Genomic DNA, 55,044 nt, shown 5'->3' on the forward strand with positions numbered 1-55,044 from the left:
ACAGTGGCCAAGGACCGAACAGGCCCAGGCTGGACTCGATTTCCAACAGCAAAGCCCGGGGATAGTCCAGGCTGACCTGGGAACTGAAGCGGTAACCCCAAGCAGCGAGAAACTGCTGGCTGGCGTCGATATCGGCGGGGTCGTGATCAGCAGTACTGAAATCGCGGCTCAGCATCTGCGCGGCAGGCAGGCTCATCCCCGGCTTGAGGCCCAATGCTCGGGCCGGCGGGTTGACGGCCTGGAGCACCCGTCGCTGGGCGGGACCGCTGAGCAATACCAGCGGCTGTTCAGCCATGCCGCGGCGACGTTGAACGCTGTCCATGGCCAATTGTGGCAAGACGATACAGGCCCAGAGCATGGCGACCTCAGAACGAAACCGGCGCAGCCGGTGCCTGGCCACCACGGCATTTGAGAATGCGCAGTTGCGGCGGGTCCAGATCGATGGCCAGGCGCAAGGCGGCCGGGGAAGGGTTGCGGGCCGCCGACAAGGAACGGCACGCGAAGGCCAGGGTCTGACCGGTTTCGGCGGCCACCTGCAAACGACGCAGACTGCGGTCGTCAGTCTGCTGGGGCCAGCACAATACCGCGCCGCAACTGCCCGAACGCAGGCATTGCTCCACTGCCCAGAGCGCATCACGCTCACCGGTGTCGATCACCGAGAGGCAGTCCAGGACTACCCCGGCTGCCTGCCAGGCCTGTGGGTAGGGAATGTGCGGCGGCGCCACCAACACCACGCGCTCCCCGGCCTGGCTCAGGCGCGACAGGGTCGGCCAGAGTAGGCGCAATTCGCCGCAGCCGGGCGCCGAAAGGAGAATTTCACTCAAGGCCGCATCCGGCCAGCCACCCGTGGGCAAGACTGCGTCGAGATCAGCGTGGCCCGTGGGTTGCAGCCCGGCGCTGCGTGATGGCTGGCGGCCTTTCCAGACCCTGCGCTGGTCGAGCAGGCCCTCGAGGCTGACCACCTGCCCCATCACCGCCGCACCAGCCCGCAGTACACGCCTTCAATGACGAAGTCCCGCTCGGGACCGACCTCGATGGGAAGATAGGCCGGGTTGCGCGGGAGCAGACGAAAACCCTGACCATGGCGCTCGAAACGCTTGATGGTGACCTCGCCGTCCAGCCGCGCCACCACGATTTGCCCGTTACGCGCTTCAAGCTGGCGGCTTACGCCCACCAGATCACCGTCAAGGATGCCGTCGTCGATCATGGAGTCGCCTTGTACCTGGAGGAAAAACTCCGGCGGGTGAGCGAAAAGCCGAGGGTCGAACAGCAGGTGATCATGCACACCGACGTCCGGGTCGATGGGCAAACCGGCGGCTACTCGGCCCAGCAGTGGCAACTGCAGCAGGCTGGGCCGCGTCGGCGTGTCGACCAGGCGAATGCCGCGCGCCTGATGGGCGCGCACCTCGATATGACCGGCTTCGGCCAGGGCGACAATATGCTTGCGGGCCACGCTGCGCGAGGCAAAACCAAACGCCTCGCAGATGTCGGCGAGGCTCGGGGGCTGGCCCTGCGCCGTGATCCGTTCACGGATAAAGGCGAGGATGGCGTTGCGGCGGGGGGTTAGTGTGCTCATGGAGTACATTTGTACTCTTTTTGCCTGAGGTTGTGAAGATCCTCCCGTCGCCCCTATCAGGCGCTCTTTCGTCAACCCGGCACAATTACTGCTGTCCATCTGGCCAAGGTTCGGCTTTGAGCATGTGGGCGCCGCTTTTTCGCACGCCTGCCCGGGCTCAGCCTTGATAATCATCTCAGCCAACAATCTAAGGAGTGCAACAGGATGACGGCAGCCATTTCAGGGGTCGACGCGGCCACGTTGAGGAAGGTGATTGCGGCGGCGGCCATCGGCAATTTTGTCGAGTGGTTCGATTTCGCCGTCTACGGTTTTCTCGCCACCACCATCGCGCAACAATTCTTTTCCGCCGGCGACCCCAGCGTCGCGCTCCTCAAGACCTTTGCCGTGTTTGCCGTAGCCTTCGCCTTTCGCCCGCTGGGCGGGGTAGTCTTCGGCATGCTGGGGGACCGGCTGGGGCGCAAGCGCATTCTGGCCCTGACGATTCTGATGATGGCCGGAGCCACCACCTTGATCGGTATCCTCCCGCCCTATGGGGCCATCGGCCTGTGGGCGCCGGTCCTGCTGACCTTGATTCGCTGCGTTCAAGGCTTCTCGGCCGGCGGCGAGTATGCCGGGGCCTGCGCGTATTTGATGGAGCACGCGCCGCGCCATAAGAGGGCATGGTATGGCAGCTTTGTGCCGGTCTCGACCTTCAGCGCCTTCGCCGCAGCCGCCGTGCTGGCCTACGCCCTGGAAACCAGCCTCAGCAGCGCCGACATGGCCAGCTGGGGCTGGCGCGTGCCCTTTTTGATCGCCGCGCCCCTGGGCATCATCGGACTCTACATGCGCCGTCGGCTGGATGAGACGCCGGCGTTCCAGGCCGTGACCCAGGAGCACGCCGAGTCCCATTCGCCGCTCAAGGAAACCCTGCGCAACCATGGCCGGGCCATTGTCTGCCTGGGCGCCTTCGTCTCGCTCACCGCCCTTTCGTTCTATACCTTCACCACCTACTTTGCGACCTATCTGCAAGTGGCCGGCGGCCTGAGTCGCGCCGGCGCCCTGCTGGTCTCGGTGATCGCCCTGGTCTTCGCCGCGTTGATCTGCCCGCTGGCCGGGGCATTTTCCGACCGGGTCGGGCGGCGCATGACCATGCTCTGCACCGGCCTGCTGTTGATCGTGGCGGTCTACCCGGCCTTTCTCATGGCCCGTTCCGGCTCGTTCGCGGCGGCCATTGGCGGTGTCATGCTGCTGGCCATCGGCGCGGTGCTCAGCGGCGTGGTCACGGCGGCGCTGCTCTCGGAAACCTTCCCCACCCGCACCCGCTATACCGCCTCGGCGATCACTTACAACCTGGCCTACACGATCTTCGGCGGCACGGCGCCCTTGATGGCCACCTGGCTGATCGGCCTGACGGGCAGCACGCTGGCCCCGGCCTTCTACTTGATCGTCATTGCGGTGATGGCTTTGGTGGGTGGGCTGTCGCTGCCGGAAACGGCCGGCATTTCCCTGCATGGCGAAAATGACAGTGCTGAGGCCGATATCAGCCGACTGGCCCGTGCCTGATCGCTGAGCCGCCAGGGTTCAAAGCATTTTGAACCGTGGCGCACCCGGCTTGGTCATCTGCTTGAGCAGGCGAAACAGTGGCACCGCAGAGTGCCCGGCGCCCCGGCTCATTCCCGTGATGAACCACCGAGCGGAGTACCCCGATGAGCGACTTACCCGTTAACCCTGCAAACTTGCACCCCCTGCCTTTCCAGCCGAGCTTCGAACAGATTCCGGATGATGAGGCGCAGACCAGCCAGGAACTGGCCGAAACCCTGCACAGCATTCTGGAAACCACCTTCAAGGACAACGGCCACGCCCACCGCAGCGTGCATGCCAAAAGCCATGGCTTGCTGTATGGCCACCTGACGGTGCTCGACAACCTCCCGACGCACCTTGCCCAAGGCGCATTCGCCAAGCCGGGCACGGTGGCGCTGGCCCTGCGCCTTTCTACCAATCCGGGCGATATTCTCGATGACAAGGTGTCCACCCCCAGGGGCCTGGCCATCAAACTCATCGGCGTCGAGGGCCCGCGCCTGCCCGGCAGCGAAGCGGACGTGACCCAGGACTTTGTCATGCAGAATGCCAAGGCCTTCACGGCGCCGACGCCCAAGGCCTTCCTCAAGACCTTGAAGCTGCTGGCCAAGACCACGGACAAGGGCCCAGGCCTGAAAAAGGCGTTCTCGGCCGTGCTGCGCGGTGTCGAGTCGGCCGTGGAAGCCGTCGGCGGTGAAAGCCCGACCTTGAAAAGCCTGGGCGGCCATCCGCAAACCCATATTCTCGGGGAAACCTTCTACAGCGTGGTGCCCTTCCTCTACGGCCCCTACTACGCCAAGTTGAGCGTGGTCCCGGTGGCGCCCGAGCTGAAGGCCCTGACCGACCAGCACGTGGATTTCGGCGATAACCCGGATGGCTTGCGCGCCGCGGTCAACGCCTATTTCAGCGCGCACGGCGGGACATGGGAGGTGCGCATCCAGTTGGCCACGGACATTGAAAAAATGCCCATCGAGGACGCTTCGGTCATCTGGCCGGAAGACCTCAGCCCTTATCTGACCGTGGCCCGCATCGACGTCCCGGCCCAGCCGGCCTGGAATGCAGAGAAGGCGCGGGAGATCGACGACGGGCTGTCATTCAGCCCGTGGCATGGCCTGGCCGCACATCGGCCATTGGGTGGGGTCATGCGCGTGCGCAAGCCGGCTTATGAAATGTCTGCCCGCTACCGCGGCACTCATAATGGTTGCCCAATGCATGAGCCACGCCCGAAAGGTCAGGACGTGTAAGCGTCGTCGGTCTCTTCTTCGAGGTCGGGATCGTCGAGGGGGACGGTGGCGTCGTCCATCAGGGATCCAGGATCTTCGTTGCCCGGATCGTTGAGAAACGGCAGGCCGGACGGGCCTTTTTCTTCAGTGCCTTCGGTTTCGGGGGTCATGGGCGTCGCTCCTTGAAGGGTGGGCATTGCCTTGCATTCGAGGGGCCCGGGCGGCGATGGTTCACCGCCCCTCTTGAAAGTCCAGCGGTGTGAGCGTTATCCGACGATGAGTTGTTTGATCCGGTTGGCCAGCTCATCCATGGCGAACGGCTTGGTCAGCAGGTGCATGCCCGGGTCCAGGTCGCCATCGCCCACCACGGCGTTCTCGGCATAGCCAGTGATGAAGAGAATCTTCAAGTCCGGGCGCAAGGCTCGCCCGGCGTCGGCCACTTGCCGTCCATTGATGCCGCCCGGCAGGCCGACATCCGTGATCAGCAGGTCGATCGACGTAGCCGATTGCAGGATCTCCAGCCCCGAAGCACCGTCCACCGCTTCCAGCGCCTGATACCCCAGGTCCTGCAGGACTTCGACGATGAGCATGCGCACGGTGGGTTCGTCGTCGATCAACAACACCGTCTCCCCCGCAGCGGAACGAGGCAGGGCCAGCGGCCGGTTGCTCTCCACGGTCGCCGCGCCCAGCCCGTGGTGCCGGGGCAAGTACAGACTCAGGGTGGTGCCCTCGCCGACTTCGGAATAGATATGCACCTGGCCGCCGGACTGGCGCACGAAGCCGTAGATCATCGACAACCCCAGGCCAGTGCCCGCTCCCAAGGGTTTGGTGGTGAAAAACGGGTCAAACGCATGGGCGATCACGTCAGCGCTCATGCCCATGCCGTTGTCGGCCACGCTGAGCACCAGGTATTGCCCTGGCGGCAACTCCAGGCGAGCGGCGGCACGCGCGTCGACGTCCTGATTGGTCGTAGCGATGACCATGGTTCCGCCGTTGGCCATGGCGTCACGAGCATTGATGCACAAGTTCAGCAATGCGTTTTCCAACTGGTTGGCGTCCACCTGGGTGATCCACAGGTCAGCCTGTGCGTTCACCTGCACGGCAATGCCCGGCCCTACCGTGCGGCGGATCAGCTCTTCCATGCCGCCGATCAACCGGTTGACCTCGGTGGGGCTGGGATCCAGTGGCTGGCGCCGGGAAAACGCGAGCAGACGATGAGTCAACGCCGCTGCACGCCTGGCCGCACCATAGGCCGCGTCGAGGTAACGCTCAAGCTCCGCGGTGCGGCCTTGGGCGACCCGCAGCTTGAGCATTTCCAGGCTGCCGCTGATTCCCGCGAGCAAGTTGTTGAAGTCATGGGCCAGGCCGCCGGTCAACTGCCCCACGGCTTCCATTTTCTGACTCTGACGCAACTGTTGCTCCAACTGGCGCTGGCGGGTCATGTCCACGCCGACGCCGGTGCGGCGCAGCGGCTGGCCATCGGCATTGAAATAGGTGTGGCCACGCGACAGCACCCAACGCGTGGAGCCGTCCGGGTGCTGGATGCGGTATTCGAGTTCCAGATCGCCACTGTTGACCAGGCCCCCGGACATGGTGCTGCGCAAGGGTGCCAGGTCGTCCGGGTGCACATTGGCCAGGAAATCCGTGCGTTTGATGCCTGCCGCGCCTCGGACCGGGTCGATACCGTACACATCGGCAATGCCGACGTCGCAGTAAAAGCAGTCCTCTTCCACTTCGAAGGTCCAGACCCCTACCCCGCGCACCGCCGAGAGCGCCAGCCGGGCAAAGTCCATGGAGTCGTGCAGGGCCAGTTCCCGGGCCCGCTCTTCGGTAATGTCGCGGGCTACGCAAAAGCGCCGGTCGCCATCCGGAACAATGGTCCAGCTGAGCAGGCGATAGCCGCCCTGAGCCGTAAGAAAGCGGGTTTCCACCCCTTGCAGGGTCTCGCCGCTGCTCAAACGCTCCAGGTATTCGTTGTCGCTGTCGCGGTCGACCGGATGCACCAGCCACCGCGAGCCTCGCCCTTGGATCTGCTCGATGGGCCAGCCCAGCACCCGCTCCCAGGAAGGGTTGACGCTCAGCCAGGTGCCAAGGCCATCGGCAACCCCCAGCAGGTCGTGGCTGACTTCCCAGACCCGATCGCGCTCGCGAGTGCGCTCCTCGATCTGCTGTTCGAGGGACGCTGCCAGCACGCGCAAGCCCTCGTCCACCGCCGGCGCGCGAGCACCGAGCAACTGCAGACAGGCCTGCACGACGTGAGTGGTAGTGGCGTAACGGCCCGAAGCAACCTGTGCGTCCAACAGCGTGGACAAGGCACGGTCAAGTTCGGGATCGGGAGGAGCGCGATCAGGCATGCGCGGAGGCTCGTTGCAGAAATCAGGAGGAATACAGGTCATGCACAGCCAAGGCGCAACGGGAGATCAAGCCTTCTCGATCCCCCGTGGAATGCAGCCATCAGACCTTGACGATCCATCCCTGTGGCGCTTCGACATCACCGGATTGTACACCGGTCAGCTCGCTGTAGAGCTTGCGCGTGATCGGGCCAACTTCAGTTTCACTGTGGAACACGTGTAGCTGGCCCTGGTATTCGATGCCGCCGATGGGGGTGATCACCGCTGCGGTCCCGCAGGCACCGGCCTCGGTGAAGCGGTCCAGTTGGTCGATGAACACATCGCCCTCGACCACTTTCAGGCCCAGGCGGCTTTGCGCCAGCTCGATCAACGACAGGCGGGTAATGCCCGGCAGCACCGACGGTGATTTCGGCGTAACGAACTCGCCGTTGTCGGTGATGGCGAAGAAGTTGGCCGAACCGACTTCCTCGATCTTGCTGTGGGTCTGCGGGTCGAGGTAGATGCAATCGGCGAAATGACGCTGCTTGGCTTCGCTGCCCGGCATCAGGCTGGCAGCGTAGTTGCCGCCGACCTTGGCCGCTCCGGTGCCGTTGGGCGCCGCGCGATCATAATCGGAAATCACGAAATTATTGGGCTTCATGCCGCCCTTGAAGTAGGCACCTACCGGGATGCAGAACACCGAGAAGATGAATTCCGGGGCGGTGCGCACGCCGATGTTGTCGCCCACGCCGATCACGAATGGACGCAGGTACAAGGCGCCACCGGTGCCGTACGGCGGGATGAAGTGTTCGTTGGCCTTGACCACCTGCTTGCAGGCTTCGATGAACTGCTCGGTAGGCACCGGCGGCATCAGCAGGCGGCCGCAGCTGCGGGCCATGCGCTGGGCGTTCTGATCAGGGCGGAACAGGTTGATCGAGCCATCCTTGCAGCGATAGGCCTTGAGGCCTTCGAAGCATTGCTGACCGTAGTGCAGAGCAGTCGAGCCTTCGCTGATGTGCAACTGGTTGTCGGCGGTCAGCGTGCCTTCCTGCCAGGCGCCGTCACGCCAGTGCGACAGGTAACGCAAGTCGGTCTTGATGTAATCGAAACCCAACGTCTCCCAGTTGATGCTGTGCTGACTCATGACACTCTCCAATACTGAAATTGCCTGCAGATTCTGGCAGGCCTACGGCTTTGAAAACGGCGCGGCATGCAGCCTGAGAACGGCGCTTTCAATCATAAGGCCGCTATCATTCCCGATCATGAAGCAACTTGCAAAAGGTAAACGACAGGCACAAAAAAGCCCGCTGACCGGGCGAACGGTCAGCGGGCCTGGTCAACGCTGTTGAATCAGAGCCCGTCGTTGACTCGACGTGCCTGTTGCGAGTGGTTGGCCTTGAGATCATGACGCAGGCCGGCAATCAGATTCGAGATCGCGCGGCTACTGGTCAGCTGCTCGCTTTTGATCCCGGTGACAGTCAAATCCAGGCGTTCGGTGGCGCGATCATAGACCCGCACGGTCAAGGACCGATCCATCGCCTGGGTGCATTGGCAGCGTGCAGGCAAAAAGCTGCTCTCGATGATATTGCGCAGTTCCAACGTTGACAGCATGTGCCTCTCCTTTTTGTCTAAAGCGCCGGGTGCTCTTGATCCGGTCTTCCTTATAAGCAGCAGCATTTGTGCCCGAAGCGACAAACGGTCGCACCCAGAAGAATCAATGAGTTAGCTAGTTGATGGCCAATAGCTCTCATGCAGAACGCAATACGGCCGGGCATTGCTCATGCAATCTGCACTGGGCCTGTTCAGGCGCAGGCAGCCTATCAGGGCATGGAAACTTTGCGACACCGGCCAAGGTCATCCGCTACACAGGTTATGACAGGGGAATGCAATGGCTCGTTCGATCTGGAAAGGCGCGATCAGTTTCGGGCTGGTGCACATCCCCGTGGCGCTGGTATCGGCCACAGCCTCCAAGGGTGTGGACTTCGATTGGCTGGACAAACGCAGCATGGACCCGGTGGGTTACAAGCGCATCAACAAGGCCACGGGCAAGGAGATCGACAAGGACAATATCGTCAAAGGCGTGCAATTCGAAAAAGGCCGCTACGTGGTGCTCAGCGAGGAAGAGATTCGCGAAGCCCACCCGGTTTCGACCCAGACCATCGAAATTTTCTCATTCGTCGACAGCCAGCAGATTCCTCTGCAAAACATCGAAACACCTTACTACCTGGCCCCCGACAGGCGCGGTGAGAAGGTCTATGCTCTGTTACGGGAAACCTTGGTCAGCACCGGCAAAGTCGCCTTGGCGCGCGTGGTGCTGCACACCCGGCAATACCTCGCAGCATTGATGCCGCTGGAGGCTGCCTTGGTGTTGGTCAAACTCAGGTGGCCCGGCGAGGTGCGCGGGCTGGACATCCTGGAGCTGGGCAAGGATGTCGCCCAGCCGGCGCTGGACAAGCGCGAGTTGGACATGGCCAGGCGCCTGGTCGAAGACATGAGCGGGGAATGGTCGCCTGCCGAATACGTCGACCAATTCGAGGAGAAAATCATGCAACTGGTCGACAAGAAAGCCCATGAAGGCAAGGTCGAGGATGTCGAGACCCAGCCGGGTGAAGAACACCGCAAGACGGCCGATGTCATTGACCTCACCGAGCTGCTCAAGCGCAGCCTGGGCGGCAAGGCCGGCAGCAAGGTTTCAGGCGCCGACACCCCGGCCAAGCCCGCCGCCAAACGCAAGCCTGCAGCCGCCAAGGCCAAACCGGCGGCGCGAAAACCCCGCAAGGCCTCCTGAGTGCGTGACCAAGGGAAACGATCATGCCGGATACCGAAGCAAAACAAGTGGGTGCGGTGCCAGACCGTCTGACGCCATCGCTGGCGACGCCCGGCCAGCATGCACCGGCGGGCGACTGGATGTACGAGATCAAATACCACGGCCATCGCCTGCTGACTCGGGTGGTGAACGGTGAAGTACGGATGTTTCACCGCAGCGGCGACGACTGGACTGAGCGCCTCCCGACCCAGGCGGCGGCGGTGGCCTCGCTGAACCTTGAAAACACTTGGCTGGACGGCGAATTGGTGGCCATGGGCGAGGACGGCGTACCGGACTTCATCGCCCTGCAGTCCGCGCTCGAAAGCGGCAATACCGGCGGGCTTCTGTACTACCTGTTCGACCTGCCCTTCTACCGCTGCACCGACCTGCGCGAGCTGGGCCTGGAACAGCGCCGTGAGCAGCTGCGCCAGATCGTCAACGCCGGCCACCATCCCATTCTCAAATTCTCCGCCGCCTTCGCCTCGCGCCAGGCCGAAGACATTCTGGAATGCGCGGGAATGCTGCACATCGACAACCTGATTGCCAAGCGGGCAGGCAGTCCCTACCGCTCCGAGCGCAGCCCGGACTGGATCAAGCTCGATTGCGAAGCCGCTCCGGACAAACCCGACAAATGACGCCAGCGGGACAGCAGCAGTTGCACAGACGGCCGATTTGTCATCGAATGGTGTGAAACATTCTGTCGGCCTTTATGGAGCTCACCATGCTGCCTCGTTTTCTTCACCACAAGACAGCTGCCCGCCTGTTACTGGGGGTGTTGACCTGCGGCCTGCTCTCGACCACCCAGGCCGCCGAAACCTCTGCGGTCGGCACCTATTACCCCAAGAGCGGCACCAAAATACCCACGCGCTACAACGTGACCGGTCTGACGCAACGCCAGATTGATGCTGCTGGGCTGACCACCCCGGCTTCCGGCTACAAATGGGTGATGATCGGTGACAAATACGTGCAGATCAACGCCACAGACAACACCGTCCAGGCGGTGGAGCCCACCGTCAAATGAGCGAGATGTCCAGCCCGGTAACAGAACTGACCGATGGCCTGACCGGCTCGCGCCTGTTGCTGGCAGCCATCTCGATCTACATCGGCATGGTGTGCGCCAACCTCGACATGGTCATCCTGCAAAATGCCCTGCCCACCCTGACCCATGACCTGGGGGTAGGGTCGGCAACCGCCGTCTGGGTGGTGACGCTGTACATGCTCAGCATGCTGGTGTTCCTTCTGCCGCTGTCCAGCCTGTCTGACCGCATCGGTTACAAGCGTACGTACTTGTGGGGCTTCGCGCTGTTTACCCTGGCGTCCCTGGGCTGTGGCTTTGCCAGCCATTTCTTCTGGTTGCAGACGTGGCGCGGCATCCAGGGCTTCGGCGCCGCGGCCATGATGTGCAGCACCACCTCATTGATCCGCCTGGTCTACCCGCGAGCGCGCATGGCCCGCGCCATCGGTGCCAACGCCACAGTGGTGGCGGTATCGCTGGCCACCGGGCCCAGTATCGCGGCCTTGATACTCGCCCACGGCAGTTGGCACTGGCTATTCTGGGTCAACGTCCCGCTGGGCTTGGCCGCCCTGCTGCTGGGTAGCTTCGCCCTGCCGCCCAACCCCGTCCAGCTCAGTCTGGGCCGCGGCAAGGCACGGCAATGGCTGGATGCGCTGCGGGTTATCGACCTGCCCAGCTTTGTGCTCAGTGCAGCCTTTTTCGTCATCCTGGTGCTGGGCACCGGCCGCGTCGACAACGAGCCCCTGCAAGGCGCGGCCTTGCTGGTCCTGGCGCTGATGCTGGGCGCGGCGTTCGTGCGGCGCGAGCGGCGCACGGCGGTGCCGATGCTGCCCATCGACTTGCTGGGCCAACGCCAATACGGCCTGACCATCTTGACCTCTTATGCCTCCTTTGCCGCTCAAGGGGCGGCCTTCGTCGCCCTGCCCTTCTACCTGCAGCACGGTTTGGGCTTTTCCCTGACCGAATCGGCGATGGTGATGACCGCCTGGCCGCTGTCCCTGGCCCTCGCCGCCCCCGTGGCCGCCCGCCTGACCCAGCGCCTGCCGATCGCCCGTGTCTGCGGCGCCGGCCTGTTTGCCCTGGCCCTGGGCATGCTGAGCATCGCGACCGGCTGCCTGCCGGCCAACCCGGCCTTGCTGGCCATCCCCCTGGCCGTGTGCGGCGCCGGTTTCGGCATGTTCCAGGCGCCCAACAATTACTTGATCATCGCTGCCGCCCCGGCCAATCGCAGCGGCGCCGTCGGCGGCCTGCGCGCCGTGACCCGGACCTTTGGTCAGCTCAGCGGCACCGCCGTGGTGGGCCTGTTGCTGGCCCTGCAGACGAGCGTCGGCGTGAACGGCGCGATCATGGGGCTATTTGCCGCAGCGGCGCTGGCGGCCGGTGCAGGGTATGCGAGTGTGGTGCGTGGCGGGCAGCCCGGCGCGTAGGGTTTGAGCCTTAGCCCCATACACCTGCCGCGCCAGCTATGAGACAATAGCGCCAATGTCCGGTTTCAATCCCGCCTTCATTTCCCCGCCGTCCGGTGTTTACACCTGCCCACGGCCCAAATGGCTGCGTGCGCGACCAGTGCTCTCTAGCGTTTTTCAGTTATTGATAGGTAAGCCCTTTGATCTCCACCGCAAATATCACCATGCAGTTTGGCGCCAAGCCGCTGTTCGAGAATGTCTCGGTCAAGTTCAACAACGGCAACCGTTACGGCCTGATCGGCGCGAACGGCTGTGGCAAGTCGACTTTCATGAAGATCCTCGGTGGCGACCTGGAAGCCACCGGTGGGCAGGTCATGCTCGAGCCGAACGTGCGCTTGGGCAAGCTGCGCCAGGATCAATTCGCCTATGAGCAATTCAGCGTGATCGACACCGTGATCATGGGCCACGAGGAACTGTGGCGGGTCAAGGCCGAGCGTGACCGTATCTACTCTCTGCCGGAAATGAGCGAAGCAGACGGCATGGCCGTCGCAGAACTGGAAACCGAGTTCGCGGAAATGGACGGTTACACCGCCGAGTCTCGTGCTGGCGAGTTGCTGCTGGGCCTGGGGATCGGCATCGAGCAGCATTTCGGCCCGATGAGCGAAGTGTCGCCCGGCTGGAAATTGCGCGTGTTGCTGGCGCAGGCCTTGTTTTCCGATCCTGAGGTGTTGCTGCTCGACGAGCCAACCAACCACCTCGACATCAACACCATCCGCTGGCTGGAAAGCATCCTGACCCAGCGCAACAGCACCATGATCATCATTTCTCACGATCGGCACTTCCTCAACAGCGTGTGCACGCACATGGCCGACCTGGATTACGGCGAGCTGCGTCTGTTCCCGGGCAACTACGACGAGTACATGACCGCATCGACGCAGTCGCGCGAGCAGCTGCTTTCCGACAACGCCAAGAAGAAAGCCCAGATCAACGAGCTGCAATCGTTCGTCAGCCGCTTTTCGGCGAACGCCTCGAAAGCCAAACAGGCCACCTCGCGGGCCAAGCAGATCGACAAGATCCAATTGGCCGAGGTCAAGCCTTCCAGCCGCGTCAGCCCGTTCATTCGTTTCGAGCAGACCAAGAAGCTGCACCGCCAGGCGGTCACCGTCGAGCGCATGGCCAAGGGCTTTGATGGCAACATCCTGTTCAAGGACTTCAGCTTCACGGTCGAAGCCGGCGAGCGCGTGGCCATCATTGGCCCCAACGGCATCGGCAAGACCACCCTGCTGCGCACCCTGGTCAACGAGCTGACCCCGGATGCGGGCAGCGTCAAATGGACCGAGAGCGCCGAGCTGGGTTATTACGCCCAAGACCACGCCCACGACTTCGAAGACGACATTTCGCTGTTCGACTGGATGGGCCAGTGGACGCAGGGCGAGCAAGTGATTCGTGGCACCCTGGGCCGCATGCTGTTTTCCAACGACGAAATTCTCAAGTCGGTGAAGGTCATCTCCGGTGGCGAACAGGGCCGCATGCTGTTCGGCAAACTGATCCTGCAAAAGCCCAACGTGCTGATCATGGATGAACCGACCAACCACCTGGACATGGAATCCATCGAAGCCTTGAACCTGGCGCTGGAAAACTACCCGGGCACGCTGGTCTTCGTCAGCCATGACCGCGAGTTCGTCTCCTCTCTGGCGACCCGCATCATCGAGCTGAGCGCCGAAGGCGTCATCGACTTCAGCGGCACCTATGACGATTACCTGCGCAGCCAGGGCGTCACATTCTGAATAAATTGACTGCTCGGCTTTACGCCGAGCGCTCAAGATCGCGCCTATCGGGCCGATGAAATTATAGTCAGGTGCAAGCGATAGGCGTCGGGCCATTATTCGAGCCATACTTGCATCCACCCTACCCGGCCCACCAGGGATCATCTACCCAGATGCGTATTTGCCAAGGCCGGGGAATTAAAGCTCGCCTTGCGCGTCTCTACTACGAGCGCCGAGGAACGAGACACTCACTGCGAAGGAATCAAGGAGCCGTTAATGCTGATACTCACCCGCAAGGTAGGCGAAAGCATCGTCATCAATGACGACATCAAGGTCACCATCCTGGGCGTCAAGGGGATGCAGGTCCGCATTGGCATCGACGCGCCAAAAGATGTGCAAGTGCACCGTGAAGAGATTTTCAAACGTATTCAGGCCGGCAGCCCGGCCCCGGACAAGGAACACAAGGAGTAATCACCGCCGCTCGAGCGGGCAGCTGACACCGCGTCAGCGCCCGCGGAGTGATCCGCTGTCAGATGGGCGTGGCCTGATGATGATTGTCATTGGAAGCGCCGAACGCTCCCCCCGCAATACGCTTGGCACGGTCCGCACCATGATCCCGGGCCTTCTTGACGCTGCTGCCGTCTTCCACCACCACCCGTTCTTCCTTGAACAATTCGCCGTCCGGACCATGCACGTGCAATAGCACCGTGACCTTTTCGCCTTGCTGCTCGGCCCAGACTTCGATGCGTGCACCGTTATCCAGCGTCATCTTGATGGGTGCGTCGTCGCGCAACGGTGTGACGGAGCTATGATCTTCAAAGCCATGCTCGACCATGGTGATTCCCCTCTTCAGCGTTTGTTTTGATTGCAGTGCTTACTAGCATCGACCCACAGGCTGCTGCGAGGTTCATAAATCGCCGGTAACGCCGAACCGCTGGCTGGGTCATACGCAGTAAGCCCTGCTGACAAGCGATGTCCGTTCCGATGAAAAAGCTGAAAATCGCCACCTACAATATCAACGGCATCCGTGCCCACCTGCCGAACTTGCTCGCGTGGCTGAAGCGCGAAAGCCCCGACATTGTTTGCTTGCAAGAGCTCAAAGCCGTGGACTCGGCCTTTCCCGCCAGCGAACTCGAAGCAATCGGCTATGGTGCCGTGTGGCAGGGCCAGGCCTCGTGGAACGGCGTGGCCATACTGGCCCGTGGCGCGCAGCCCCTGGAAAGCCGTCGCGGCTTGCCCAGCGACCCTGGGGACAAGCATAGTCGCTATCTGGAGGCGGCCGCCCACGGTGTGGTGGTGGGCTGCCTGTACCTTCCCAACGGCAATCCGCAGCCCGGACCCAAATTCGATTACAAGCTGGCCTGGTTCGAGCGCTTGATCCTTCATGCGCAGACATTGCAGGCCAGCGAGCATCCCGTGGTGCTGGCCGGAGACTACAACGTGGTGCCCACCGACAACGACATCTACTCCCCCCGCTCCTGGCTCAAGGACGCGCTGCTGCAACCGCAGAGCCGCGAATGCTTTGCCCGCTTGCTGGAGCAAGGCTGGTGCGACGCACTGCGCACGATCTACCCCGAAGAGCGGCTGTACACCTTCTGGGACTATTTCCGCCAGCATTGGCAAAAGAATTCCGGGCTGCGGATCGACCACTTGCTGTTGAACCCGACACTGAGCCCTTACCTCAAGAATGCCGGAGTGGATGCCTGGGTGCGCAATGAGCCACATGCCAGCGACCACGCGCCGACCTGGATCGAGATCAGCTCACGCAAACAACGTCACTAGGTTCAGGACGAAACCGACGAGCGGCCAAAGGCAGGTTGAAATAATTTGAATTACGTTAAAAAAACCGGGGTCAATTTTAATGTGAGCTGTCATTGCAGTTCAGCTTGGTTAGCCCGGAGAGGTATTCCCCCATGACGTTCGAAGCCGACACTTTGCAGCACCTGACCGCGCAACTTCGCCAACACGGTAAATTTTTATTGACTGACGTGCACTTCATCCGCGCCCCTTACCGGCACGACCGTCACTGGATCTGCACCGTTGAATGAGCTGTCGCCTTTTGGTTCAGGGCCTGATGGAGCTTGGTAGCCAGTTCGTCGTCGCGAAACGGCTTTTGCACGATGAACGGATCCTCCGCGTCTAGAATGCCGAGATCGGCGTAGCCGGTAATGAATAAAACCGGCAGCTGCGGATACAGTCGACGCACTTGTCGAGCCAACTCTGCACCGTTCATGCCGGGCATCGCGAAGTCGGTCAACACCAGATCCACCGACGGGTCCAATTTATTCAGTGCCTGCTCCCCGCCTTCCGCTTCAATGACCTGATAGCCATAGGCATCCAGTAGCGAAGCCGTCACGTTGCGCACCTGCGGATCATCGTCCACCAACAGAATCGTCTTGTGCTTGCCATCGGTGGGCGCAGGGGTGATCAGCGCGGACTTGACCTGAGACTGGGTGCTGATATCGGCGATGCGCGGCAGGTAGACCTTGACCGTAGTCCCTTGGCCCGGTTCGGTGAGAATTGCAACGCCACCCCCTGACTGCTTGGCGAAACCAAACACCTGCGCCAGACCAAGGCCAGAACCCTTGCCCACGCCCTTCGTGGTGAAGAAGGGCTCGAAGGCCTTGGCCAGCACTTCGGCGCTCATGCCCGAGCCCGAGTCCTTGATGGACAGCACCACATAGTCGCCCGGTTCCGGGTCCTGCGGGCGGGTCGGCTGGCGGGTCACCCGCTCGTTGGCGGTGCCCAGGCACAGGCTGCCGCCACCGGGCATGGCATCCCGAGCGTTGATCGCCAGGTTGAGCAGGATCATCTCGGTCTGGGTCGGGTCCACCAGCGCGTTCCACAGGTCCTGCCCAGTGTCGGTGGTGATCCAGATTGACCCGCCCAAGGTACGCTGCATCAATTCGATCATCCCCAGCACGGTGTCATTGAGGTTGACCGAGACCGGCTCCAGGCGCTGGCGGCGGGAAAACGACAACAGCTGACCGGTAAGCTTGGCACCGCGCTCGCCAGCCTCGGTGATGTTCTGCAGGCGGCTGCGGGTTTTCTCGAAACGGTTCTTTTCCAGGTCGCGGACCACGAAACTGGTGCTGGTGAGAATCACCGTGAGCAGGTTATTGAAGTCATGGGCCACGCCCGCCGTCAGTTGGCCCACCGCTTCGAGCCGCTGCATCTGTTGCAGCGTAGCCTCGATGCGCTGGCGCTCGGCGATCTGCTCGCGCAAGCGGTGGTTGGTGGCCGCCAGCTCATCGACCACGGCCCGCTCGCTGGTGATGTCACGCACGGCGGCGTACATCAGGCCTTGGTCGGGCACGATGGTCCAGGACAGCCAGCGGTAATCGCCGTTGGCGTGGCGTAGCCGGTTGACGAAGCGCGTGGACACATTGCCACTGGCGATGTTCTCGGTCTCGGTGAGGGTAGCGGCGAGGTCATCCGGGTGAATGAGGCTGCGCAATTGCATCTGCCCCAGCGCTTCCCGAGTCCAGCCCAAGGTGTGCTCCCACGCCGGATTCAAGGCAATCGGCGTCATGTCGAACTGCATGACGCCCAATAACTCCCGGGATAATTCCCACGTGCGGTCACGCTCGCGGGTACGCAGTTCGACCCGCTCGCCCAGCAAGTCGTTAAGCCGTTGCAATGCCTGGTTGGCGGCTTTTTGCTCGCTGATGTCCTGCAGAACGCCGGTAAAACGCACGCACTGGCCGTCCTCGAAGAACGCCCGGCCGCTGCTGGAGAGCCAGCGCTGACGGCCAGCCGGCAGGACCACACGAAATTCGGCCTGGTAGTCGTTGTCGTGGGCGCTGGACATGGCCAGATAGACCCGGCGTTCGACCTCGGTACGGTCGTCGGGGTGGCAGTGCTCGAAAAAGCTGGGCAGGTCGGTGACCGCCTCCCCCGCCATCTCATAGAAACTCTTGCAGCGCTCGTCCCAGTTGAAACGTCCGCTTTGCGGATCAAAATCCCACATGCCCATCTGCGCGGCGTCGATGGCCAGGCGCGCGCGGACCTCGACATCCAGCAGCGATTCTTCAGCCCGGCGCCGCTGGCGACGCTCCTCGACCTCGTCCATGGCCCGCTGCACCGCTTTGGGCAACAACGCCAGATTCTGCTTGAGCACGTAATCGACCGCGCCCAGACGCATCATTTCGACCGCCTGCTCCTCGCCAAAGATGCCCGACAGGAAAATGAACGGGACGTGGGGGCACTCGCGGCGGGCGATCTGCAGCACCTGCGGCCCGGAAGATCCGGGCAACAGGAAGTCGCACAAAATCAGATCAAAGGTGTTGCCCTGCAAGGCCTCTTCGACCCCATGGTGGTTGAACACATGTGTCGGCTCGATCCGCAGACCGTGGCGTTCGAGGGTCAGCAACGCCAGTTCGGCGTCGCGGGCGCTGTCTTCGATCAGCAGGAGTTTCAACGGCTTGGGGGGCATATAGGTCATCGTGCTGATAGGGATACGGCATCGGTCATTCCCGCCTGACGCAGAGCCGGCGCCAGGCGGGCCTCAGACTCCAGGTTTACGCATACTGCGCAGGGATCCGGGCGGCGGCTCGTTGAGAACCGCCCAGAACACGCCAAGGTCCGAAATGGCCGAAACGAATTCCTTGAATTCGACCGGTTTGACCACGTAAGCGTTCACTCCCAATTCATAGGCGCGATTGAGGTCCGGCTCTTCACGGGAGGAGGTCAGCATGACCACCGGGATACTGCGCAGCGCTTCGGTCTCTCGCACGATCTTCAGCACTTCCAGGCCGTCGACGCGGGGCAGTTTGAGGTCCAGCAGCATCACGGCCGGGTTGCCCTCGTCACGGCCCTGATAATCCCCTCGGCGGTGCAGGTAATCGAGGGCTTCGGCACCATCGCGCAGCACGATGACCTCGTTGGCCAGCTGGCTGCGCTCCAGCGCCACCAGGGTCAACTCCAGGTCATGGGGATTGTCCTCGACCAGAAGAATAGGTTTAAGCATGAGGAACCTCTTTCAAATACGGGGTGCTGCTGCGTGAGTCCGGCGCGGCAAAGCGAAATAGAATGTCGAGCCCTTGCCGAGCTCGCCCTGGGCCCACACCCTGCCGTCGTGACGTTCGATTATACGGCGAACACTGGCCAGGCCAATACCGGTGCCCTCGAACTCTTCCATACGGTGCAGGCGCTGGAAGACGCCGAACAGCTTGCCAGCGTATTGCATGTCGAAGCCGACCCCATTGTCGCGAACGAACACCACGACATTGTCGGGATCGTCCAGGGCGCCGACCTCGATCACCGCATGAGGCTGGTTACGCGTGTACTTGATGGCATTGGCGATCAGGTTGCGCAGGGCCAGGTGGATGAAAGCCGCATCGGCCACCACCAACGGCAGCGGTTCGACCCGCCATTCCAGGTCGCGGTCCTGATAGTCCGGGAGCATTTCGCGGCGGATGGCGTCCACCAGTGCGGCCATGTCCACGTCGGAAAAGCGCAACGCCGAGCGTCCCATTTGCGAGAAGCTCAGCAGGTTGTCTACCAGACAGCCGGCGAACTTCGCCGAATCGCCGATATGATCGAGGAAACGCAGACCTCGCTCGGACAGCCGCTCGCTTTCAAAATCCGTCAACAATTCAGCGTAGCCGGCGATGTGCCGCAAGGGCGCCCGCAGGTCGTGGGAAACGCTGTAGGAGAAAGCTTCCAGCTCTTTGTTGGACTTCTTCAGCTCACTGGCCAACTGTGCCAGCTCCTCGGCCTTGCGTAATACGATGCCCAGCACCGCGGCGCGCAGTTCAAGCACGCCTTCGATCTCGAGAGCGTGCCAAGGGGTGGAAAAACCGCTGACGATTTCCACCCAACGCTCGAAACTGTTGCGCGGCGACAGTGCGCCAGCGACACCGACCTGTTTGTCAGGACGACCCGCCCAATCGACGGTGCGTTCCTGTTCCGGCTTGAACCAGATCAGGTAATGGGCGTGCAGCTCGGAAATCGACACCGCCAGTACCCCGCCCACATGCCGGGCCAGCTCGGGCAGCTCGGCGATGTCGCGGCCGACGTTGTCGGTGCTGAACACTTCGCCATGCCCCTGCCTGGCCAACCAGTCCGCCAAGGCGTCGACCAACGCCTGGGGCGGTGTTTCGCCGGTCAGGACGCAATGGGGGCCGGCGACCACTGCCGCACCGGCGGCACGGGCAAAGCCAGTGAATACGTCAGGCAAGGCGCGCAGCCCCTCACTGACGCTGTCGCGATCGGCCATCGCCGAGAGCAGTTGGACGATCTTGTGCCGCAAGGTCAGCAGATGCTGGTGACTGTCGTGGGTCTCGCGCGTTTCCACTTGCAGGGACAGCACGTTGCCCACCAGCTCGCAGGCCGTGCGAGCATGCACATCAATAGAGCGCGGCCGCGCATGGTGGCACGAGATCAACCCCCACAGGTGTCCACCGACGACGATAGACACCGACATCGACGCCTGGGTGCCCATGTTGCGCATGTACTGCAGATGCACCGGCGAGACACTGCGCAAGGCAGCGAAGCTCAGGTCCAGCGGGGCGTCGGTCAGCGGGTTGAGCGCAGGCACCAGCGTGGCCGGCGTGTAATCGGCATCGGGGATCAGCCGCACGCGGTTCGCGCAATACAAGGCGCGTGCTTGCCTGGGGATGTCGTCGGCGGGGAAACTCAAGCCCAGGTACGATGGGTAGCCAGGGTCGAGGGCTTCTGCATTGACCTGGCCGTTGCCCAGTGCGTCGAATCGATAGGACTTGACCCGGCCGAAGCCGGTCAGACGCTTGATTTCATTGACCGCCAGCTGGCACAGCTCGTCGATGTCATGGGCATCCTGCAGCTGGTTGATAAAGGTGCGCACCACCGGGTACAGCTGAGAGTAAGGCGTCGCATGCTCGTGGATGAGTTCGAATTCGACAATGAGCACGCCGTCGTTGCGGTGCACCAGCATGGCAGCGAGCAGCCGCTCGCCCTGGCAAAAGCGCACATCGGCGACGTGATAGGGATTCTGGTCTTCCTGGGGCAGGTGCAACAGCCGCTCGGCGACGACATCCGCCTCTTCCACGACCGCCTCCAGCGATTTCCCCAAAAGCGCGTGTGCCGGCATACCCAGCCACTGCGCCGTGTTGGCGCTGGCTTGAAGAATCAGCGAGGTACCCCTATCCAGCACCAGCAGGACGCCATGAGGCTGGACGCTGCCGGGAATATGGATCGGCTCCCTGGCACAATTGTCACTCGCCACCTGGAGCGCGGCGGCGCTTTCGTTCGACATAACAGAACATCTCCTGACAGCTGAGTCTGACAACGGCAGCTAAAGTTGATTCGACGTCGCAGGCCTGGAGCGGCAACAAGCACTGGTGACCCGGCTGCATGTGGCACGCACCCAGCGAAATGTGACAGCACCTTAGCAAGAACGTGCCACCCGGTGCCAGTTTCTGTGGTGCGGCCTGCAAACGCAGGCACAGCTTGGCCCGGCGCTTTAGCGAATGACATTTTTCAAAGTAATCAGTATCATGCGCGCTGCATGCGAGGTTGGCGAAACTGGTAGACGCATCAGACTTAAAATCTGACGGCCTTCGGCTGTGCGGGTTCGATTCCCGCACCTCGCACCATGTATCTTTTTTGGCACCAACGCGCCCGCGTTGTCTGCATCCTTGAAAGCGCTGTTCTCGCCAGCCGCTTGAAGCCTCACCGGCTCACCCCCATCTGCATGTCATCCCTGCCACGAGATTCGTCGATGAGCACACCCGAACCCCGTCACCAGGCCGCACTGGATCGCTTTCTGCGTGATTACCCGCAGGTGGCCGAAGCGCTGGACCATCTCAACCCGCTGCAGGCTCAGGCCGGCGGCATGACCTTGGCCGAGTACCGGGCCGAGGTGCTGCACGAGGCTTTCGAGGCTCAGGCCCAGCAAGAAAATCTGTTTGCCTGGGAGCTGACCCTCAAGCTGACGGCCAGCAGCGAGCAGGAGTTCGAGGCACAGCGCCTGGAGGTGCACAAGGAAGTGGCGGAGATGGCGCGGATGAGCTGGGCGGAGTATGCCGAACTACACGGCCTGAAGGTCTGACCCTCAGGCGCTGGCGGCACCGGGTTCTGTCACAGGCAGGCGCGGGCCATGTTGGTCCAGGCCGTGGTGCCGGCCCATTCCGGCGGCAAGAAGACCGTGACCTTGGCCCCGGCGCCTTCGGTGTCGATCGTGGCAATCGCCTGCTCACCGGTAAACTGCGCGGCGGCCACGATGCTCCAGCCAGTCGCGGTGGCCGTCGAGGTGGCGCTCGGCACGAAGGCCTGCCACTTGGGCGCCAGGCACTGTGCGTAGGCGTCGGCGGACTTGGTGGTGGTTTCCGTCAGCGCGTTGCCGGCTTCGTGGTGTACGGTCGAACACGCCGCCAGCAACGTGGCGGCCATAGCAGCAATCTGGGTTCGCATAGTGAAGTCTCTGGTTAGGAAACCTCACTGTAGCAGCCTGCCAGCACTCGACTCGGTCAAGATGCGCGCCGCCGAATCGAAAATGGAACCACTACATCCTTTTCACGAGTTGTTCACCGCGCCGGGCCTAGTCTTGCACCAGCTCCTTCAATGTTTCTTCAGCCCGCGTCTGCGGGCTTTTTTTTGCCTGGACATTTGTCTGAAACGCTACAATTCTCCCGGCCCGGCAGGCTCTACGACGGCTGGCGCAACGCAGATCGGGATTGCTATCATAGACGCCTACTGATCGCCGCCTGCCCCTGGACCCACCGATGCCCTCCTCCAAAGCCATTCAGGAACTCCAAGCGGACCTGCTGGGCGCCGCGTCCGATCTCAGATGGGCCGCCAAAGAACTGTTGCGCGTGGCCGAGCGCCTGAGCCTGGCGGGGAATGACGCCGATGCCCAGACGGTGATGCGCCTGACCATGAATTTCTGCGGCAACCAGGAGCGCCTCGAGGCCTACGCCGACGAGATCAAGACCGGCCGACTGATGCGTGCCGGGCCAGCGGTATCGGTAGGATCCTCCTGACCACTGGTCAAGCCCGAGAAAGCCTGCTAATTTCTCTCCACTTGATCCAACCTGACACCCATCATGTCCCCGACTGCACACACAGACTCATCGCTCATCACTGCCATCCCTCGGCGGTCTTGCGTGTGCGCAGCCAATCCGCCCCCTCCCCCATCTGTTGTTGCCGACGTTCGCGTCGTGGTTGCACTGGCCTGCCTCCTGGCCTGACCAACCTTTCAATCGCTCCCGCCTTTTTTGACTGACCGGTAATGTCCGGCTGGCTGGAGCCTGCTCGCATTTTGACAGGTAACACACAATGAACCGTTCCACCTCCTCCTGGGTTTCCCTGGGCGTCATGCCCGTGTTTGTCCTGCTCTGGGGCAGTGCCGCGATCTTTACCCGCTGGGGTCTGAATCACGGCTCGCCTTTTACGCTGCTCATCCTGCGCTTCAGCCTGGCACTGGCGGTGATGTTGCTGGTCGGTTGCAAGCGCCGGCGCTGGCTACCTGCAGCCGGAACCCGCCTGCGGGTGGCGGCCACCGGCTTCATGCTGATTGGCGGCTACTCGATCTGCTACTTCCAGGCCATGAACCACGGCATCACCCCCGGCGTGATCGCCACCCTGCTGGGTGTTCAGCCAATCCTCACCCTGCTGCTGCTGGAGCGCAGGATTTCGGCGCTGCGTATCATCGGCCTGGGGACCGCGTTGAGCGGGCTGGTGCTGGTGGTGTATCAGAGCCTGCTGGCGGCGCAGTTCTCGCTGACGGGTAGCCTGTTTGCATTGGCCGCACTGGGATTCATGACCTTGGGGGCGATCCTGCAAAAGCAGGTGCAGCAGCACCCGGCCGATGTGATGCCCCTGCAATATGGCGTCAGCCTGTTGCTGTGCGTGGCCTTTGCCCCGTTCGAACCGCTGGATTTCTCGTTCGATACCGGCCTGGTGGTACCGGTGATCTGGCTCGGACTGGTCATTTCGGTGGGCGCGCAGTTAATGCTGTACCGCATGATCCAGTCCGGCAACCTGGTCAATGTCACCAGCTTGTTCTATCTGGTACCGGTGGTGACGGTGGTGTTGGACTATCTGCTGCTGGGCAATACCCTGTCGCCATTGAGTCTGGCGGGCATGGCCTTGATCATGCTGGGCCTTGCGGCGGTGTTCAAAGCGCCCAGACGGGGCCTTTGTATCAACAATTGAACGCCTGTACGGCTCGCGCAGTCACTAAAAGATAACAGCGAGCAGCGGACGGCCATCATGGCGACCCCAACGGACAACCCGTCAATCAGGGATCTGAGCATGCTGGGGGGGCATTATTCCCCCCTGGCCCTGATCGAGCGAGAGCGACACGTGCTCAGTGAAATCGCCAACGGCGTGCCTCTGCGCACAGTATTGGACGGCCTGCTGCGGGCGGTTGAAACCCAAAGCGGCAATACCATGATGACCTCGGTGCTGGTGCTCAGCGAAGACGGGCAGACCATGCACCACGGTGCGGCCCCCAGCCTGCCCGCCGACTACAACAAGGCCATCGACGGTATTTCGGCAGGAGAAGGCATCGGCTCTTGCGGCACGGCGGTCGCGCGCGGCCTGCCGGTGTACGTCACGCAGATCGCCACCGACCCGCTCTGGAAAGATTTCGTCGAGCTGGCACTGGGCTTTGGGCTGCATGCCTGCTGGTCGATGCCGATCATCGCCGCCGACGCGCGGATTCTCGGCACCTTCGCCATCTACTACCGGGAACCGAGGGCGCCGACCCCGGGGGATATCGAAGCGATTACGGTGATCACCCAGACCGCCGCGCTGGCCATCGAGCGGCATCGCTCGGACCTGCAACTGCGCCGCAGCCGGGAAGAGTTGCTGACACTCAATGCCGAGTTGGAACAGAAGGTCAATGAGCGCGCCCGCGAGCGCAGCCGGACCTGGCAGCTCAGCCCGGATCTGATGTCGGTACTGGGCGCCGAAGGTGTGTTCGAAGCCAGCAACCCGGCATGGTCGAATGCGCTAGGCTGGTCTGCCGAGGAGCTGCGTGCGCCTTACAGCCAGTTTGTGCACCCCGAGGACCTGGCGAGCACCGTCAGCATCTTCACTCAGGCCATGGCCGGCCAACCGATCCTCAAATTCGAGAACCGCTATCAGCATCGCGATGGCTCCTACCGCTGGCTGTCCTGGGTGGCCGTGCTCGAAGAAGGCAGACTGTACTGCAGCGCGCGCGACGTGACCCTCGAAAAGCACCAGTCGGCCATACTCGACATGCGCACCCGCGAACGTGATCGCGCCTGGGGGCTGTCCCAGGAGTTGCTGGTCATCGTCAGGCCCGACGGCATCTTCGAGTCAGTCAATGGGCGCTGGACCGAACTGCTGGGTTGGGAGGAGCCGGAACTGCTCGGCCACGCGTTCATGACGTTCACCCACCCTGATGACCTGGCGCCGACCATCGCCGCCTTTCAGGGTATCTTCGGTGCACCGCTCACGGTGCCCTACGAGTACCGTTTGCGGCACAAGGACGGCAGCTGGCGCTGGTTCAGCTGGACCGGCACCTATGAAGACGGCCGCGTCTACGCCGCTGGCCGCCACATGACCGTGGAACGCGCCCAGGCCGAGGCCTTGCGGCAGTCGCAGAAAATGGAGGCCGTGGGCCAGCTTACCGGCGGCGTAGCCCATGACTTCAACAATCTGCTGACGGTCATTCGCTCCTCCACCGACCTGCTCAAGCGCCCCAACCTCACCGAGGAGCGGCGCTCACGCTACGTCAATGCCATTTCCGACACCGTGGACCGTGCCGCTCGCCTGACCGGCCAGCTGCTGGCCTTCGCCCGCCGCCAGGCCCTGAAGCCCGAGGTATTTGCGGCCTGCAATGGGGTTCGAGGGATCGGCCAGATGATGGGCACGCTGGCCGGCGCGCGGGTTGAACTGGTCATGCTGTTGCCGGCGACGCCGTGCAGGGTCAATGCCGACCCCAACCAGTTCGAGACCGCGCTGGTCAACATGGTGGCCAACGCGCGGGATGCCATGGAAGGAGAGGGCCGGCTGACGATCACGGTGGAGGCTGTCGAGCACATGCCGGCTGTGCGCCTGCACACCGGTGTGGCGGACCCGTTTGTGGCGGTGTCCATCAGCGACACCGGCATGGGCATCCCGGCGGACAAGCTGGAACACATCTTCGAGCCGTTCTTTACCACCAAGGGCGTCGGTCAAGGAACGGGGCTGGGCCTCAGCCAAGTGTTCGGCTTCGCGAAACAGTCAGGGGGCGAGGTAGTGGTCAGCAGTGAAGTCGGCCGCGGTACCACGTTCATTCTGTACCTGCCACGCGTTGCTCAGGTAATCCACACGATCGTGCCGGTTTCCGAGCCCGAGGCGCTGGCCGACGGTCATGGCACCCGGGTGCTGGTGGTGGAAGACAATCCGGATGTCGGGACCTTCGCCACCCAGACCCTGGCAGAGCTGGGCTACATCACCGTGCTGGCGGTAAACGCCGATGAAGCACTGAACGCGCTGGTCACCCATCAGGGTCGTTTCGACGTGGTGTTTTCCGATGTGGTGATGCCCGGGATGAGCGGTATCGAGCTGGGCCACGAGATCCGTCGTCTGCACCCGGATCTGCCGGTGCTGCTGACGTCCGGCTACAGCCATGTGCTGGCACAGAATGGCACCTACGGCTTCGAGCTGCTCCACAAACCCTACTCGGTGGAACAGCTGTCGCGCACGTTACGCAAGGTGGTCGAATTGCAACGGCGTAGCGCCGCGCATTGACGCTCAGTCGAGATCGGCCGCCTCATGGCGTTCCGGGACCTGGCTACCCTCCTCGCCCCACGTCCGGTTGACGCGCTGCCCGCGCTTCACCGCCGGGCGCTGAGCGATCTCTTCAGCCCAACGCTGGACATGCTTGTAGTCCTGCACTGCCAGGAACTCTGCTGCCGAGTACAGGTTCCCGCGCACCAGCTGACCGTACCAGGGCCAAACGGCGATGTCGGCGATGGTGTACACCTCGCCCGCCAGGTAGCGGCTTTCGGCGAGGCGGCGGTCCAGCACGTCCAACTGACGTTTGGCTTCCATGGTGAAGCGGTTGATCGGGTATTCCAGCTTCTCGGGCGCGTACGCATAAAAATGCCCGAAACCCCCTCCAAGATAGGGCGCGGCGCCCATCTGCCAGAACAGCCAATTGAGCGTTTCGGTACGGCCGGCGGGGTCCTTGGGCAGGAATTCGTCGAATTTTTCCGCAAGGTACACCAGGATCGAACCCGACTCGAACACGCGAATGGGCGGGTTCGCATTCTGGTCCAACAAGGCCGGGATCTTCGAATTGGGGTTGATCTCGACAAAGCCGCTGGAAAACTGATCGCCCTCATTGATGCGAATCAGCCAGGCATCGTATTCGGCGCCGCTGTGGCCGAGGCCCAGCAGCTCTTCCAGCAGAATGGTGACCTTGACGCCGTTAGGCGTGGCCAGGGAATACAGTTGGAAGGGTTGCTTGCCCACGGGCAATGCCTTGGCATGGGTGGGACCGGCGACGGGCCGGTTGATGCTGGCAAAATGGCCGCCAGACGGCGCCTCTTCGCGCCAGACCTTGGGGGGAACGTAAGCCATCAAAAGAACCTCGGGACAGTTTGAAAAGTAAGAGCAGAGCCCGGCCTGGGTAGTGGTGCATCAGGTTTACCCCATTCAGGGGCGGGCGGGCAAGGTCGCAGCACCGATAGAGCGCACCTGGACGCGGTAGAAATCCAAACCTGCGCTATCGTTGCAGTCTGAGCTTTCTTGATCCGGAACCCGGGCGGCAAGGTCGCCGTCCTGTTTTATGACCCCCAATGAGGCTGAGCCCATCATGATCAAAGCTGCCGAATTAGTTGTGAAATGTCTGGAAAATGAAGGCGTGGAATACGTATTCGGTATTCCGGGGGAAGAGAACCTGGACCTGCTGGACTCACTGTCGCGCTCATCGATCAAGCTGATCCTGACTCGCCACGAACAACCCGCCGGGTTCATGGCCGCCACGTACGGGCGCCTGACCGGCAAGACCGGGGTGTGCCTGTCGACGCTCGGGCCTGGGGCCACCAACCTGGTGACAGCGGGCGCGTACGCTTATCTGGGCGGTATGCCGATGATGATGATCACCGGCCAGAAACCCATCAAGAAGTCCAAGCAGGGCCGCTTCCAGATCCTGGACGTGTGCGGAATGATGGCGCCCTTGACCAAGTACACCCATCAGCTGGCGTCCGCCGACAATATTCCATCGCGCATTCGCGAGGCCATCCGTCTGGCCGAAGAAGAAAAACCCGGCTCGGTGCACCTTGAATTGCCGGAAGACATTGCTGCGGAGTTCACCGACAGCACCCCCATCGCCCCAAGCCTGACGCGCCGCCCGGTGGCCGAAGCCAAAGCAATCGAAGCGGCGGTAAACAAATTGCAGGCCGCGCGCAGCCCGGTGCTGGTACTGGGCGCCGGCACCAACCGCAAGATGACCGCACGGATGCTGCGCCAGCTGATCGAGAAGACCGGCATTCCGTTCATCACCACGCAAATGGGCAAGGGCGTGGTGGATGAGCGCCACCCGCGGTTTCTCGGCAACGCTGCGCTGTCGGCCGGTGACTTCGTGCATCGGGCGCTGGAATCGGCTGACCTGATCGTCAACATCGGACACGACGTGATCGAGAAACCACCGTTCTTCATGGCGCGCGGCGGGACTGAAGTGGTGCACATCAGCTTCCGTTCGGCCGAGGTCGACCCCGTGTATTTCCCGCAGATTGAAGTGGTCGGCGACATCGCCAACGCCATCTGGCAGATCAAGGAAAGCATCGAGGTCCAGGACAGCTGGAATTTCGATCGCCTGCTGCACATCCGTGAGGCCAACGAATCCCACGTGGCCGAAGGCGCCGATGATGCACGCTTCCCGGTCTATCCGCAGCGGCTCGTGGCGGACCTGCGCGCGGCATTGCCGTCTGACGGAATCGTGGCCCTGGACAATGGCATCTACAAGATCTGGTTTGCCCGCAACTACAAGGCCTACATGCCCAACACCGTGTTGCTGGACAATGCCCTGGCTACCATGGGCGCCGGCCTGCCTTCGGCCATGGCCGCGCGCCTGGTGCACCCGGACACCCCTATCGTCGCGGTGTGCGGTGACGGAGGCTTCATGATGAATAGTCAGGAAATTGAAACGGCCGTGCGCTTGAAGATGAACCTGGTGGTGATCGTGCTGCGAGACGATGGCTACGGCATGATTCGCTGGAAACAGCAACAGATGGGCTTCAGCGATTTCGGTCTGGACTACGGCAACCCGGATTTCGTGCGTTATGCGCAGAGCTACGGAGCCTTCGGTCATCGAGTCGAGAGCGCCGAAGGCTTCAAGCCGCTGGTGACCCAGTGCCTGCTGACACCAGGGGTTCATGTGATCGATTGCCCGGTGGACTACTCGGAGAACGACCAGATCCTGCATCGGGACATTCAGACGTTGAGCGCGGCAGTGTAAAGCAGTACAGGTCAACCCACCCGCCAGGTCTCAACCGCCCGGCCGGGTGAACTGTACATACAGCGAAAACCCGCCCAACAGGCACCAGAACGCGCTGAACAACCACGGCGAGCGCATCGAAAACATCAGCGAGGTGCGGTAGCCCTTCTCGCTGGACTCGTGCTCGCTGAACAGCGGCGACTCATCGTAGGCCAGCCCCATCGCCGGTTCGCTGCGCAGCAGTTGGCTTTGCTTGAAGTGCCAGTGATCGATGATTTCGTAGGCCGCGCGAATGCCGGGCCAGGCGTGAATCGAGCTGACCACCCCCAGCAGGGCCAGCAGCGGTGGCACCACCAAGGTAAACATCTTGCCCCATTCCGGGTTGAGATTGGCCATGGACGAACAGAAGGCAATGACCAGAAACGACTGGGCGGAGAGGTAGGCGTTGGTTCGGTTGGAGAGAATGGCCGTCTCGTACTGAATCTCCTTGCGGTAGAAATCCAGTCGCTCCTTGGGGGTGCCAAACAGCTGAGTCGCGGTGGCAGCCGGTAGATCCTTGGGCACATCGGTAATGATCTTCGACACTGAGCGCTTTCAATCCGGATAGGTGCAATGACCACCCAAGGCAGGTGGTCATGATCTGGGAAAGCCTTTCAAGCCATTGGTTCAGTCGTGCCCCACGGCGCACGATTGACGGTCACCCCTGTGTGGCGCCCAAGATGGGCCGGCAGTCGGGCAGATCATCGAATCTGGATTGCCCATGCGCGGCCAAATGACGGCATTTTGCTTCAAGGCACTCAGGCAATCGATCCATTGGCCGATACAGGCATAACGCCTTTTCCAAGGCCGTGCGCTTGACGGAAACAGGCGCATGACTGTATCTGGATTCGACCCTCCCAAGAAGTGACCTTGATGCCCGTGGCCCCCACCTACCGCCAGACGATGCCGACAGGGCTTTCCACCCAGCGTCTGGCGGTGCTGTTCGTCATTCTGGTGACGCTGGCGTTGCTGGCACTGGTCGGCTGGCAGAGTTGGACCTCCCGCGCACAAGCCTTGCGCGAAGCCGGAATGGATGCCGCCAACCTGGCCCACTCGCTGGCCCAGCACGCCGACGACACGTTCGAGGAGGCCGATGCCAGCCTCAGCAGCGTCATCGAACGGGTCGAAACCGATGGCATGGGACCCGGCCAGATCAGCCGGCTGCATGCTGTGCTCCAAAGCCAGCAGCGCTTCATTGGCCAATTGGCCGGTCTATTTGTCTACGACGAGCAGGGCCGCTGGGTGGTGACCTCCAACGAGACCGATCCGCTCAACGCCAACAATGCCGATCGCGAGTACTTTCGTTATCACATGAACAACCCTGACCGCGGTCCCCATGTGGGCGCGGCCATCCAGAGCCGCAGTACCCACGAATGGGTGATCCCGCTGTCGCGACGAATCAACCATCCCGATGGCAGCTTTGCCGGTGTGGCCCTGGCGACCCTGCGTCTGTCGTATTTCAACGAGTTCTATAACGGCTTCGATCTGGATGCCAAAGGCGTGATCGTGCTGGCCCTGCGTGATGGGACGATTCTCACTCGCAGACCGTTCGACGCAAACGCAGTGGGTGCCAGCATCGCCAAGGCTCGGCTGTTCACCGATCTGTTGCCCGTGTCGCCCGTGGGCAATGAAATGGCCCGCTCCATGGTCGACGGTATCGAGCGCATGTACGCTTACCGCCAAGCCGAGGAATACCCGATCGTGTCCATGGCGGCCACCTCGAAAGAGGCGATCTTCGCTGAATGGGAAGCCAATCTGGCGCGTTCCGCCGGCTTTGTCGCGATTGTCCTTGCCGCCATGGCCCTCTGCGCGCTGGTGCTGCTCCGGCAGATACGCCACGGCCTGAAGACCGAAGCCGAGCTGCGCAATGCCCACGCCGCGCTGCATAAACTGGCGATGCAAGACAGCCTTACCGGCCTCGCCAACCGCCGTCAGCTGGACGCAGCCCTGCCAGACGAGATCGGCCGGGCGCGACGCGGCGGCAAGTCGTTGGGCCTGATCATGCTGGATATCGACCACTTCAAACGCTTCAATGACCTCTACGGCCATCCGGCAGGCGACGAGTGCATCAAAGCGGTGGGCCAGGCTGTGCTCGGCTGCTGCGGCCGATCAGGCGACCTGGTGGTGCGCTACGGGGGCGAGGAATTACTGGTGTTGCTGCCTGAGTGCGACGAGGATGGCGCGCAACGGATGGCGGAGAAGATCCTGAACGCCGTGCGCCAGTTGCAATTGCACCATGCCGGCAATGACACTGGCTACGTCACCATCAGCGCCGGTGTACACGTGATGCGCACGGATGATCCGGCATTGCGCGCGCAATCACTGATTCAGGCCGCGGACCAAGCCTTGTACCAGGCCAAAAGCCTGGGCCGCAACCGCCTGTGCCTGAGCCGCCCGAACAGTCCGGAGCACGTGCGCCTGGCCTGACTTACCCCAAGCGCTCGGCCAGCCAAGGCAATGCCTCTTCGCACGGGGCACGCAACTTGATCCCGAACAGGCCGTCAGCGCGCGTCTTGCCCAGGTTGATGGCCAGCAGCGGCTTGCCCTGCCGAGACATTTCCTGGCACAGGCGATAGCTTGAATACGCCATCAAGGATGTGCCCACCACCAGCAATGCCGAATAATCCTCCACCGCCCGCCACGCCGCCATTGCGCTTTGCGCCGCGACGCCATCGCCGAAAAAAACCACGTCCGGCTTGAGGCGGTCACTGCCGCATCCTGGGCAATGAGGCATGTGAAACCCGGCCAGAAACTCCGCTGCCAGTTGCGCATCGCCATCCGGCGCCAGTACGGCGTGCACGTTCTGTAATGCCGGATTGCAGGCCTCAAGTACCTCCTGGATATCGGCCCGCAACATCTGCCGAGAACAGTCCATGCACACCACACGATGCAGGTTGCCGTGAAGCTCGATGACCTTGTGGCTGCCCGCCGCGTCGTGCAGACCATCGACATTCTGCGTGATGACAGCGCCGATGTGGCCGCGACTCTGTAGACGGGCCAAGGCACGATGGGCGGCATTGGGCTGGGCCTTGCACACTGCCTGCCAGCCCACCATGGCTCGCGCCCAGTAGCGCTTGCGGGTGGCCGCCGACTTGACGAAGTCCTGATGCATGATGGGCGCATTACCACGGCGCACACCGTCCGTGTCCCGGTAGTCCGGAATGCCCGAGGCGGTACTGATGCCCGCACCCGTCAGCACCAGAACGGGCGCTCGGGCCATGCGTTCGGCCAAGGCCTGCAGGGATGATTGGGTGTCGGTGTCAAACATCGGCGCTGCCCCCCTTACCACCTGACACGACCGCAGCGCTCTTGGAGCAAGAGCAGACATCGGCCCGTGACTTCTGGCAGCAAGGTTAGTCGCAAAAACCTGAACGTGTAGAATCACTGGCCGGACGGTCAGTGCAACTGCAATGTCTCACTGATCTGGCTGATGGCCTCGACCACATGCCGTGAGCCCTGCTGAATCTCCAGAATCACCTCCCCCGCCTCGTGGGCCAGGCTCACGCCCTGCCCAGTCAGGTCCAGGCTCGACTGCATGCTGGCCACCGCACTGCGTGAAAGGTCATGGTTCTGCCGCACCACATCGACAATTTCAACGGTCGCCTGGCTGGTTCTCGCTGCGAGTGTACGCACTTCGTCGGCTACCACCGCGAAACCACGCCCGTGCTCCCCGGCGCGCGCCGCCTCGATGGCCGCGTTCAACGCCAGGAGATTGGTCTGGTCGGCGATCCCGCGAATGGTCTGGACGATCTTGCCAATGGCCTCGGACTGCCGATTCACCGCGTCGATGCTTTGTGCTGCAGCATTGAGGTCATCGGAGATCTCCCGAATGACCTCAACCGCCTGCCGGACGACAGCCGAGCCTTTCTGCGCCGACACATCGTTCTGCATGGACGTGTTGTGAGCCTGCTCGGCCGCCGATTGCTGGGTGCTGACCTGCGAGGTGATGTCGCTGGCGAACTTGACTACCTTGTATAGTCGCCCCTTGGCATCGAAGATCGGATTGTAGGAGGCCTCGAGGAAAATCCTGCCACCCTGCTTGTTGATACGCTCGAAGCGATGCGAGTGATAGTCCCCCTGGTTCAGCGATGCCCAGAAGTGACGGTACTCGGCGGACTCCACTTGGTCTTTGGGCACAAACAGGCTGTGATGCTGCCCCTTGATCTCGCCGAGCTGATAGCCCACCGCGTTGAGAAAATTCTCGTTGGCGTCGAGGATCTGTCCGTCAGGGGTAAACGAGATCATGGCCATCGAGCGGCTCAGGGCGTCGACCACACTCTGATTTTCTCGCTCGCGAAACACCCGCTCGGTGATATTCGATGCCACCTTGAGCACGCTAGCCACCTGCCCGTCTTCACCAAGCACCGGCATGTAACTGGCCTCCAGCCAGACCTCACGCTGCTGTTTGTCCAGCCTCAGGAAGGTCCCGCTCAACGCCTCACCCCGCGCCATATCGCGCCACAAGCGAGCGTAATCCTCACTCTGATGGAAGCTGGACTCGCAGAAAATCCGGTGATGTTTGCCCCGCAGTTCCTCGATGGAGTACCCCATAGTGGCGCAGAAGTTATCATTGGCTTCGAGAATGATCCCTTCGGGGGTGAACTCGATGATTGCCATCGAGCCGCTGATCGCAGCCAGATGGGCCTGGGCGATCAGCAAATCGTGGGTGCGGGTGGAGAGTGCTTCCTTGTCTGCCTTGCGGCGGGTGTTGAACAGAATCATGGCAGGCCTCGCGCAGGGTAGAACTCCTTGGGGTGATGCAGGATGGAGCATAGACAGTGGGAAGTGGGATGCAAACGGGGATGTGAGACTGGATGATTCACGCACTCGCAGACCGATGAGGGTAATGATCCGCTGATAATGATGCAGGCATTGGCCGCTGTGCCCGAGGTAGCGTTGCCATTGCTGCACAAAAAAAAAACCCCGTAGACGTTAATCTACGGGGCTTTCAAGAGTGGAGGCCGAGGTCGGAATCGAACCGGCATAGACGGATTTGCAATCCGCTGCATAACCATTTTGCTACTCGGCCTCAAACGTCATGCGATCAAAAAATCACACAGCGCTATAAACTAGAGCTGGAAACGAGACCAACATCCAATCGCTAACCATTTGATTAACTTAGGGTTTTTCTCATTCCTGCCTCAGGAATGGACGCAATTCTGGACTGGTTCAGGGTGACTGTCAACACTCACTGCGAAAAAAGGTCTACCCCCGCCCATTGGACGCTAGGCGAGGCTAAGAGGTATACGCGTCACCGGTTGCATGGATTAGCCACGGTTTCGCACCTTGCTGCCGAGGAATGCCCGCAGCCACATCTCTAGTTCGTTCATGGGGAGTAGGGCCTGCCTACAAGGGCTTACTGAGATCGTGTCCCTAGAAGTGGTGTAACTCATCACGGCTCTGGCCATTGAATTCGCCGTTTAGTTGATCACGGCCGACAGCTTGGCCTGCGGATTATCGCTGACGGCCTTGAAGGCCTCCAACTGCATATAACGTCGTTGTAGGCACCACTCGTCGTTCTGCTCCAACAGCATCGCTCCGACCAGCCGGGTGATCGCTGGATCATTAGGGAAGATGCCCACGACATCGGTACGTCGCTTGATCTCTGCGTTCAGGTGTTCCAGCGGATTCGTGCTGTGCAACTGCTGGCGATGGGCCTTCGGGAAAGCCATGTGTGCCAGCACTTCATCTTCGCAACCGTCCATGAGCACCGCAATTTTGGGGTATTTCTCACGCAACTGGTCGGCCACCAGGCGCCACTGCTGATGGCATTCCTGACGGCTATCCTGAGCAAAGACCGTGCGCAGTAACGCCGCCACCATGCTGCGCTGCCCCTTGCCGACGTGAGCCATCGCGTTGCGCATGAAATGCACTCGGCAGCGCTGCCAAGTCGCGTGGAAGACCTTGGCGACAGCCGCTGAGGCGAAGCTTTCTTTCATGATCCATGCTCCCTTATTGGCCGTCGACCGAGTCGGTGGGGGCAAAGGCCTTAGCCGCCGCCACCGTGTCCAGCGATTCGCGCAACAGTTGGATCTTGCCCTCATGGGCCACCAGCCGGCCGGCATACATCTGCCGATAGATTCGGCCGGTGGCCGGCACCAATGCTTCGACGCTGTATTCGGCGAAGACCTGCTCGGGGGTGTCGATGAGGAAGCGCACGCCGCCGAACTTGAAGTCCGGGACCTTGCTCAGCAACGAGCTGATGAAGGCTTCGATAGCCATCCGACCCTGAGCGCGAGGAACGATGCCCAAGGACTCCAGGTACGGGAGCTCAAGCACGCCGTCTTCGGCGAACAGCGCCGCTGCGGCGCTCGGTGACTGGATAGATTCAAGGTACAGCTGCAGCAGTTGGACAGCGTTTTTCATGGCTGTTTCTCCCGAAACGATTGTGGAATAGCAAACGGTGTGTGTGCTTGGCCAAACAACATTAAGGGAGTGTGCTAATTACTAAAACAGCAATTATCGGAATCTATCATTTCATTTCTGTATGCATCTGATCATGGCCATCGCCAGCTTGGCTCCGCTAGGTGCTTAGCGAAGAAGTCCGACAGCGCTTTGATCTTCACGGGTCGGGTGCGCGCCGAGGGCGTCACGAAGTACAAGCCGCCGCGCACCATGCGCCACTCCGGCAGCAATTCTACCAAGCGTCCGTCCGCCAGGTATTCGCTGGCAATGAACTCCGGCAGTTCGGCGATAGCTTGGCCGTCGAGCAATGCGGGCAACAGCGCGTCAGAGTTGGTCACTCGCAACGGCCCGTTGGGCACTACGTCCTCTTCAGCGCCATTGGCATGGGTGAAACGCCAGACCTGGCTGCGTGCGCGGTAGGCGTAGCTGAGACAGCGACGGCCGCCCAAGTCTCGCGGGTGGCCGGGGTAGCCATGTTCTGCGAGGTAACCTGGTGACGCCACCAGGTATTGCGCAACGGAGCAGATGCGCCGCGCCACCAGGGAAGAGTCGGGCAGCACGGCTATGCGCAGTGCAGCGTCGAAGCCTTCGGCGATCAGGTCGACAGACGCGTCGGACAAGTGCAGATCGACCGACAACTCGGGGTATTGGCGCAGCAACTGCGGCATCAGCGGCGCCACCCAACGCAGACCGAACGACATCGGTACCGCCAGACGCACCTGGCCGCGCGGCTGAACGGACATTTCCTGCGCCTCGCTTTCCACCTCCTCGGCTTGCCTATAGATGTCTCCGGCCCTGGCCGCGATGCTTGCGCCGAACTCGGTCAGCGCCAATTGCCGCGAGGTGCGATTGAACAGGCGCCCGCCCAGGCGCTCCTCCAGCCGCGCCACTGCGCGAGACACCGTGGGCACCGAGACTCCCGTAACCCGCGCTGCCGCCGCGAACGACCCCTCCTCCGCCACCTTGGCGAACATGGCCAGGCCTTCGAAATCCGGAAGCTTGCTCATTGCGTGTTTATCCTTTCATATTTGCAACGATAGATTACCAATCATTCTATTTTGAAGTTTCTCGCCCGTCGATATGCTTCTCCCACACCGCAACTCAACCCCTTGCAACTCTGGAGAAACATCATGACTGCTACCCAAGCGACCCGTAAGCTCGAAGGCAAGATCGCTCTGGTCACCGGCGGCACCACCGGCATCGGCCTGGCCACCGCCAAGCGTTTCGCCGCTGAAGGCGCCCACGTCTACATCACCGGCCGCCGCCAGGCCGAACTCGACGCCGCCGTCGCTGCGGTCGGCAGCGCCACCGGCGTGCAGGTCGATTCCACCAGCCTGGAGCAACTAGACCAGCTGTACAGCCAGATCGGCACCGCGCACGGCCACATTGATGTGCTGTTCGTCAACGCCGGCGGCGGCTCGATGGTGCCACTGGGTGAGATCAGCGAACAGCACTTCGACGACACCTTCGACCGCAACGTCAAGAGCGTGCTGTTCACCGTCCAGAAAGCCCTGCCGCTGCTGGCAGCCAAAGCCTCGGTGATCCTCACCGGCTCGACGGCGGGCAGCTCGGGCACGGCCGCGTTCAGTGTCTACGCCGCCTCCAAGGCCGCGGTGCGAGCCTTCGCACGTAACTGGATTCTCGACCTGAAAGACCGTCAAGTGCGCGTCAACACCATCAGCCCCGGCGCTACCCGCACCCCTGGCCTGGTCGACCTGGCCGGCCCTGACGCAGCGCACCAGCAAGGCCTGTTGGATTACTTGGCTTCGCTGATCCCAATGGGCCGCGTCGGTGAAGCGGACGAGATCGCCAGCGCCGCGCTTTTCCTGGCCTCGGATGATGCCAGCTTCGTCAACGGCATTGAGTTGTTCGTCGACGGCGGCCAGGCACAGATCTGACCTTGTTTGCGGACGACCGCACGGTCGTCCGCCGCCCTTGATATTGAGGATTTGCAATGAACACGATGAAACTCGCTGCATTGGCTCTTAGCATCGCCTGGGGCGCAAGCGCCTACGCCGCTACCCCACCGCAAGGCGAATCGAGCATGAGCACCCCCCCAGCATCCACCCTGCAGGTTTCAGTCATCGATCATGTCGGTATGAACGTTCCCGACATCGACCAGGCGACGCACTTTTTCGCTGACCTAATGGGCGCCCGAGTCATCTCGGACATGAGCCCGGGAGCGATCCCGGAGCAATGGAAAACCCAATTCCGTTGGCACCATTCCAGCGAGCTGCAACGCTTCGTGATGCTGCAGATGGCAGGCGGGGCAAAGCTTGAGCTATTCCAGTACCGAGGCGTCGAGATCAACCCCGAGCATCCGCACGGTGACGACGCCGGCGCTAGTCATGTGGCGCTGCGCACTTCGGACATCGACGCCAGCCTGGCACTGCTGAAGAGCCGCCATGTGACTATCCTGAACGAGCCGATCACCAACCCCGATGGCGTGCGCTGGTTCTACTTCCAGACGCCATGGGGATCGCAGGTCGAGCTGGTTTCGTTGGGTACGGCGCAGAGTTGAGTGGTCAGGAGCAGGTAGAGGAGCCCGCCACCAAGGAGACGTTTTGCCAGGTGAATGTTTTTAGTGGCTCCTAACGTCACGAGCAGGTGGAGTACTGTAAGCGTCTGGCCATCACACGATAAGTCCGCCTCGCTCGATTGGGATGAAGATTGGCTCCGCTTCCTGCCACCCTGAAGCAATCGCTTCGCGCGTGAAGCTATGAACGAGGATCAGGATCTTTTCGAGTGTTCGCTGTGAGGACGCATGTAGCTACCGTAAAATGGAAGCAATCTGCGATTGATCCCTGCGCAAGTCTGCACGGTCACTGTACCCTGTAATAGTCAATGCTCTTTTCTGCCGAAGCCTTCGCTGGTTTCAAGCCTTCGCCCTACAAGGAAGTTTAAGGATGCTTTGTTCCACAATATTGAACGGTAAACAGTTGCCTACGGAGCAATCACAAGTGGTTGTCCCTTGGTGGAGCTTTACCAAGACAGTGTTAGCGGCGGCGGCGCTTTCTCTTGTGCGTGACGGATTGATCCAGCTTGACGATCATGTCCAAGAAGGCAAGTTCACTCTTCGGCAACTGCTCAAACACCAAGCCGGACTTGCGGACTACTCAGAGCTGGAGGATTACTACGCGGCTGTTGCCGAGGGCCAGGCGCCGTGGTCAGCAGATGAAATGATGCAACGTCTTGACGGTGCCAGATTACGTTACGCACCAGGGGCTGGCTGGCGATACTCCAACGTAGGCTACATGCTTGTTGCCAGACTGATCGAGAGAGTTACGGGGGTAAGTCTAGAAACTGCACTGACCCAACGTGTGCTGTCGCCCCTCGGTTTGACACATACTCGGCTCGCAAAAAAGCAAGAAGATCTGGATGAGGTATATCTGGGAGCCATTGAGTCATACCACCCTGGCTGGGTCTATCATGGTTTGCTGGTAGGCCCACTCTCAGAGGCGACTATGTTGCTGAACAAGCTGCTGACCGGGAAGCTTCTTCCTTCTTCATTGCTGCATGAAATGCATGATGCAATTGTGCTCGGAGGGCCAATGCAAGGAAGGCCTTGGGCCAGTCCGGGCTATGGGCTGGGCTTGATGATCGGCGGAACTAAAAGTGGGCATAGGCTTGTTGGGCACACAGGAGTCGGGCCAGGCGGCCTAATCGCAGTATTTCATTATTCAAGTGGCAATAATGCGGCGACTTGCTCTGCGTTCAGGGAGGGCAGCGATGAAGGGGGTGTTGAAGCGCAGGTCTTGGAGCGGCTTTTAGCCGCTGTCGGAACTTGTAAAGAGCGATGACCGCACTAGAGCTACGTGATTCAGGCAGGTGTCCATTGATGCGGCAGCAGTTGGCCGATCTCGCTGGCCCGCTGCGTCGGCAGCCGCGTCAGCACATCCTTGAGGTAAACATACGGATCATGACCATTCATACGCGCCGACTGGATCAGGCTCATGATTGCTGCCGCCCGCTCGCCGCTGCGCAGCGACCCAGCAAACAACCAATTTGAACGCCCGAGCGCCCACGGCCGGATCAAGTTCTCGATCTGATTGTTGTCGATGGGCACAGCACCCTCTTCCAGGTAGCGCGTCAGCGCTACCCAGCGTTTGAGGCTGTCATCCAGAGCCTTGGCCGTGGCCGAACCCTCGGGCACAAGTTCACGCTGAGCCAACAACCCAAGGTAATCCCAGTACCAGCGCCTGGAGTTGTTCGGGGTCGAGTTCGACTTCCGTCCCACGATGGACGCCTGGCCAATGAAACTTACCTGGGTTCAAGCGGCGTGCCGCCAGCCAGATACCGACGCCGTCGTGCACCAGGACTTTCATGCGGTTCGCCCGGCGGTTGGCGAAGAGGTAAGCGCAGTGCGGCTTCGCCGCACCGAACAACGCGACCACTCGGGCCAACGCAGTCTCAGTGCCGGCGCGCATGTCCATAGGCTCGGTGGCGAGCCAGATGGCATCGACGCGAATCATTGGGCCAGGCCACGAATAAAACACGCACAGCCGTCCGGATCCGAGGCTGGCCATTTTACGGTGATAGATTTATCGCCCAGAGGCAGGGAGATGATCACCATCTCTTCTGTTGCTCGCCTTGGTCCTGTTTTTACCGGAACGAAAGCCGGCAGTCGGCACCGCGCGCTTTACCGAGATCGATGGCTTGATGGGGCGCCTGGCCGAACTGGACCTGTTGGCGCAGGTCCAGGTAATGGACGACCAGTTGCCCGACCTCGTGCCACTGCTTGAACGCACCACCACGCGCCTGCTGATCGACCACAGCGGGCGCCCCGATGTCAGCGCCGGCCTGCGCCAACCGGCGTTTCAAGCGCTGCTGGCGCTGGCCGGGCAAGACCGGACCTACGTCAAGCTGTCGGGCCTGTCGAAGTTCTCGCACCAGCCCTACCCCTACGCCGATGGCCAGCCGTACCTGGCCGCACTGCTCGAAGCCTTCGGTGCACAGCACTGCATGTGAGGCTCGGATTGGCCGTTCCTGCGGGCCACCGAGCGCATGGATATCGGCAGCTTGCTGACCCTGGTCGAGCAACTGCTGCCCGATGATAGGCAACGCGAGCAGGTGCTGTGGCATACGCCACGGCAGCTGTTCAACTTTACCGACGGGGTGGAAGGCCGCCTTTCTCCCGGTCAGATGGAAAACGTCAGCGCCTTGTCGAAGTAGCTGACCGACACCACGTGATCGCCCTCCTCAAGATCGAAGGGCACACACATGGCCCCAAACGTGGGTAACGTCCGCTATGACGGATCCGAGTTGATTGAGCCGGTGGAAACCTTCAAGCCTGCAATAGACGATCTCTTTGGCTAAGCGCCTCAGCGCTGGCGACCGCAACATTTGGAAGCGACTGAGGACGCCCCGAATCCTTGCACAAGTCCCAGCTTGGGACTAGCATGCGCACATGAAAATAATTGCCACCAGCCACCTGAAAGCCTTTTGGGAAATCCACCCTGACGCCGAGCAACCGCTGCTATCCTGGATCGACGAAACCAAGAAAGCGCGCTGGACTCTACCGGGTGACATCAAGGCAAAATACCGGAATGCGAGCATCCTCAAGAGCCGCCGGGTCGTGTTCAATATCAAGGGTAACGACTACCGCGTGGTGGTCGCAGTGGCCTACCGATTCGGCGCGGTGTATATCAAATTTATCGGCACACACAGGCAATACGACGCCATCGACGTCGACACCGTGGAGATGGAGTGACAGACATGAATATTCGTCCGATTCACACAGAACAAGAGTACGAGGCAGCACTCAAGGCCGTGTCTCCTCTCTTCGACAATGAGCCTGAGCCCGGTAGCCTTGAGGGTGATTACTTCGAAGTCATGATTACGCTGATCGAGGCCTATGAGGCGAAGCAGTATCCGGTAGATCTGCCGGACCCGATCGAGGCGATTCGCTTTCGGATGGAACAGTCGGGGTTGTCGGCGGCCGACCTGGTACCGGCGATTGGGCGGCAGAATCGGGTGTATGAGGTATTGAATGGAACCCGGGCGCTGACGCTTCCGATGATTCGGCGGTTGCATGAGATGTTCGGGATATCGGCGGAGAGTTTGATTCGGGCGGCGAAGCTGGCTTGAGCAATCAACTGGATGGCTTCGGCCAGCGCGGCTCGCGCGTTGGGCCAACGGGTAGAGGTTCGTTTGGTACCTGAGGCTGCGCCTGCAGTTTGATAGCTGCAGGCGTGATGGACTACGACGCACATTTGCCCACTTCAGAAAAGCTGGCCAAGCTCCGCTGGTTGTCAGTTCATGATCACCCGTTCGCCCACCAGGGACTGCTGCGCCGCGTAGAGCAGGCGCTGTTCAGTCAGGGTGTCGAGCAAGCTGTCGCCGCCTTGGCGGTACAACACCATGGACAGGTCGTAGGCCCGCTGGTCGGCGGCCACGGTCTGGGTCTGAGCATCCAGGCGCTCAGCGATCGTGGCACGCACCGCGAGGCTGTCGGCCACTTCACTGAAGGCGGCCTGCAGGGTCTTTTCATAGGTGGCCACCGCGATGTCGCGGCTGGCCTTGGACGCCTCCAGGGTGGCGCGGTTGGCGCCCGCGTCGAAAATTGGCAAGGTCACGCTGGGTGAAAACGACCAGGCGCGGCTGTCCCCGCCAAACAGGCCGGACAGCGCCGAGCTTTCCGTGCCCAGGGCGGCCGTCAGGCTGATGCGCGGAAAGAAGTTGGCCCGCGCCGCGCCGATATCAGCGTAGGTGGCTTTGAGCGAATGCTCGGCCGAGAGCACATCCGGACGTTGCTCCAACACCGTGGATGGCACCCCGGCCGGCAGGTCACGCAGGCTGGATACGGGATCGACCTGTGCGTCGGGCAGGTCACCGGGCGCCACCTGAACACCGACCACCAGTTCCAGCGCATCGCGGGCCTGCCTGGCTTCGGTGAGGTACACCGCCACATCGTTTCGCGCCGATTGCAGGCTGGCCTGCGCCTCGGCCAGCTCCAGGCCGTCGGTGCCGCCCAGCGCGTGCACTTGCTGGACCAGATCGTAGGTGTGCTGCTGGCTGTCCTCGGTCTGCCGAGCCAGTGCCAGCAGGCGCTGGTCGGCGCCCAAGGTCAGCCAGTCGCTGGCCACTTCTGAGACAAGGGTGATCTGGGTGCTGCGCCGGGTCTCCACGGTGGACAGGTAGGTCTCCAGGGCCTCGGTGCCGAGGTTGTGGACACGGCCGAACAGGTCCAGCTCATAGCTGGACGCGCCGAGAACGGCGACAAAGATCTGCGCCTGGCGGATCTCGCCGGTTTGCCGGTCGATGACCGGCGCTGTTTGCCCGGCGTAATCAACGAGCAGCTTTTCGCCAGCACGATGCTCCTGGCGCATGACCACGTCGACCTTGGCGGCCCAAAGGCGGTAGTGCTCGCAGAACCAGCTGTACTGGAAGCCTTGCGGGTAAGCGAGTCGATATTCCTGCCAGAGCAAGGCCAGAGTGACGCCGGGGCGGCGCAACTCGGCGTGTACCCACGCCCAGTCAGGCATTGGGCGCTGGTCGGTCGGCACCGGCACTGCCGGTGGAAACAGCCGTCGATTCAACTCCGCGTCAGAAATATCGATGGGCCATTGAAGCCCACTGGCGGCGAACCGGCAAAGGTAATCCCCTGCACTCGAAGGGCCGATGGATAAGCTGGCGGCGATCTTGCGCACGGACAGGCCGGCGTCGAACTTTAGGCGTAGTACCTCTCGGATTTTACGCATGGATAAACGCTCCACGACGACCTCTACGCTTCGAAAAAAGAGGTCGATAGTAGTGAATAGTCCTGCGTTGCTGCCTGCCTGAAAGTGTCCGGATGGCCGTGGAATCGGTGTCCGGATGGTCATGGAATCCCCAGACAGCGTGCTTTGGCACTCGCCGCGTGCGCTCCTCCAGCAAGAAACCGATCCGAAGCCCGCCGTTTTTACTCTGGACTCAAAAATGGACTTAAAAAGACTGACTGGCGGTGGTTTTCAGCAGATTTCGCTGAAACGAAAAAAGGACCCGAAGGTCCTGTTTTCAATGACTTGCAGACTTCCATAGAACTCTGCAAGCCATAATTTGGAGCGGGAAACGAGACTCGAACTCGCGACCCCGACCTTGGCAAGGTCGTGCTCTACCAACTGAGCTATTCCCGCATCGTGTTGACGGGCGCCATTCTATCTAAACGGCAACGCCAGTCAACCCCTTGATTCAAAAATAGTTTATTTCTTTTTAGCGTCGGTGCGCAGGTGCGGCCAGGCAGCGCGCAAGTACTGCACCATGGACCAAAGGGTCAGGCCGGCGGCGATCAGCAGCAGGATGTAGCCGGTAAATACCCAGAAGGTGGCCGTGGACGGATTGGCCAGCAGGATGATCAGCGCGAGCATCTGGGCGGCGGTTTTCCACTTGCCCAGGTTGGACACGGCCACTTGCGCGCGCGCACCGAGTTCGGCCATCCATTCGCGCAGGGCAGAGATGACAATTTCCCGGCCAATGATGACAGCCGCCGGCAGGGTCAGCCAGACGTTGGCATGTTCCTGTACCAGCAGAACCAGGGCGACGGCGACCATCAACTTGTCGGCCACCGGGTCAAGGAAGGCACCAAAGGGGGTGCTCTGCTCCAGGCGGCGGGCCAGGTAGCCATCAAGCCAGTCGGTGGCTGCCGCGAACGCGAATACCGCACTGGCCGCCATGTAGGCCCAATGGTATGGAAGGTAGAACAACAGGATGAAGATCGGAATCAGTACAACGCGCAGCACGGTAATCAGGTTCGGGATATTCATCGGCACAACTGGCGGCAAGGTGAGTGGGCATTCTACTCGCTGTGCAGAGTTGCATAAATCGACTCGGCAAGCTTTTTACTGATTCCTGGCGCCTTCGCGATTTCCTCGACGCTGGCCCGCCCCAATTCCTGAAGGCCGCCGAAATGCTTGAGCAGTTCGCGACGACGCTTGGGGCCTACGCCGGCGACACCTTCCAGTGTCGAGGTGCGGCGAGTCTTGCCGCGGCGAGCCCGGTGCCCGGTGATGGCAAATCGGTGGGCCTCGTCGCGGATCTGTTGAATGAGGTGCAATGCCGGCGAGTCGCCCTTGAGGGTGAATTCGTTGCTCACGTCATTGAGGTACAAGGTTTCGAAACCGGCCTTGCGGGTAGTGCCCTTGGCGACGCCCAGCAGGATCAGGTCGGGCACTGCCAATTCGTCGAGCACGTCACGGGCCATGTTCAACTGGCCCTTGCCGCCGTCCACCAACAGCACGTCGGGCAGTTTGCCCTCGCCGTCCTTGATCTTCGAGAAACGTCGGGTCAGCGCCTGGTGCATGGCGGCATAGTCGTCGCCCGCCGTGACACCTTCGATATTGTAACGACGGTAGTCGGCCTTGATCGGGCCTTCGGGCCCGAACACCACGCACGAGGCCACCGTGGCTTCACCGCTGGAGTGGCTGATGTCGTAGCACTCCAGGCGCTGCGGTGGTTCGTCGAGGTTGAGTACTTCGGCCAAGGCTTCGAACCGCGCGGCCACGTGCTGGCGGTTAGCCAGACGAGCCCCCAGCGCCGACTCGGCATTGGTCACCGCCAGTTGCTGCCAACGGGCGCGGGTGCCGCGGACGCGGTGGCTGATGGTCAACTCGCGACCACGCAAACTGTCGATGGCGGCCACCAGGGCGTCGAAATCCTCGTGCACCACGTTGACGATCAGTTCGCTGGGCAGGTCGCGCTCGGAGCTGGTCAAGTAATACTGGGCGAGGAATGCCGACATGACTTCGGCCACCTCTTCCTCGATACCGACCTGAGGGAAGAAGTTCTTGCTGCCCAGCACCCGCCCGCCTCGCACGCTGATCAAATGCACGCAGGCGCCGCCAGGGTTAATGAAGGCGGCGACGACATCGACGTCGCCATTGCCGCCTTCCATGCTCTGCTGATCCTGGACCCGTCGCAGCAAGCCGACCTGATCGCGCAGTTGGGCGGCGGTTTCAAACTCCAGGTTCATCGCGGCCTTTTCCATACTGGCCGACAATTCGTCGGTCAGCTGGTTGCTGCGCCCTTCAAGGAACATCACCGAATGGCGTATGTCTTGTGCGTACTCGGCAGGCTCTACCAGCCCGACACAAGGGGCCTTGCAGCGCTTGATCTGGTACTGCAGGCAGGGCCGGGTGCGATTCTTGTAGAAACTGTCTTCACACTGGCGGACCAGGAAGGTTTTCTGCAACAGGCTCAGACTTTCACGGATGGCACCCGCGCTGGGGTAAGGCCCGAAGTAGCGACCCTTGCCCTTCTTCGCCCCGCGGTGAATGCTCAACCTAGGAAATTCAGCGTCCGACAGGTAGACATAGGGATAGGATTTGTCGTCGCGCAGGAGGATGTTGTACGGCGGCCGCCATTCCTTGATCAGCGTCTGCTCGAGCAGCAGGGCTTCGGTCTCGTTGGCGGTGATGGTGGTTTCCACCTGCGCGATGCGACCCACCAGCGCGGCAGTCTTGGGCGCCAGGCCCGCCTTGCGAAAATAGCTGGCCAACCGCTTCTTGAGGTTCTTGGCCTTGCCGACATACAGCAGGCGCGCGTCGGCATCGAACATGCGGTACACGCCGGGGCGGCCGCTGCAGGTAGAAAGAAAGGCACTGGGGTCAAAGATAACGGTCATGTCAGGCGCTGGCATCGACCATGCCGTGTCGCACCGCCAACAAAGTCAATTCCACGTCGCTAGTGATCGCCAACTTTTCAAAGATGCGGTAGCGGTAGGTATTCACGGTTTTGGGCGACAGACACAGCTTGTCGGAGATGGTCTGGACTTTCTGGCAGCCGACGATCATCAGGGCGATCTGGATTTCTCGTTCGGACAGCAGATCGAAGGGTGATTGGGTGGTCTGCGGCTGGAAGGACTTCAGCGCGAGCTGCTGGGCAATCTGCGGACTGATGTAGCGCTGGCCGGCGAACACCAGCCGGATAGCCTGAATCATTTCGTCGAGCGCGGCGCCTTTGGTCAGATACCCGGCGGCGCCCGCCTGCAACAGGCGCGTGGGGAACGGGTCCTCCTCGCAGACCGTTACGGCGACCACCTTGATGTCCGGATGGCTGCGTTGCAACTTTCGGGTGGCTTCAAGGCCGCCGATACCGGGCATCTTGACGTCCATGAGGATCACGTCGGGTGCCAGCTCACGGGCACAGGTCAGTGCCTGCTCGCCCGAGTCCGCCTGGCCGATGACCTGCAGCCCGTCGACGTCCGCCAGCATGCGCGTGATGCCAGTGCGAACCAGATCATGATCGTCGACTACCAGGACCCTAATCAAGCAGACACCCCACGTTACTATTTTCGAATAGCGGCCACCTTAGCAAACTTGACGCCGTGAACCTAACGCAAAGCGCCGGGCTGCTGCCGGTTCGCGTCACTTGCCAGGCCCCCGACCCGCTGTTCAAGCATCAGAGGTGCCCGGCTTGGTCTTGCCCGGGGCCTTGCTAGCATAGTTGGCAGACATCTCGGCCAGGCTCAAGGCCATATGATGCAAGGCCTCCTGCCCCTCTCTAGGCAACACGCGGTAGCTGCCCAGGACGTTTTCTTCAGCGTTGCTCAACTGCTCCAACGGCATGGGTATGCGCTGGCCGGTGAGGACATACAGTACGTCGACCCCGTGACAGGCGACATTCGCCAGGTAGTCGGCCTTGGGTGTGCGCTCGCCACTTTCATATTTGCCTTGAGCGTTGGGTTCGACGCCACCGATCAGCCCGAAGACCTTCTGTGTCATACACAACCGCTCACGCTCTTCCCGCAGGCGCGGACCAATTCCAGTCATTTGAATGTATAATCCCTTATCAACCACCCGAATGGGTGAACTACACGAACGCGTATTACACTTTTTTAAACGGATTTGAACTATGCACGGTATACGGACTGCCGCACAAGCCAAGGCCTGGCTTGATCAACAGGGGAAATCGGTTCAAGAGTTTGCGAGGGAACATGGCGTCGATCCCGCGACCACCTACCAGGTACTTTCCGGGCGCAAAAAGGGCCGTCGTGGCGAAGCCCATAAAGTCGCGGTACTGCTGGGGATGAAGTCGGGCATGACGGCGCCGGACCTCGACCAGACGCAGCGTTGAGATCAGGCAGGTGTACGCCATTCCATGCGATAGAAGCAGTCATCCTCACCCACCTTGGCGAAGCCCACCCGCTCATATAGCCGCCGCGCCCGATTACTCTTGAAGACGGTCAGGCGCACCAGCGGCAAGCGCCGTTCCCGGGCGATGTCCGCTGCCAGCTTCAGCACCTGCGCACCTATGCCCTGCCCTCGCGCGGACTCCAGCAGGTGCAATTCGCGCACGTACAGCGCACGCCGGTCGGCGCTCAGGCTGATGAACCCCAGCCATCGGCTGTCGTCGAAGATCACCCGTTGTTCGCGCCACTGCCACGTCTCGTCGAAGGCTTGATCCAGCCAGACCAGATCGTAGGCCATGTAATAAGGCAACATGCCGCGCCGGGCCAGGGCGCGGGCTGGCGCGAGGTCCGAAGCGGTCGCCGGGACAAGCCTGATGTCCATGGGTTGATCTCTGTTGTTCGCCGGGTTCATTCGCCCTGCAGGAGCACAACCCACCCCTGCCAATCCCGACCTGCCCCCTGCGCCAGCACCAGGCAATCGCCTGGGCCTGGCGCCGCGACGACTTGCGCCCCCCCGGCCGCCCAGATCGCGCTGCGACCGGCACAGGCCCAGCCTCCCGAGACGCCGCCGTGGTTGGCCATAAGTACCGTCAGGTGCTGTTCACGCGCGTAGCGCTGCAGCAGGTCACTGTCATGAGCGTAGCCATTTTCGCTGATCAGGGCACTGGCAGCGTAGAGCGTGGCGCCTGTTGCCGCCGCATGCTCGACGTGCTCGGGGCGAGCGAAATCGGCGCACACGGCGAGCGCGATCGACTGCTCATTCAGACGGATCTGCGCACCGCCCTGCCCCGGCGTGAACACTCGCTCTTCGCCAGGGTGCAGGTGCTGCTTGGTGTAGAGCGCCACCTGCCCCTCGGCACCCAACACCAGCGCGCCGATCAGCACCTCGTCATTGCCGGGCAACCGCACCGGCAGGCCGACTACCGTGGTCATGCGCCACTGCTCTGCAGCCCGCCGTAACGGCGCCAGTACCGGGCTCTCGGACGTCAGCGCCAGCTCATGCGCCCATTGCGGTTCGTAACCGGTCAGGGAAAGCTCGGGAAACAACAGAAAACCGACTTCATGGCGTGCCGCAACCTCCATGAACTGAAGATGACGCTGCAGATTGGCCTCCAGATCACCGGCCACACAGCACAATTGGGCAGCAGCAAGGGTCAGCGTGGACATATCGGTGCTCGAAGATCGAAGGGGGTGTTCATCCTTTCATAGAATCATCTTGTTTGAAATTGTCGTTGAAAGCCGTGGCTGGCCTGCAGTAAGCTCGCTCATCTTTCGGAGACAACACTCATGCTTGCCCCTCACCCACAGACTGCTTTGCACTGCGCCAGCGCTCGTCGCTCGCTCGCGGTCGTGGCTGTGCGTGAAACCTGCGCACGTGCTTATTATTTTGGGTATTGGTTCAGCCACTAGCGCGCCCGATACCCTTCTGGCGCCCACGTAAACGGGTCGCCAGCCAGAGAATTCTCAACCCCCGGTCGGCCTCCCGACCGGGGGTTTTGTTTTTTCAGGCTTCACATCACCTATCCAGAGCATCCACCCATGAACTACGCCACTGATTACCGTTACGACACCTACCGCAGCGATCGATTTAGCGGCCTGCGCGCGGGACAGCCTGGCACCTGTGAACAGTCCCTGCCCGCAATCCATCAACCCGCCATTTGTCGAACACCTCGATAGGCTGCGCCGCGGGAGCCTCCCGCCGCCGGCCAGGAAACTGATCATGAAGACTGCAACCCCCGCTCTGCCTCGCAATCTGACGCTCGCCGCCAACGCCTTGGTCAGCCAGCGCTTGCCCAGCGCCCTCGCGCTCAAGCAACAACTGCCCCTTTCCTGCGCTCTGGGCACCCAGGTCAATACCCACCGTCAGGCGGTTCGCGCCATTCTCGATGGCCACGACCCACGACTGCTAGTGATCGTCGGGCCCTGCTCGCTGCACGATGCAAAGTCCGCGCTCGAATACGCCGCCCGCCTCGCCCGCCTGGCCCAGGAAGTCAGCGGCGAGATGCTGCTGGTAATGCGCGCCTACGTCGAGAAGCCGCGCACCACAGTCGGATGGAAAGGCCTGGCCTACGATCCCCGCCTGGATGGCAGCGACGACATGGTCGGCGGCCTGACCCTGTGCCGCGAGCTGATGCTGGCGATGCTCGGCCTGGGCCTGCCCATTGCAAGCGAACTGCTGCAACCCATGGCAGCCGGCTACTTCGATGACCTGCTGAGCTGGGTCGCCATTGGCGCGCGCACCACTGAATCGCAGATCCATCGCGAGATGGCCAGCGGCCTGGGCATGCCCGTGGGGTTCAAGAACGGCACCGACGGTGGCGTCGGCGTCGCCTGTGATGCCATGCGCAGCGCAGCCCACGGCCACCGTCACTTCGGCATCGACCCGCAGGGGCACCCGGCGATCATCGAGACCGCCGGCAACCCGGACACCCATTTGGTGCTGCGCGGCGGCCACCATGGCCCGAACCACGATCGCCAGAGTATCGCCAAGGTGCACCATGCCCTGGGTCGCGCGGCCATCCCGGCGCGGATCATGGTCGATTGCAGCCACGCCAATAGCGGCAAGGACCCCAGCCGTCAGCCACACGTGTTCGAGGATGTGTTGAACCAGCGCCTGGAAGGTGATCGTTCGCTGATCGGCATGATGATCGAAGGCCACTTGTTCGACGGCTGCCAGGCACCAGGCCCGAACCTGCGCTACGGCGTGTCGGTGACCGACGGCTGCCTGGGCTGGGACAGCACCGAACAGCTGTTGCGCGAGGCCGCGCGGCGGATGCAGCGCAACCCGTCGGCCCGCGCCATCTAAGGCGTATCGCTAGCAGGCGTGCGCCAGCCCGGCGCACGCCTGCAAGCGTGGAAGATCGGCGCCCCTCAGCTTTCCCGCACCACCAGTTCGAACCCCAGGTCGCGGGACTGCACGCCGCTGGTCTTGCCATCCAGGCGCTCGAGCAACATCTGCGCTGCCGCTCGACCGATCGCCGCGCGCGGGGTGCGGATCGAGGTCAGGCGCGGCACCGTATGGGCCGAGGCCGGCAGATCGTTGAAGCCGACCATGGCCACCTGCTCCGGCACCTTGAGCCCCTGGCGCTGCGCTTCATAGATAGCGCCGTGCCCCAAGTCGTCGTTGCAGAAAAAGATCCCGTCCACGTCCGGGTGCGCGTGCATCAACGCCCGGAACAAATCGCTGCCCAGGCCGATGGACGATGGCTGCGGCGTCATGATTTCCAGATCGGGGTCGTACACACCGGCCTCGCGCAGCGCGCGACGAAAGCCCTCGGCACGCTGCATCACCCGTGGGTCCATCTGCGCGGCGACATAGGCCAGGCGCCGACGCCCCCGCCCCAACAGGTTGTGGGCCGCCACCACACCGGCGTGCTCCTGGGAAAAGCCCACACAAGGCCCGGTATCCGCCAGCTCCATCATGTGCACACAAGGCACCTGGCTGGCCGCCAGCAGGCGCCGCGACGCGTCGGTGCGGTCAAACCCGGTCAGCAGGATGCCCCGGGGTTGGTAGGCCAGGTAGTTGCGGATCAGTTTTTCTTCTTCGTCGACGTCATAGTGGAAGTTGCCGATCAGCACTTCCAGACCGCGCGGATGCATGACCGCATGGATGGCTTCAAGGGTGTCGATGAACAGTTGGTTGGACAGGGAGGGGATCAACACCACGATCGACTGGCTCTGCGCCGACGCCAGCGCTCGGGCCGCCGGATTGGCCACATAGCCCAACTGGTTGGCAGCCTCGACGACCTTGCGCACCAGCTCCGGCGCGACCGTGCTGACCCCGCGCAAGGCACGCGAGGCAGTGATCGGGGAGACCCCGGAAAGGCGGGCGACTTCGGAAAGCGTAGGTCGGCCGGTGGTGCGTGTACCGATTCGATTCATGGTTATTGTTGTTCTGCTTGCAAGGGGGGAAACCGGGTATTAAGGTAGCGCTGTCTCGGAAACAGGGCAACGGGGAATTTCTCTGATTTGTTGCACATCCGGCTACGGACACCGCACTAAATCGTGCGGACAAGATCAATAAGAGCAGGTCGCACCGATGTAGGCAGCCCAGAAGGCTGTTTCATGCGTTGTCAGCTTGCAGGAGATAGCGATGGTTTCCCCCCTTACTGCCCTGGTTGTCATGGGTGTTTCCGGCTGCGGCAAAAGCAGCGTCGGTGCCGCCATCGTCAAACACAGCGGTGGCCGCCTGATCGAAGGCGACGTCTTCCACCCAGAAGCCAACATCAAGAAGATGAGTGCTGGCATCCCCCTCAACGATGATGACCGCGCCGGCTGGCTGACCCGCCTGGGCGAGGAACTCAACGACTGCCTGAATGACGGCGAGCGTGCAGTCCTGACCTGCTCGGCTCTCAAGCGCGCCTACCGCGACAAGCTGCGCGCAGCAGTGCCGGACCTGGGTTTCGTCTTTCTCGAACTGTCCCGTGAAGAAGCGGCGGAGCGTGTGTCCCACCGTCCCGGCCATTTCATGCCGGCGAGTCTGATCGACAGTCAGTTCGCCACGCTGCAGTCACCCACCGGCGAAGACCGCACGCTGACCGTGGACGCGACCGATACGATCGACGACCTGGCCCTCCAGGTTGATCGCTGGCTGGTCGAGCACGGCGCGCCGACCCGGGTCTGACGCGCCCTCAGAGACAGCGCTACCTGCGCATAAAACAACAACGACAACACCAAGGGGCAACCACACATGCTGGGATTATCCAACGACACCTTCCTGCTCTGCGATGCACTGGTCACCATCATCGGCCTGATCCTGCTCATCACCCGATTCAAGGTCCACCCCTTTGTGGCATTGACCCTGGCCGCGGGTTTTCTCGGGCTGACCTCGGGCATGCCGGTGGCCAAGGTCATGAAGTCCTTCCAGGACGGCTTCGGGGGTGTGCTAGGCTTCGTCGGTATCGTTCTGGCCCTGGGCACCATGCTCGGCAAGCTGATGGCCGACTCCGGCGGAGCTGACCAGATCGCGCAGACGCTGATTCGCAAGTTCGGCGTGAAGAACGTGCATTGGGCGATGATGTTTTCCGCCTTTCTGGTGGGCATCCCGCTGTTCTTCGAGATCGGTTTCGTGCTGCTGATCCCGCTGGTGTTTATCGTAGCCCGGCGTTCCGGCGTATCGCTGGTCAAGGTCGGCATCCCGTTGCTCGCCGGCCTTTCGGTGGTCCACGGCCTGGTACCGCCGCACCCAGGCCCGCTGCTGGCCATCGGCGTGTTCAAGGCGGACATCGGCAAGACCATTTTCTACGGCCTGATCGTGGCGTTGCCAACGGCCATCATCGCCGGTCCGATCTTCGGTAACTGGATTTCCAAGCGCATCCCCGGCAATCCGTCCACCGAGCTGATGGATCAGATTGCCAAGGAAAGCAACCACGAAAACCTGCCCAGCTTTGCCATTACCCTGATCACCGTGCTGCTGCCGGTGTTCCTGATGCTGCTCAAGACCGGGGCCGACGTGGTGCTGCCCGCCGACCATATCTTCCGCCAATGGATGGACTTGATCGGCCACCCGATCACTGCCCTGCTGGCTGCCTTGCTGCTGGCCTTCTACACCTTCGGTGCGGCACGTGGCTTCGACCGGCAGAAGATCATGAAGCTGCTGGACTCCAGCCTCGCCCCCACCGCCGCCATCATCCTGATTGTCGGCGCCGGCGGCGGCTTCAAGCAGATGCTGGTGGACACCGGCGTCGGCAACGTCATCGGGCACATGGCGGTACAAGCCCAGATCAACCCGATCCTGCTGGCGTGGCTGGTGGCGGCGGTGATTCGTGTCGCCACCGGTTCTGCCACCGTGGCCACCATCACCGGTGCCGGCATCGTTGCGCCGGTGGTCGAGCTGATCCCCGGAGTGAATCGTGAGCTGCTGGTGCTGGCCACGGGTGCAGGCTCGGTGATTCTGTCCCACGTCAACGATGCCGGCTTCTGGCTGGTCAAGCAGTACTTCAACATGACCGTGGCTGAAACCCTGAAAACCTGGACAGCGATGGAAACCATCCTGTCGGTGGTGGGCATCATCCTGATCATGCTGCTGTCGCTGGTGGTCTGACGCCCGGGCCCTGCGACCCGGGCCTCGGCCCGGGTCGCACGCTTCACCCCATGAACAATCGATACGCCGGGTTGTTCGTCTCGTCCCAGTAGCGATACCCCAACCCCTGCACCACCGACAGGAACGCCCCGCGCTCCGGCTCCGGCACCTCGAATCCGGCCAACACGCGGGCCTGATCCGCCCCATGGTTGCGGTAATGGAACATGCTGATGTTCCAGCGCTGGCCCAATGCCTCGAGAAACTTCAACAACGCCCCCGGTCGCTCGGCAAACTCGAAGCGCAGCACCTGTTCATGGCCAATCTGCGGAGCATGGCCGCCCACGGTATGGCGCACGTGCAACTTGGCCAGTTCGTTGTCGGTCAGGTCCAGTACCTCGAAACCCTGGCCTTGCAGGCTTTCGAGCAAGGCCTGGCGAGGATCGTTGAGCGGATGGGTCTGCACCCCGACAAACAGGTTGGCGGCGCTGCCTTGGTGATAACGGTAATTGAACTCGGTGACCTGCCGTGACCCCAGCGCCTGGCAGAAGCGCTGGAAGCTGCCGGGCTGCTCCGGCACGGTCACCGCGATGATTGCCTCGCGCTGCTCGCCCAACTCCGCACGCTCGGCGATGTGGCGCAAGCGGTCGAAATTGACATTGGCCCCCGAGTCGATGGCCACCAGGGTTTCGCCGCGCACGCCGGTCTGAGCCACGTACTTCTTGATCCCGGCCACCGCCAGGGCACCCGACGGCTCGGTGATGGAGCGGGTATCGTCGTAAATGTCCTTGATCGCGGCGCACAGTTCGTCACTGCTGACCGTGATCACACCGTCCACGTGGTCGCGACAGATCTCGAAACAATGGGCGCCCACCTGGGCCACTGCCACGCCATCGGCAAAGGTGCCGACCTGAGGCAGCACCACCCGTTTACCGGCCAGCAGTGCCGCCTGTAAACAATTTGAATCGTGGGGCTCGACACCGATGACCCGCACCTCGGGGCGCAGGTACTTGACGTAGGCCGCGATGCCGGCAATCAGACCACCACCGCCTACCGGTACGAAGATCGCGTCCAGCGCGCCCGGCTGCTGACGCAGGATCTCCATGGCCACCGTACCCTGCCCGGCAATGACATCCGGGTCGTCGAAGGGCGCGACAAAGGTGTAGCCCTCGGTGGCCAGATGCAGGGCATGGGCCAATGCATCAGGGAAGGCATCACCGTGCAGCACCACCAGGCCACCGCGTGAACGCACGCCTTCGATCTTCAGGGTGGGGGTGGTCACCGGCATCACGATAATGGCGGCGATGCCCAGCTTCGCCGCCGCCAGCGCGACGCCCTGAGCATGATTGCCGGCCGAGGCCGTCACCACCCCTTGCGCCCGCTGCTCGGCGCTCAACTGCGCCAGACGGTTGTAGGCGCC

At 61.9% G+C, this 55,044-nt stretch carries 54 protein-coding genes, 3 tRNA genes and 3 pseudogenes (2 of these 60 only partly in view); 28 read left to right on the forward strand and 32 right to left on the reverse strand.

Annotated features, from left to right (window positions below; genetic code table 11):
• The 3 genes in view from HB675_RS13115 to lexA are tightly spaced (at most 7 nt apart) and all read right to left on the reverse strand, a layout consistent with a single transcriptional unit that may run on beyond the window.
• Positions 1–358 carry the 5' portion of a DNA polymerase Y family protein gene (locus HB675_RS13115; protein WP_213878752.1) on the reverse strand. It extends 1,079 nt beyond the left edge of the window, so the window shows 358 of its 1,437 coding nt (coding positions 1–358); it begins with the start codon at positions 356–358; its stop codon lies beyond the left edge, outside the window.
• A 7-nt stretch (positions 359–365) separates the two neighbouring features.
• Positions 366–971: a translesion DNA synthesis-associated protein ImuA gene (gene imuA / locus HB675_RS13120; RefSeq protein WP_213878753.1), complete on the reverse strand. Its 606-nt coding sequence runs from the start codon at positions 969–971 to the stop codon at positions 366–368.
• Positions 971–1,585 carry a transcriptional repressor LexA gene (gene lexA / locus HB675_RS13125; protein ID WP_213878754.1) on the reverse strand — a complete coding sequence of 205 codons (615 nt, stop codon included), beginning with the start codon at positions 1,583–1,585 and terminating at the stop codon, positions 971–973. Before lexA ends, imuA begins: the two co-directional genes overlap by 1 nt.
• Positions 1,586–1,780: 195 nt before the next feature.
• Here lexA and HB675_RS13130 point away from each other — a divergent pair, with 195 nt between their 5' ends.
• Complete coding sequence (locus HB675_RS13130) at positions 1,781–3,118, forward strand: MFS transporter (protein ID WP_213878755.1); 1,338 nt, start codon at positions 1,781–1,783, stop codon at positions 3,116–3,118.
• A gap of 143 nt (positions 3,119–3,261) precedes the next feature.
• Positions 3,262–4,377, forward strand: coding sequence for a catalase family protein (locus HB675_RS13135; RefSeq protein ID WP_213878756.1), 1,116 nt, complete (start codon positions 3,262–3,264; stop codon positions 4,375–4,377).
• Here HB675_RS13135 and HB675_RS13140 read toward each other — a convergent pair.
• The 4 genes from HB675_RS13140 to HB675_RS13155 all read right to left on the reverse strand — a co-directional run bounded on the left by HB675_RS13140 (position 4,365) and on the right by HB675_RS13155 (position 8,297).
• Positions 4,365–4,526, reverse strand: a complete 162-nt coding sequence (locus HB675_RS13140; RefSeq protein WP_213878757.1) for a hypothetical protein — start codon at positions 4,524–4,526, stop codon at positions 4,365–4,367. The two genes, HB675_RS13135 and HB675_RS13140, sit on opposite strands and share 13 nt — an antisense overlap.
• A gap of 96 nt (positions 4,527–4,622) precedes the next feature.
• On the reverse strand, positions 4,623–6,710 hold the full coding sequence (locus tag HB675_RS13145) for a PAS domain-containing protein (protein WP_213878758.1): 2,088 nt from the start codon (positions 6,708–6,710) through the stop codon (positions 4,623–4,625).
• A gap of 100 nt (positions 6,711–6,810) precedes the next feature.
• Positions 6,811–7,830 carry a branched-chain amino acid aminotransferase gene (locus HB675_RS13150; protein WP_213878759.1) on the reverse strand — a complete coding sequence of 340 codons (1,020 nt, stop codon included), beginning with the start codon at positions 7,828–7,830 and terminating at the stop codon, positions 6,811–6,813.
• A 206-nt stretch (positions 7,831–8,036) separates the two neighbouring features.
• Positions 8,037–8,297: a DUF1652 domain-containing protein gene (locus tag HB675_RS13155; RefSeq protein ID WP_213878760.1), complete on the reverse strand. Its 261-nt coding sequence runs from the start codon at positions 8,295–8,297 to the stop codon at positions 8,037–8,039.
• A gap of 277 nt (positions 8,298–8,574) precedes the next feature.
• Between HB675_RS13155 and HB675_RS13160 the strand changes: the two genes are divergently transcribed.
• From HB675_RS13160 to csrA, 6 genes are all read left to right on the forward strand, one after another.
• A complete protein-coding gene (locus tag HB675_RS13160) occupies positions 8,575–9,474 on the forward strand; it encodes a Ku protein (RefSeq protein ID WP_213878761.1) in 900 nt (299 codons plus the stop codon).
• 23 nt (positions 9,475–9,497) lie between these two features.
• Positions 9,498–10,127 (forward strand): hypothetical protein, encoded by a 630-nt coding sequence (locus HB675_RS13165; RefSeq protein WP_213878762.1) that lies wholly within the window; start codon positions 9,498–9,500, stop codon positions 10,125–10,127.
• A gap of 86 nt (positions 10,128–10,213) precedes the next feature.
• Positions 10,214–10,513 carry a hypothetical protein gene (locus HB675_RS13170; protein ID WP_213878763.1) on the forward strand — a complete coding sequence of 100 codons (300 nt, stop codon included), beginning with the start codon at positions 10,214–10,216 and terminating at the stop codon, positions 10,511–10,513.
• Positions 10,510–11,934, forward strand: coding sequence for an MFS transporter (locus tag HB675_RS13175; RefSeq protein ID WP_213878764.1), 1,425 nt, complete (start codon positions 10,510–10,512; stop codon positions 11,932–11,934). Before HB675_RS13170 ends, HB675_RS13175 begins: the two co-directional genes overlap by 4 nt.
• A gap of 179 nt (positions 11,935–12,113) precedes the next feature.
• Positions 12,114–13,700, forward strand: a complete 1,587-nt coding sequence (locus HB675_RS13180) for an ABC-F family ATPase (protein WP_213878765.1) — start codon at positions 12,114–12,116, stop codon at positions 13,698–13,700.
• 255 nt (positions 13,701–13,955) lie between these two features.
• On the forward strand, positions 13,956–14,150 hold the full coding sequence (gene csrA, locus HB675_RS13185; protein ID WP_213878766.1) for a carbon storage regulator CsrA: 195 nt from the start codon (positions 13,956–13,958) through the stop codon (positions 14,148–14,150).
• 58 nt (positions 14,151–14,208) lie between these two features.
• Here the strand turns inward: csrA and HB675_RS13190 are convergent, their stop codons facing one another.
• Positions 14,209–14,514: a hypothetical protein gene (locus HB675_RS13190; protein WP_213878767.1), complete on the reverse strand. Its 306-nt coding sequence runs from the start codon at positions 14,512–14,514 to the stop codon at positions 14,209–14,211.
• A gap of 149 nt (positions 14,515–14,663) precedes the next feature.
• Between HB675_RS13190 and HB675_RS13195 the strand changes: the two genes are divergently transcribed.
• Positions 14,664–15,461, forward strand: coding sequence for an exodeoxyribonuclease III (locus HB675_RS13195; protein ID WP_213878768.1), 798 nt, complete (start codon positions 14,664–14,666; stop codon positions 15,459–15,461).
• A gap of 131 nt (positions 15,462–15,592) precedes the next feature.
• Positions 15,593–15,727: a hypothetical protein gene (locus HB675_RS25815; RefSeq protein WP_256737528.1), complete on the forward strand. Its 135-nt coding sequence runs from the start codon at positions 15,593–15,595 to the stop codon at positions 15,725–15,727.
• On the opposite strand, the gene HB675_RS13200 is transcribed toward HB675_RS25815, so the two are convergent.
• From HB675_RS13200 to HB675_RS13210, 3 genes are all read right to left on the reverse strand, one after another.
• Positions 15,703–18,114, reverse strand: coding sequence for a hybrid sensor histidine kinase/response regulator (locus tag HB675_RS13200; protein WP_213878769.1), 2,412 nt, complete (start codon positions 18,112–18,114; stop codon positions 15,703–15,705). The genes HB675_RS25815 and HB675_RS13200 overlap by 25 nt on opposite strands.
• A gap of 72 nt (positions 18,115–18,186) precedes the next feature.
• Positions 18,187–18,648, reverse strand: a complete 462-nt coding sequence (locus HB675_RS13205; RefSeq protein WP_213878770.1) for a response regulator — start codon at positions 18,646–18,648, stop codon at positions 18,187–18,189.
• A 12-nt stretch (positions 18,649–18,660) separates the two neighbouring features.
• Complete coding sequence (locus HB675_RS13210) at positions 18,661–20,916, reverse strand: ATP-binding protein (protein WP_213878771.1); 2,256 nt, start codon at positions 20,914–20,916, stop codon at positions 18,661–18,663.
• A gap of 254 nt (positions 20,917–21,170) precedes the next feature.
• On the opposite strand from HB675_RS13210, the gene HB675_RS13215 reads away from it, so the two are divergent.
• Both HB675_RS13215 and HB675_RS13220 read left to right on the forward strand, forming a co-directional pair.
• Positions 21,171–21,256 (forward strand) — tRNA-Leu (locus tag HB675_RS13215).
• A 125-nt stretch (positions 21,257–21,381) separates the two neighbouring features.
• Positions 21,382–21,711 carry a DUF6388 family protein gene (locus tag HB675_RS13220; RefSeq protein ID WP_213878772.1) on the forward strand — a complete coding sequence of 110 codons (330 nt, stop codon included), beginning with the start codon at positions 21,382–21,384 and terminating at the stop codon, positions 21,709–21,711.
• 29 nt (positions 21,712–21,740) lie between these two features.
• On the opposite strand, the gene HB675_RS13225 is transcribed toward HB675_RS13220, so the two are convergent.
• Positions 21,741–22,073 (reverse strand): hypothetical protein, encoded by a 333-nt coding sequence (locus HB675_RS13225; protein ID WP_213878773.1) that lies wholly within the window; start codon positions 22,071–22,073, stop codon positions 21,741–21,743.
• A gap of 311 nt (positions 22,074–22,384) precedes the next feature.
• On the opposite strand from HB675_RS13225, the gene HB675_RS13230 reads away from it, so the two are divergent.
• From HB675_RS13230 to HB675_RS13240, 3 genes are all read left to right on the forward strand, one after another.
• A complete protein-coding gene (locus HB675_RS13230; RefSeq protein ID WP_213878774.1) occupies positions 22,385–22,642 on the forward strand; it encodes a hypothetical protein in 258 nt (85 codons plus the stop codon).
• Between the two features lie 295 nt (positions 22,643–22,937).
• Positions 22,938–23,816, forward strand: a complete 879-nt coding sequence (locus HB675_RS13235) for a DMT family transporter (protein ID WP_213878775.1) — start codon at positions 22,938–22,940, stop codon at positions 23,814–23,816.
• A 57-nt stretch (positions 23,817–23,873) separates the two neighbouring features.
• Positions 23,874–26,366: a PAS domain-containing protein gene (locus tag HB675_RS13240; RefSeq protein ID WP_213878776.1), complete on the forward strand. Its 2,493-nt coding sequence runs from the start codon at positions 23,874–23,876 to the stop codon at positions 26,364–26,366.
• Positions 26,367–26,369: 3 nt separating this feature from the next.
• Here HB675_RS13240 and yghU read toward each other — a convergent pair whose 3' ends face one another.
• Complete coding sequence (gene yghU, locus HB675_RS13245; protein ID WP_213878777.1) at positions 26,370–27,200, reverse strand: glutathione-dependent disulfide-bond oxidoreductase; 831 nt, start codon at positions 27,198–27,200, stop codon at positions 26,370–26,372.
• A 235-nt stretch (positions 27,201–27,435) separates the two neighbouring features.
• On the opposite strand from yghU, the gene HB675_RS13250 reads away from it, so the two are divergent.
• Entirely contained in the window at positions 27,436–29,079 is a 1,644-nt protein-coding gene (locus HB675_RS13250) for an acetolactate synthase large subunit (RefSeq protein WP_213878778.1), read from the forward strand.
• 30 nt (positions 29,080–29,109) lie between these two features.
• Here HB675_RS13250 and HB675_RS13255 read toward each other — a convergent pair whose 3' ends face one another.
• Positions 29,110–29,643, reverse strand: a complete 534-nt coding sequence (locus tag HB675_RS13255) for a hypothetical protein (protein WP_213878779.1) — start codon at positions 29,641–29,643, stop codon at positions 29,110–29,112.
• Positions 29,644–29,970: 327 nt separating this feature from the next.
• On the opposite strand from HB675_RS13255, the gene HB675_RS13260 reads away from it, so the two are divergent.
• Positions 29,971–31,524 (forward strand): sensor domain-containing diguanylate cyclase, encoded by a 1,554-nt coding sequence (locus HB675_RS13260; protein ID WP_213878780.1) that lies wholly within the window; start codon positions 29,971–29,973, stop codon positions 31,522–31,524.
• Position 31,525: 1 nt separating this feature from the next.
• On the opposite strand, the gene HB675_RS13265 is transcribed toward HB675_RS13260, so the two are convergent.
• The 6 genes and pseudogenes from HB675_RS13265 to HB675_RS13290 form a co-directional block, all read right to left on the reverse strand.
• Positions 31,526–32,365: an NAD-dependent protein deacetylase gene (locus HB675_RS13265; RefSeq protein WP_213878781.1), complete on the reverse strand. Its 840-nt coding sequence runs from the start codon at positions 32,363–32,365 to the stop codon at positions 31,526–31,528.
• Between the two features lie 128 nt (positions 32,366–32,493).
• Entirely contained in the window at positions 32,494–33,813 is a 1,320-nt protein-coding gene (locus tag HB675_RS13270; protein ID WP_256737534.1) for a PAS domain-containing methyl-accepting chemotaxis protein, read from the reverse strand.
• A gap of 239 nt (positions 33,814–34,052) precedes the next feature.
• Positions 34,053–34,126: transfer RNA gene (locus HB675_RS13275), tRNA-Cys, on the reverse strand.
• Between the two features lie 391 nt (positions 34,127–34,517).
• A pseudogene (locus HB675_RS13280) lies at positions 34,518–35,015 on the reverse strand (transposase); the annotation flags it as partial.
• A gap of 34 nt (positions 35,016–35,049) precedes the next feature.
• On the reverse strand, positions 35,050–35,463 hold the full coding sequence (locus HB675_RS13285; protein ID WP_213878783.1) for a nuclear transport factor 2 family protein: 414 nt from the start codon (positions 35,461–35,463) through the stop codon (positions 35,050–35,052).
• Positions 35,464–35,594: 131 nt separating this feature from the next.
• Positions 35,595–36,509 (reverse strand): LysR family transcriptional regulator, encoded by a 915-nt coding sequence (locus HB675_RS13290; protein ID WP_213878784.1) that lies wholly within the window; start codon positions 36,507–36,509, stop codon positions 35,595–35,597.
• Between the two features lie 123 nt (positions 36,510–36,632).
• On the opposite strand from HB675_RS13290, the gene HB675_RS13295 reads away from it, so the two are divergent.
• The 3 genes from HB675_RS13295 (at position 36,633) to HB675_RS13305 (ending at position 39,302) form a co-directional block, all read left to right on the forward strand.
• Positions 36,633–37,400, forward strand: coding sequence for an SDR family oxidoreductase (locus HB675_RS13295; protein WP_213878785.1), 768 nt, complete (start codon positions 36,633–36,635; stop codon positions 37,398–37,400).
• A 56-nt stretch (positions 37,401–37,456) separates the two neighbouring features.
• Positions 37,457–38,023 carry a VOC family protein gene (locus tag HB675_RS13300; protein ID WP_213878786.1) on the forward strand — a complete coding sequence of 189 codons (567 nt, stop codon included), beginning with the start codon at positions 37,457–37,459 and terminating at the stop codon, positions 38,021–38,023.
• Positions 38,024–38,408: 385 nt separating this feature from the next.
• Positions 38,409–39,302, forward strand: coding sequence for a serine hydrolase domain-containing protein (locus HB675_RS13305; protein WP_213878787.1), 894 nt, complete (start codon positions 38,409–38,411; stop codon positions 39,300–39,302).
• A gap of 20 nt (positions 39,303–39,322) precedes the next feature.
• Here HB675_RS13305 and HB675_RS13310 read toward each other — a convergent pair.
• Both HB675_RS13310 and tnpB read right to left on the reverse strand, forming a co-directional pair.
• Positions 39,323–39,676 (reverse strand): annotated as a pseudogene (locus HB675_RS13310) (transposase); the annotation flags it as partial.
• Entirely contained in the window at positions 39,660–40,028 is a 369-nt protein-coding gene (gene tnpB, locus HB675_RS13315; RefSeq protein ID WP_345945765.1) for an IS66 family insertion sequence element accessory protein TnpB, read from the reverse strand. The pseudogene HB675_RS13310 and the gene tnpB, both read right to left, overlap by 17 nt.
• A 55-nt stretch (positions 40,029–40,083) precedes the next feature.
• Here tnpB and HB675_RS13320 point away from each other — a divergent pair, with 55 nt between their 5' ends.
• The 4 genes from HB675_RS13320 (at position 40,084) to HB675_RS13330 (ending at position 41,589) form a co-directional block, all read left to right on the forward strand.
• The gene (locus HB675_RS13320; RefSeq protein ID WP_256737529.1) at positions 40,084–40,470 is read left to right on the forward strand and encodes an amidohydrolase family protein; all 387 of its coding nucleotides are present in this window, start codon (positions 40,084–40,086) and stop codon (positions 40,468–40,470) included.
• A gap of 36 nt (positions 40,471–40,506) precedes the next feature.
• Positions 40,507–40,674 carry a hypothetical protein gene (locus HB675_RS25820; RefSeq protein WP_256737530.1) on the forward strand — a complete coding sequence of 56 codons (168 nt, stop codon included), beginning with the start codon at positions 40,507–40,509 and terminating at the stop codon, positions 40,672–40,674.
• Positions 40,675–40,909: 235 nt separating this feature from the next.
• Positions 40,910–41,212 (forward strand): type II toxin-antitoxin system HigB family toxin, encoded by a 303-nt coding sequence (locus HB675_RS13325; protein ID WP_213878789.1) that lies wholly within the window; start codon positions 40,910–40,912, stop codon positions 41,210–41,212.
• 5 nt (positions 41,213–41,217) lie between these two features.
• Positions 41,218–41,589: a transcriptional regulator gene (locus HB675_RS13330; protein ID WP_213878790.1), complete on the forward strand. Its 372-nt coding sequence runs from the start codon at positions 41,218–41,220 to the stop codon at positions 41,587–41,589.
• A gap of 188 nt (positions 41,590–41,777) precedes the next feature.
• On the opposite strand, the pseudogene HB675_RS13335 reads toward HB675_RS13330, so the two are convergent.
• The 6 genes and pseudogenes from HB675_RS13335 to HB675_RS13360 form a co-directional block, all read right to left on the reverse strand.
• Positions 41,778–43,202 (reverse strand): annotated as a pseudogene (locus tag HB675_RS13335) (efflux transporter outer membrane subunit); the annotation flags it as partial.
• 338 nt (positions 43,203–43,540) lie between these two features.
• Positions 43,541–43,616, reverse strand: a tRNA-Gly gene (locus HB675_RS13340).
• Positions 43,617–43,682: 66 nt separating this feature from the next.
• Positions 43,683–44,243: a CDP-diacylglycerol--glycerol-3-phosphate 3-phosphatidyltransferase gene (gene pgsA, locus HB675_RS13345; RefSeq protein WP_213878791.1), complete on the reverse strand. Its 561-nt coding sequence runs from the start codon at positions 44,241–44,243 to the stop codon at positions 43,683–43,685.
• Between the two features lie 32 nt (positions 44,244–44,275).
• The gene (uvrC, locus tag HB675_RS13350; RefSeq protein WP_213878792.1) at positions 44,276–46,099 is read right to left on the reverse strand and encodes an excinuclease ABC subunit UvrC; all 1,824 of its coding nucleotides are present in this window, start codon (positions 46,097–46,099) and stop codon (positions 44,276–44,278) included.
• Position 46,100: 1 nt separating this feature from the next.
• A complete protein-coding gene (gene uvrY / locus HB675_RS13355) occupies positions 46,101–46,745 on the reverse strand; it encodes a UvrY/SirA/GacA family response regulator transcription factor (protein ID WP_213878793.1) in 645 nt (214 codons plus the stop codon).
• Positions 46,746–46,868: 123 nt separating this feature from the next.
• Positions 46,869–47,246, reverse strand: a complete 378-nt coding sequence (locus HB675_RS13360) for a helix-turn-helix transcriptional regulator (protein WP_213878794.1) — start codon at positions 47,244–47,246, stop codon at positions 46,869–46,871.
• Between the two features lie 82 nt (positions 47,247–47,328).
• Between HB675_RS13360 and HB675_RS13365 the strand changes: the two genes are divergently transcribed.
• Positions 47,329–47,550, forward strand: coding sequence for a DNA-binding protein (locus tag HB675_RS13365; protein ID WP_213878795.1), 222 nt, complete (start codon positions 47,329–47,331; stop codon positions 47,548–47,550).
• Between the two features lie 2 nt (positions 47,551–47,552).
• On the opposite strand, the gene HB675_RS13370 is transcribed toward HB675_RS13365, so the two are convergent.
• On the reverse strand, positions 47,553–47,987 hold the full coding sequence (locus tag HB675_RS13370; protein ID WP_213878796.1) for a GNAT family N-acetyltransferase: 435 nt from the start codon (positions 47,985–47,987) through the stop codon (positions 47,553–47,555).
• A gap of 26 nt (positions 47,988–48,013) precedes the next feature.
• Positions 48,014–48,772 (reverse strand): carbon-nitrogen hydrolase family protein, encoded by a 759-nt coding sequence (locus HB675_RS13375; RefSeq protein WP_213878797.1) that lies wholly within the window; start codon positions 48,770–48,772, stop codon positions 48,014–48,016.
• Between the two features lie 553 nt (positions 48,773–49,325).
• Between HB675_RS13375 and HB675_RS13380 the strand changes: the two genes are divergently transcribed.
• Positions 49,326–50,411, forward strand: coding sequence for a 3-deoxy-7-phosphoheptulonate synthase (locus HB675_RS13380; RefSeq protein WP_213878798.1), 1,086 nt, complete (start codon positions 49,326–49,328; stop codon positions 50,409–50,411).
• Between the two features lie 65 nt (positions 50,412–50,476).
• Here HB675_RS13380 and HB675_RS13385 read toward each other — a convergent pair whose 3' ends face one another.
• Positions 50,477–51,487 carry a LacI family DNA-binding transcriptional regulator gene (locus HB675_RS13385; RefSeq protein WP_213878799.1) on the reverse strand — a complete coding sequence of 337 codons (1,011 nt, stop codon included), beginning with the start codon at positions 51,485–51,487 and terminating at the stop codon, positions 50,477–50,479.
• A gap of 211 nt (positions 51,488–51,698) precedes the next feature.
• Between HB675_RS13385 and HB675_RS13390 the strand changes: the two genes are divergently transcribed.
• Both HB675_RS13390 and HB675_RS13395 read left to right on the forward strand, forming a co-directional pair.
• Positions 51,699–52,229, forward strand: coding sequence for a gluconokinase (locus tag HB675_RS13390; protein WP_213878800.1), 531 nt, complete (start codon positions 51,699–51,701; stop codon positions 52,227–52,229).
• Between the two features lie 66 nt (positions 52,230–52,295).
• Entirely contained in the window at positions 52,296–53,648 is a 1,353-nt protein-coding gene (locus HB675_RS13395) for a GntP family permease (protein WP_213878801.1), read from the forward strand.
• Positions 53,649–53,691: 43 nt separating this feature from the next.
• On the opposite strand, the gene ilvA is transcribed toward HB675_RS13395, so the two are convergent.
• A protein-coding gene (gene ilvA / locus HB675_RS13400; RefSeq protein WP_213878802.1) for a threonine ammonia-lyase, biosynthetic crosses the window boundary here: on the reverse strand, positions 53,692–55,044 show its 3' portion. Its footprint extends 189 nt past the window's final position; 1,353 of the gene's 1,542 nt are visible here — the last part of the coding sequence; its start codon lies off the right edge, out of view; the stop codon is at positions 53,692–53,694.

Origin of the sequence: Pseudomonas sp. dw_358, from assembly GCF_018449655.1 — a bacterium.
In the GTDB taxonomy this organism is placed as follows: domain Bacteria; phylum Pseudomonadota; class Gammaproteobacteria; order Pseudomonadales; family Pseudomonadaceae; genus Aquipseudomonas.

Excerpts from the sequence above, each read along its gene's own strand:
- HB675_RS13285 (WP_213878783.1), bottom strand. The coding sequence starts at position 35,463 with ATGAAAAACGCTGTCCAACTGCTGCAGCTGTACCTTGAATCTATCCAG.
- HB675_RS13210 (WP_213878771.1), bottom strand. The coding sequence starts at position 20,916 with ATGTCGAACGAAAGCGCCGCCGCGCTCCAGGTGGCGAGTGACAATTGT.
- uvrC (WP_213878792.1), bottom strand. The coding sequence starts at position 46,099 with ATGACCGTTATCTTTGACCCCAGTGCCTTTCTTTCTACCTGCAGCGGC.
- HB675_RS13375 (WP_213878797.1), bottom strand. The coding sequence starts at position 48,772 with ATGTCCACGCTGACCCTTGCTGCTGCCCAATTGTGCTGTGTGGCCGGT.
- HB675_RS13190 (WP_213878767.1), bottom strand. The coding sequence starts at position 14,514 with ATGGTCGAGCATGGCTTTGAAGATCATAGCTCCGTCACACCGTTGCGC.
- HB675_RS25820 (WP_256737530.1), top strand. The coding sequence starts at position 40,507 with ATGGATATCGGCAGCTTGCTGACCCTGGTCGAGCAACTGCTGCCCGAT.
- HB675_RS13195 (WP_213878768.1), top strand. The coding sequence starts at position 14,664 with ATGAAAAAGCTGAAAATCGCCACCTACAATATCAACGGCATCCGTGCC.
- HB675_RS13300 (WP_213878786.1), top strand. The coding sequence starts at position 37,457 with ATGAACACGATGAAACTCGCTGCATTGGCTCTTAGCATCGCCTGGGGC.
- HB675_RS13150 (WP_213878759.1), bottom strand. The coding sequence starts at position 7,830 with ATGAGTCAGCACAGCATCAACTGGGAGACGTTGGGTTTCGATTACATC.
- HB675_RS13135 (WP_213878756.1), top strand. The coding sequence starts at position 3,262 with ATGAGCGACTTACCCGTTAACCCTGCAAACTTGCACCCCCTGCCTTTC.
- HB675_RS25815 (WP_256737528.1), top strand. The coding sequence starts at position 15,593 with ATGACGTTCGAAGCCGACACTTTGCAGCACCTGACCGCGCAACTTCGC.
- HB675_RS13170 (WP_213878763.1), top strand. The coding sequence starts at position 10,214 with ATGCTGCCTCGTTTTCTTCACCACAAGACAGCTGCCCGCCTGTTACTG.
- lexA (WP_213878754.1), bottom strand. The coding sequence starts at position 1,585 with ATGTACTCCATGAGCACACTAACCCCCCGCCGCAACGCCATCCTCGCC.
- csrA (WP_213878766.1), top strand. The coding sequence starts at position 13,956 with ATGCTGATACTCACCCGCAAGGTAGGCGAAAGCATCGTCATCAATGAC.
- HB675_RS13370 (WP_213878796.1), bottom strand. The coding sequence starts at position 47,987 with ATGGACATCAGGCTTGTCCCGGCGACCGCTTCGGACCTCGCGCCAGCC.
- HB675_RS13295 (WP_213878785.1), top strand. The coding sequence starts at position 36,633 with ATGACTGCTACCCAAGCGACCCGTAAGCTCGAAGGCAAGATCGCTCTG.
- HB675_RS13395 (WP_213878801.1), top strand. The coding sequence starts at position 52,296 with ATGCTGGGATTATCCAACGACACCTTCCTGCTCTGCGATGCACTGGTC.
- HB675_RS13145 (WP_213878758.1), bottom strand. The coding sequence starts at position 6,710 with ATGCCTGATCGCGCTCCTCCCGATCCCGAACTTGACCGTGCCTTGTCC.
- HB675_RS13160 (WP_213878761.1), top strand. The coding sequence starts at position 8,575 with ATGGCTCGTTCGATCTGGAAAGGCGCGATCAGTTTCGGGCTGGTGCAC.
- HB675_RS13265 (WP_213878781.1), bottom strand. The coding sequence starts at position 32,365 with ATGTTTGACACCGACACCCAATCATCCCTGCAGGCCTTGGCCGAACGC.
- HB675_RS13200 (WP_213878769.1), bottom strand. The coding sequence starts at position 18,114 with ATGCCCCCCAAGCCGTTGAAACTCCTGCTGATCGAAGACAGCGCCCGC.
- HB675_RS13225 (WP_213878773.1), bottom strand. The coding sequence starts at position 22,073 with ATGCGAACCCAGATTGCTGCTATGGCCGCCACGTTGCTGGCGGCGTGT.
- HB675_RS13330 (WP_213878790.1), top strand. The coding sequence starts at position 41,218 with ATGAATATTCGTCCGATTCACACAGAACAAGAGTACGAGGCAGCACTC.
- HB675_RS13240 (WP_213878776.1), top strand. The coding sequence starts at position 23,874 with ATGGCGACCCCAACGGACAACCCGTCAATCAGGGATCTGAGCATGCTG.
- pgsA (WP_213878791.1), bottom strand. The coding sequence starts at position 44,243 with ATGAATATCCCGAACCTGATTACCGTGCTGCGCGTTGTACTGATTCCG.
- HB675_RS13175 (WP_213878764.1), top strand. The coding sequence starts at position 10,510 with ATGAGCGAGATGTCCAGCCCGGTAACAGAACTGACCGATGGCCTGACC.
- yghU (WP_213878777.1), bottom strand. The coding sequence starts at position 27,200 with ATGGCTTACGTTCCCCCCAAGGTCTGGCGCGAAGAGGCGCCGTCTGGC.
- HB675_RS13230 (WP_213878774.1), top strand. The coding sequence starts at position 22,385 with ATGCCCTCCTCCAAAGCCATTCAGGAACTCCAAGCGGACCTGCTGGGC.
- HB675_RS13290 (WP_213878784.1), bottom strand. The coding sequence starts at position 36,509 with ATGAGCAAGCTTCCGGATTTCGAAGGCCTGGCCATGTTCGCCAAGGTG.
- HB675_RS13130 (WP_213878755.1), top strand. The coding sequence starts at position 1,781 with ATGACGGCAGCCATTTCAGGGGTCGACGCGGCCACGTTGAGGAAGGTG.
- HB675_RS13260 (WP_213878780.1), top strand. The coding sequence starts at position 29,971 with ATGCCCGTGGCCCCCACCTACCGCCAGACGATGCCGACAGGGCTTTCC.
- HB675_RS13235 (WP_213878775.1), top strand. The coding sequence starts at position 22,938 with ATGAACCGTTCCACCTCCTCCTGGGTTTCCCTGGGCGTCATGCCCGTG.
- HB675_RS13205 (WP_213878770.1), bottom strand. The coding sequence starts at position 18,648 with ATGCTTAAACCTATTCTTCTGGTCGAGGACAATCCCCATGACCTGGAG.
- HB675_RS13140 (WP_213878757.1), bottom strand. The coding sequence starts at position 4,526 with ATGACCCCCGAAACCGAAGGCACTGAAGAAAAAGGCCCGTCCGGCCTG.
- HB675_RS13250 (WP_213878778.1), top strand. The coding sequence starts at position 27,436 with ATGATCAAAGCTGCCGAATTAGTTGTGAAATGTCTGGAAAATGAAGGC.
- tnpB (WP_345945765.1), bottom strand. The coding sequence starts at position 40,028 with ATGGCCAGCCTCGGATCCGGACGGCTGTGCGTGTTTTATTCGTGGCCT.
- HB675_RS13220 (WP_213878772.1), top strand. The coding sequence starts at position 21,382 with ATGAGCACACCCGAACCCCGTCACCAGGCCGCACTGGATCGCTTTCTG.
- HB675_RS13155 (WP_213878760.1), bottom strand. The coding sequence starts at position 8,297 with ATGCTGTCAACGTTGGAACTGCGCAATATCATCGAGAGCAGCTTTTTG.
- HB675_RS13165 (WP_213878762.1), top strand. The coding sequence starts at position 9,498 with ATGCCGGATACCGAAGCAAAACAAGTGGGTGCGGTGCCAGACCGTCTG.
- HB675_RS13390 (WP_213878800.1), top strand. The coding sequence starts at position 51,699 with ATGGTTTCCCCCCTTACTGCCCTGGTTGTCATGGGTGTTTCCGGCTGC.
- HB675_RS13360 (WP_213878794.1), bottom strand. The coding sequence starts at position 47,246 with ATGACTGGAATTGGTCCGCGCCTGCGGGAAGAGCGTGAGCGGTTGTGT.
- HB675_RS13380 (WP_213878798.1), top strand. The coding sequence starts at position 49,326 with ATGAAGACTGCAACCCCCGCTCTGCCTCGCAATCTGACGCTCGCCGCC.
- HB675_RS13325 (WP_213878789.1), top strand. The coding sequence starts at position 40,910 with ATGAAAATAATTGCCACCAGCCACCTGAAAGCCTTTTGGGAAATCCAC.
- HB675_RS13385 (WP_213878799.1), bottom strand. The coding sequence starts at position 51,487 with ATGAATCGAATCGGTACACGCACCACCGGCCGACCTACGCTTTCCGAA.
- imuA (WP_213878753.1), bottom strand. The coding sequence starts at position 971 with ATGGGGCAGGTGGTCAGCCTCGAGGGCCTGCTCGACCAGCGCAGGGTC.
- HB675_RS13365 (WP_213878795.1), top strand. The coding sequence starts at position 47,329 with ATGCACGGTATACGGACTGCCGCACAAGCCAAGGCCTGGCTTGATCAA.
- HB675_RS13305 (WP_213878787.1), top strand. The coding sequence starts at position 38,409 with ATGCTTTGTTCCACAATATTGAACGGTAAACAGTTGCCTACGGAGCAA.